At 65.7% G+C, this 53,609-nt stretch carries 59 protein-coding genes (2 of these 59 cut by a window edge); 30 read left to right on the plus strand and 29 right to left on the minus strand.

Annotated elements, in window-relative coordinates; translation table 11 throughout:
• The 3 genes in view from HAPAU_RS13090 to HAPAU_RS13100 are tightly spaced (at most 42 nt apart) and all read left to right on the plus strand, a layout consistent with a single transcriptional unit that may run on beyond the window.
• Positions 1-1,109 carry the 3' portion of a short-chain fatty acid transporter gene (locus HAPAU_RS13090; protein WP_066383467.1) on the plus strand. Its footprint begins 307 nt before the window's first position, so only the last 1,109 of its 1,416 coding nucleotides appear in the window; its start codon lies beyond the left edge, outside the window; its stop codon occupies positions 1,107-1,109.
• Between the two features lie 11 nt (positions 1,110-1,120).
• Positions 1,121-2,479: a TIGR00366 family protein gene (locus HAPAU_RS13095; RefSeq protein ID WP_066383468.1), complete on the plus strand. Its 1,359-nt coding sequence runs from the start codon at positions 1,121-1,123 to the stop codon at positions 2,477-2,479.
• Between the two features lie 42 nt (positions 2,480-2,521).
• Positions 2,522-2,959, plus strand: a complete 438-nt coding sequence (locus HAPAU_RS13100; protein WP_066383470.1) for an acyl-CoA thioesterase — start codon at positions 2,522-2,524, stop codon at positions 2,957-2,959.
• Here HAPAU_RS13100 and HAPAU_RS13105 read toward each other — a convergent pair.
• Positions 2,956-3,912, minus strand: coding sequence for a methyltransferase domain-containing protein (locus HAPAU_RS13105; protein WP_066383472.1), 957 nt, complete (start codon positions 3,910-3,912; stop codon positions 2,956-2,958). The genes HAPAU_RS13100 and HAPAU_RS13105 overlap by 4 nt on opposite strands.
• Before the next feature lie 107 nt (positions 3,913-4,019).
• Between HAPAU_RS13105 and HAPAU_RS13110 the strand changes: the two genes are divergently transcribed.
• The 3 genes from HAPAU_RS13110 to HAPAU_RS13120 are packed head-to-tail and all read left to right on the plus strand — an operon-like array spanning position 4,020 to position 5,873.
• On the plus strand, positions 4,020-4,577 hold the full coding sequence (locus HAPAU_RS13110; protein ID WP_066383474.1) for a TATA-box-binding protein: 558 nt from the start codon (positions 4,020-4,022) through the stop codon (positions 4,575-4,577).
• Positions 4,578-4,581: 4 nt separating this feature from the next.
• On the plus strand, positions 4,582-4,929 hold the full coding sequence (locus HAPAU_RS13115; RefSeq protein WP_066383476.1) for a DUF7473 family protein: 348 nt from the start codon (positions 4,582-4,584) through the stop codon (positions 4,927-4,929).
• Positions 4,926-5,873 carry a CPBP family intramembrane glutamic endopeptidase gene (locus tag HAPAU_RS13120; RefSeq protein ID WP_066383479.1) on the plus strand — a complete coding sequence of 316 codons (948 nt, stop codon included), beginning with the start codon at positions 4,926-4,928 and terminating at the stop codon, positions 5,871-5,873. The genes HAPAU_RS13115 and HAPAU_RS13120 overlap by 4 nt, the downstream gene beginning before the upstream one ends.
• Here HAPAU_RS13120 and hisG read toward each other — a convergent pair whose 3' ends face one another.
• Positions 5,874-6,722, minus strand: coding sequence for an ATP phosphoribosyltransferase (gene hisG, locus HAPAU_RS13125; protein WP_066383481.1), 849 nt, complete (start codon positions 6,720-6,722; stop codon positions 5,874-5,876).
• Positions 6,723-6,838: 116 nt separating this feature from the next.
• Between hisG and HAPAU_RS13130 the strand changes: the two genes are divergently transcribed.
• Both HAPAU_RS13130 and HAPAU_RS13135 read left to right on the plus strand, forming a co-directional pair.
• Positions 6,839-7,762 carry a 2-dehydropantoate 2-reductase gene (locus HAPAU_RS13130; RefSeq protein WP_066383483.1) on the plus strand — a complete coding sequence of 308 codons (924 nt, stop codon included), beginning with the start codon at positions 6,839-6,841 and terminating at the stop codon, positions 7,760-7,762.
• Between the two features lie 50 nt (positions 7,763-7,812).
• The gene (locus HAPAU_RS13135; protein ID WP_066383484.1) at positions 7,813-9,108 is read left to right on the plus strand and encodes an amidohydrolase; all 1,296 of its coding nucleotides are present in this window, start codon (positions 7,813-7,815) and stop codon (positions 9,106-9,108) included.
• Here the strand turns inward: HAPAU_RS13135 and HAPAU_RS21735 are convergent.
• Positions 9,105-9,260, minus strand: a complete 156-nt coding sequence (locus HAPAU_RS21735; RefSeq protein ID WP_169802658.1) for a hypothetical protein — start codon at positions 9,258-9,260, stop codon at positions 9,105-9,107. The genes HAPAU_RS13135 and HAPAU_RS21735 overlap by 4 nt on opposite strands.
• An 80-nt stretch (positions 9,261-9,340) precedes the next feature.
• Here HAPAU_RS21735 and HAPAU_RS13140 point away from each other — a divergent pair, with 80 nt between their 5' ends.
• The 4 genes from HAPAU_RS13140 (at position 9,341) to hjc (ending at position 14,356) form a co-directional block, all read left to right on the plus strand.
• Positions 9,341-9,778 (plus strand): DUF6653 family protein, encoded by a 438-nt coding sequence (locus tag HAPAU_RS13140; protein WP_245634107.1) that lies wholly within the window; start codon positions 9,341-9,343, stop codon positions 9,776-9,778.
• 31 nt (positions 9,779-9,809) lie between these two features.
• A complete protein-coding gene (locus tag HAPAU_RS13145) occupies positions 9,810-11,099 on the plus strand; it encodes an adenosylhomocysteinase (RefSeq protein WP_066383492.1) in 1,290 nt (429 codons plus the stop codon).
• 223 nt (positions 11,100-11,322) lie between these two features.
• A complete protein-coding gene (locus HAPAU_RS13150) occupies positions 11,323-13,830 on the plus strand; it encodes a glycoside hydrolase family 3 protein (RefSeq protein WP_066383494.1) in 2,508 nt (835 codons plus the stop codon).
• A 46-nt stretch (positions 13,831-13,876) separates the two neighbouring features.
• Positions 13,877-14,356, plus strand: a complete 480-nt coding sequence (gene hjc / locus HAPAU_RS13155) for a Holliday junction resolvase Hjc (protein WP_066383496.1) — start codon at positions 13,877-13,879, stop codon at positions 14,354-14,356.
• On the opposite strand, the gene HAPAU_RS13160 is transcribed toward hjc, so the two are convergent.
• Positions 14,353-14,991, minus strand: a complete 639-nt coding sequence (locus HAPAU_RS13160; RefSeq protein WP_066383498.1) for an SWIM zinc finger family protein — start codon at positions 14,989-14,991, stop codon at positions 14,353-14,355. The genes hjc and HAPAU_RS13160 overlap by 4 nt on opposite strands.
• A 141-nt stretch (positions 14,992-15,132) precedes the next feature.
• Here HAPAU_RS13160 and HAPAU_RS13165 point away from each other — a divergent pair, with 141 nt between their 5' ends.
• A complete protein-coding gene (locus HAPAU_RS13165) occupies positions 15,133-15,345 on the plus strand; it encodes a DUF7472 family protein (RefSeq protein WP_066383500.1) in 213 nt (70 codons plus the stop codon).
• On the opposite strand, the gene priL is transcribed toward HAPAU_RS13165, so the two are convergent.
• Positions 15,332-16,423 (minus strand): DNA primase regulatory subunit PriL, encoded by a 1,092-nt coding sequence (priL, locus tag HAPAU_RS13170; protein WP_066383507.1) that lies wholly within the window; start codon positions 16,421-16,423, stop codon positions 15,332-15,334. The genes HAPAU_RS13165 and priL overlap by 14 nt on opposite strands.
• Before the next feature lie 79 nt (positions 16,424-16,502).
• Between priL and HAPAU_RS13175 the strand changes: the two genes are divergently transcribed.
• From HAPAU_RS13175 to HAPAU_RS13190, 4 genes are all read left to right on the plus strand, one after another.
• Complete coding sequence (locus tag HAPAU_RS13175) at positions 16,503-16,850, plus strand: GNAT family N-acetyltransferase (protein ID WP_066383509.1); 348 nt, start codon at positions 16,503-16,505, stop codon at positions 16,848-16,850.
• Between the two features lie 332 nt (positions 16,851-17,182).
• Complete coding sequence (locus HAPAU_RS13180; RefSeq protein WP_066383511.1) at positions 17,183-18,568, plus strand: selenium-binding protein SBP56-related protein; 1,386 nt, start codon at positions 17,183-17,185, stop codon at positions 18,566-18,568.
• 5 nt (positions 18,569-18,573) lie between these two features.
• Positions 18,574-18,888: a 2Fe-2S iron-sulfur cluster-binding protein gene (locus HAPAU_RS13185; protein ID WP_066383513.1), complete on the plus strand. Its 315-nt coding sequence runs from the start codon at positions 18,574-18,576 to the stop codon at positions 18,886-18,888.
• Positions 18,885-19,661, plus strand: coding sequence for a hypothetical protein (locus HAPAU_RS13190; protein WP_245634108.1), 777 nt, complete (start codon positions 18,885-18,887; stop codon positions 19,659-19,661). Before HAPAU_RS13185 ends, HAPAU_RS13190 begins: the two co-directional genes overlap by 4 nt.
• A 9-nt stretch (positions 19,662-19,670) precedes the next feature.
• Here HAPAU_RS13190 and HAPAU_RS13195 read toward each other — a convergent pair whose 3' ends face one another.
• A complete protein-coding gene (locus HAPAU_RS13195) occupies positions 19,671-20,414 on the minus strand; it encodes a DNA polymerase sliding clamp (RefSeq protein ID WP_066383518.1) in 744 nt (247 codons plus the stop codon).
• Between the two features lie 133 nt (positions 20,415-20,547).
• Between HAPAU_RS13195 and HAPAU_RS13200 the strand changes: the two genes are divergently transcribed.
• Entirely contained in the window at positions 20,548-21,303 is a 756-nt protein-coding gene (locus tag HAPAU_RS13200; RefSeq protein ID WP_066383523.1) for a 23S rRNA (uridine(2552)-2'-O)-methyltransferase, read from the plus strand.
• Here HAPAU_RS13200 and HAPAU_RS13205 read toward each other — a convergent pair.
• A complete protein-coding gene (locus HAPAU_RS13205; protein WP_066383525.1) occupies positions 21,300-22,007 on the minus strand; it encodes a queuosine precursor transporter in 708 nt (235 codons plus the stop codon). The two genes, HAPAU_RS13200 and HAPAU_RS13205, sit on opposite strands and share 4 nt — an antisense overlap.
• Positions 21,994-22,173 (minus strand): ribbon-helix-helix domain-containing protein, encoded by a 180-nt coding sequence (locus tag HAPAU_RS13210; RefSeq protein ID WP_066383526.1) that lies wholly within the window; start codon positions 22,171-22,173, stop codon positions 21,994-21,996. Before HAPAU_RS13210 ends, HAPAU_RS13205 begins: the two co-directional genes overlap by 14 nt.
• 84 nt (positions 22,174-22,257) lie before the next feature.
• Here HAPAU_RS13210 and HAPAU_RS13215 point away from each other — a divergent pair, with 84 nt between their 5' ends.
• On the plus strand, positions 22,258-22,989 hold the full coding sequence (locus HAPAU_RS13215) for a DUF4397 domain-containing protein (protein ID WP_066383529.1): 732 nt from the start codon (positions 22,258-22,260) through the stop codon (positions 22,987-22,989).
• A 2-nt stretch (positions 22,990-22,991) separates the two neighbouring features.
• Here HAPAU_RS13215 and HAPAU_RS13220 read toward each other — a convergent pair whose 3' ends face one another.
• A complete protein-coding gene (locus tag HAPAU_RS13220) occupies positions 22,992-25,667 on the minus strand; it encodes a twin-arginine translocase subunit TatC (protein WP_066383530.1) in 2,676 nt (891 codons plus the stop codon).
• Between the two features lie 110 nt (positions 25,668-25,777).
• On the opposite strand from HAPAU_RS13220, the gene tatC reads away from it, so the two are divergent.
• Positions 25,778-26,602 carry a twin-arginine translocase subunit TatC gene (tatC, locus tag HAPAU_RS13225; RefSeq protein WP_084383726.1) on the plus strand — a complete coding sequence of 275 codons (825 nt, stop codon included), beginning with the start codon at positions 25,778-25,780 and terminating at the stop codon, positions 26,600-26,602.
• Positions 26,603-26,641: 39 nt separating this feature from the next.
• On the opposite strand, the gene HAPAU_RS13230 is transcribed toward tatC, so the two are convergent.
• The 5 genes from HAPAU_RS13230 to twy1 form a co-directional block, all read right to left on the minus strand.
• Positions 26,642-27,259 carry a hypothetical protein gene (locus HAPAU_RS13230; protein WP_066383533.1) on the minus strand — a complete coding sequence of 206 codons (618 nt, stop codon included), beginning with the start codon at positions 27,257-27,259 and terminating at the stop codon, positions 26,642-26,644.
• Positions 27,260-27,293: 34 nt separating this feature from the next.
• Positions 27,294-28,217 carry a branched-chain amino acid transaminase gene (locus HAPAU_RS13235; RefSeq protein ID WP_066383536.1) on the minus strand — a complete coding sequence of 308 codons (924 nt, stop codon included), beginning with the start codon at positions 28,215-28,217 and terminating at the stop codon, positions 27,294-27,296.
• A 72-nt stretch (positions 28,218-28,289) separates the two neighbouring features.
• Positions 28,290-28,949, minus strand: a complete 660-nt coding sequence (gene ribB / locus HAPAU_RS13240; protein ID WP_066383543.1) for a 3,4-dihydroxy-2-butanone-4-phosphate synthase — start codon at positions 28,947-28,949, stop codon at positions 28,290-28,292.
• Positions 28,946-29,644: a DUF120 domain-containing protein gene (locus HAPAU_RS13245; RefSeq protein WP_066383545.1), complete on the minus strand. Its 699-nt coding sequence runs from the start codon at positions 29,642-29,644 to the stop codon at positions 28,946-28,948. Before HAPAU_RS13245 ends, ribB begins: the two co-directional genes overlap by 4 nt.
• Positions 29,645-29,710: 66 nt before the next feature.
• Complete coding sequence (gene twy1 / locus HAPAU_RS13250) at positions 29,711-30,679, minus strand: 4-demethylwyosine synthase TYW1 (protein WP_066383546.1); 969 nt, start codon at positions 30,677-30,679, stop codon at positions 29,711-29,713.
• 180 nt (positions 30,680-30,859) lie between these two features.
• On the opposite strand from twy1, the gene HAPAU_RS13255 reads away from it, so the two are divergent.
• From HAPAU_RS13255 to prf1, 4 genes are all read left to right on the plus strand, one after another.
• Positions 30,860-31,483 (plus strand): MaoC family dehydratase, encoded by a 624-nt coding sequence (locus tag HAPAU_RS13255; protein ID WP_066383547.1) that lies wholly within the window; start codon positions 30,860-30,862, stop codon positions 31,481-31,483.
• A 74-nt stretch (positions 31,484-31,557) separates the two neighbouring features.
• Entirely contained in the window at positions 31,558-31,992 is a 435-nt protein-coding gene (locus HAPAU_RS13260; protein ID WP_066383548.1) for an HTH domain-containing protein, read from the plus strand.
• 34 nt (positions 31,993-32,026) lie between these two features.
• Positions 32,027-33,814, plus strand: a complete 1,788-nt coding sequence (argS, locus tag HAPAU_RS13265; RefSeq protein WP_066383553.1) for an arginine--tRNA ligase — start codon at positions 32,027-32,029, stop codon at positions 33,812-33,814.
• An 82-nt stretch (positions 33,815-33,896) separates the two neighbouring features.
• On the plus strand, positions 33,897-35,138 hold the full coding sequence (gene prf1 / locus HAPAU_RS13270; protein WP_066383556.1) for a peptide chain release factor aRF-1: 1,242 nt from the start codon (positions 33,897-33,899) through the stop codon (positions 35,136-35,138).
• A 41-nt stretch (positions 35,139-35,179) separates the two neighbouring features.
• Here the strand turns inward: prf1 and HAPAU_RS13275 are convergent, their stop codons facing one another.
• Genes HAPAU_RS13275 through HAPAU_RS13285 form a run of 3 tightly spaced genes read right to left on the minus strand, consistent with a single transcriptional unit; the run spans position 35,180 to position 37,139 of the window.
• Positions 35,180-35,575: a DUF6276 family protein gene (locus HAPAU_RS13275; RefSeq protein WP_066383557.1), complete on the minus strand. Its 396-nt coding sequence runs from the start codon at positions 35,573-35,575 to the stop codon at positions 35,180-35,182.
• A gap of 42 nt (positions 35,576-35,617) precedes the next feature.
• Entirely contained in the window at positions 35,618-36,301 is a 684-nt protein-coding gene (locus HAPAU_RS13280; protein ID WP_066383558.1) for a V-type ATP synthase subunit D, read from the minus strand.
• 49 nt (positions 36,302-36,350) lie between these two features.
• On the minus strand, positions 36,351-37,139 hold the full coding sequence (locus tag HAPAU_RS13285) for a helix-turn-helix transcriptional regulator (RefSeq protein ID WP_066383559.1): 789 nt from the start codon (positions 37,137-37,139) through the stop codon (positions 36,351-36,353).
• A gap of 218 nt (positions 37,140-37,357) precedes the next feature.
• On the opposite strand from HAPAU_RS13285, the gene HAPAU_RS13290 reads away from it, so the two are divergent.
• On the plus strand, positions 37,358-38,320 hold the full coding sequence (locus HAPAU_RS13290; protein WP_066383735.1) for a DMT family transporter: 963 nt from the start codon (positions 37,358-37,360) through the stop codon (positions 38,318-38,320).
• A 15-nt stretch (positions 38,321-38,335) separates the two neighbouring features.
• Here the strand turns inward: HAPAU_RS13290 and HAPAU_RS22000 are convergent, their stop codons facing one another.
• On the minus strand, positions 38,336-38,647 hold the full coding sequence (locus tag HAPAU_RS22000) for a hypothetical protein (protein WP_211263575.1): 312 nt from the start codon (positions 38,645-38,647) through the stop codon (positions 38,336-38,338).
• Here HAPAU_RS22000 and HAPAU_RS13295 point away from each other — a divergent pair.
• On the plus strand, positions 38,634-39,437 hold the full coding sequence (locus HAPAU_RS13295; RefSeq protein ID WP_211263576.1) for a hypothetical protein: 804 nt from the start codon (positions 38,634-38,636) through the stop codon (positions 39,435-39,437). The two genes, HAPAU_RS22000 and HAPAU_RS13295, sit on opposite strands and share 14 nt — an antisense overlap.
• A gap of 61 nt (positions 39,438-39,498) precedes the next feature.
• Here HAPAU_RS13295 and HAPAU_RS13300 read toward each other — a convergent pair whose 3' ends face one another.
• From HAPAU_RS13300 to HAPAU_RS13340, 9 genes are all read right to left on the minus strand, one after another.
• Positions 39,499-40,959 (minus strand): ATP synthase subunit B, encoded by a 1,461-nt coding sequence (locus HAPAU_RS13300; protein ID WP_066383561.1) that lies wholly within the window; start codon positions 40,957-40,959, stop codon positions 39,499-39,501.
• Positions 40,959-42,722, minus strand: coding sequence for an ATP synthase subunit A (locus HAPAU_RS13305; RefSeq protein WP_066383563.1), 1,764 nt, complete (start codon positions 42,720-42,722; stop codon positions 40,959-40,961). Before HAPAU_RS13305 ends, HAPAU_RS13300 begins: the two co-directional genes overlap by 1 nt.
• A 12-nt stretch (positions 42,723-42,734) precedes the next feature.
• Positions 42,735-43,061, minus strand: a complete 327-nt coding sequence (locus HAPAU_RS13310) for a V-type ATP synthase subunit F (protein WP_066383566.1) — start codon at positions 43,059-43,061, stop codon at positions 42,735-42,737.
• The gene (locus HAPAU_RS13315; RefSeq protein WP_066383569.1) at positions 43,058-44,137 is read right to left on the minus strand and encodes a V-type ATP synthase subunit C; all 1,080 of its coding nucleotides are present in this window, start codon (positions 44,135-44,137) and stop codon (positions 43,058-43,060) included. The genes HAPAU_RS13310 and HAPAU_RS13315 overlap by 4 nt, the downstream gene beginning before the upstream one ends.
• Positions 44,134-44,715 carry a V-type ATP synthase subunit E gene (locus tag HAPAU_RS13320; RefSeq protein WP_066383571.1) on the minus strand — a complete coding sequence of 194 codons (582 nt, stop codon included), beginning with the start codon at positions 44,713-44,715 and terminating at the stop codon, positions 44,134-44,136. Before HAPAU_RS13320 ends, HAPAU_RS13315 begins: the two co-directional genes overlap by 4 nt.
• 22 nt (positions 44,716-44,737) lie before the next feature.
• A complete protein-coding gene (locus HAPAU_RS13325) occupies positions 44,738-45,004 on the minus strand; it encodes a F0F1 ATP synthase subunit C (protein WP_066383580.1) in 267 nt (88 codons plus the stop codon).
• A 148-nt stretch (positions 45,005-45,152) separates the two neighbouring features.
• The gene (locus HAPAU_RS13330; protein ID WP_066383581.1) at positions 45,153-47,414 is read right to left on the minus strand and encodes a V-type ATP synthase subunit I; all 2,262 of its coding nucleotides are present in this window, start codon (positions 47,412-47,414) and stop codon (positions 45,153-45,155) included.
• Positions 47,401-47,733, minus strand: coding sequence for an ATP synthase archaeal subunit H (gene ahaH / locus HAPAU_RS13335; RefSeq protein WP_066383583.1), 333 nt, complete (start codon positions 47,731-47,733; stop codon positions 47,401-47,403). The genes HAPAU_RS13330 and ahaH overlap by 14 nt, the downstream gene beginning before the upstream one ends.
• A 65-nt stretch (positions 47,734-47,798) precedes the next feature.
• Positions 47,799-48,647, minus strand: a complete 849-nt coding sequence (locus HAPAU_RS13340) for an SDR family NAD(P)-dependent oxidoreductase (protein ID WP_066383585.1) — start codon at positions 48,645-48,647, stop codon at positions 47,799-47,801.
• 89 nt (positions 48,648-48,736) lie between these two features.
• Between HAPAU_RS13340 and HAPAU_RS13345 the strand changes: the two genes are divergently transcribed.
• Complete coding sequence (locus tag HAPAU_RS13345) at positions 48,737-49,357, plus strand: methyltransferase domain-containing protein (RefSeq protein ID WP_066383587.1); 621 nt, start codon at positions 48,737-48,739, stop codon at positions 49,355-49,357.
• 23 nt (positions 49,358-49,380) lie between these two features.
• On the opposite strand, the gene HAPAU_RS13350 is transcribed toward HAPAU_RS13345, so the two are convergent.
• Complete coding sequence (locus HAPAU_RS13350) at positions 49,381-49,845, minus strand: type IV pilin (protein WP_066383590.1); 465 nt, start codon at positions 49,843-49,845, stop codon at positions 49,381-49,383.
• Positions 49,846-49,868: 23 nt separating this feature from the next.
• Entirely contained in the window at positions 49,869-51,107 is a 1,239-nt protein-coding gene (locus HAPAU_RS13355) for a DUF7096 domain-containing protein (RefSeq protein WP_066383593.1), read from the minus strand.
• A gap of 146 nt (positions 51,108-51,253) precedes the next feature.
• On the opposite strand from HAPAU_RS13355, the gene HAPAU_RS13360 reads away from it, so the two are divergent.
• The 3 genes in view from HAPAU_RS13360 to HAPAU_RS13370 are tightly spaced (at most 58 nt apart) and all read left to right on the plus strand, a layout consistent with a single transcriptional unit that may run on beyond the window.
• On the plus strand, positions 51,254-52,351 hold the full coding sequence (locus HAPAU_RS13360; protein WP_066383738.1) for a helix-turn-helix transcriptional regulator: 1,098 nt from the start codon (positions 51,254-51,256) through the stop codon (positions 52,349-52,351).
• Positions 52,352-52,391: 40 nt separating this feature from the next.
• The gene (locus HAPAU_RS13365; protein WP_066383597.1) at positions 52,392-53,168 is read left to right on the plus strand and encodes an electron transfer flavoprotein subunit beta/FixA family protein; all 777 of its coding nucleotides are present in this window, start codon (positions 52,392-52,394) and stop codon (positions 53,166-53,168) included.
• A gap of 58 nt (positions 53,169-53,226) precedes the next feature.
• Positions 53,227-53,609: the 5' end (the start) of an electron transfer flavoprotein subunit alpha/FixB family protein gene (locus HAPAU_RS13370; RefSeq protein WP_066383600.1), read on the plus strand. Its footprint extends 574 nt past the window's final position; the window shows 383 of its 957 coding nt (coding positions 1-383); it begins with the start codon at positions 53,227-53,229; its stop codon lies off the right edge, out of view.

Raw genomic sequence — 53,609 nt, forward strand, 5'->3', positions numbered from 1 at the left:
GTTCACAGCGCCAGGCGATCCTGCTGACGGCGATCGTCGGCCAGCTGGTCGGGCTGTTCCACTGGGGGATGGTCCTGATCGTGGGCGGGATCTTCGCCCGCGAGGTCGGGATCGCGATGGACCGCAAGGACATCGAGATTCACTACCCGCTGCTGGTGGCGACGGCCTACGCCGGGCTGCTTCCGTGGCATCAGGGCCTGTCGGGCGCGTCCTACTTGCTGAGCGCGACGCCGGGGCACTTCCTCGAGGGCTCGATCGGGGTGATCCCGGTCTCGGCGACCATGTTCACGGCGGCGAACCTCGTGACCGTCGGCGCGGTCGTCCTGTTGACGCTCGTACTCATGCCGCTGATGGCACCGAAGGAGGACCTGCTGACCGTTCCGGCCGAAACGCTCCGGTCGGCCGACGCCGAGATCGCGACCGACGGCGGCCGATCGGCCGACCCCCATCGAGAGCGGACGTCGGCACTGAAGGACGCTCTCGTCGACAGCAGACTCCTCTGTGTCGGGACGGGGCTAGTGATGTGGTCGTATCTGGGCTACCTGTTCGCGACCTCGCCCTTTACCGAGGTCCTCAACATCAACCTCTTCATCTCCGCGATGCTCGGGCTCGGGTTCGTCTTTCACACCTCCTTTCGGAGCTTCTTCGAGGTGTTTCGCGAGGCCATCGAGGGCGCCAGTCAGGTGATCATCCAGTTCCAGTTCTACGGCGGGATTATGGGGATCATGGCCGCTTCGGGACTGGCGGAACTGATCGCCGCGACCGCCGCCAACTACGCCACCGAGACGACGTGGTACCTGCTGGTGTTTCTCTCTGCTGGCACCGTCAACTTCTTCGTCCCCTCGGGCGGCGGCCAGTGGACCGTCACCGGCGAACTGCTGGTGAACGCGACCCGGAACATCCCCGGGACCGACATCGAGACGATGATGATCGCGTTCGCGATGGGCGATCAGTGGACCAACATGATCCAGCCGTTCTGGGCGATTCCCGTCCTGGGGATCGCCGGACTCTCCATCAGGGACATGATGGGCTACGTGGCCGTGTTGTTCGTCTTCAGCGGGGTCGTCTTCGGGATCGGAACGCTGCTGATGGGATTCGGAGTCCTCTGAGGTGGTCGAACATGGCAACACGACACACTGAGACGGACGCACAGGACGGAACCGACGCCGGGTTCGTGCCCTTCCTCGGGCGGTTCTTCCCGGAGTCGCTCGCGCTCGCGGTGCTACTGGCGCTCGTGGCGCTTTTCGTCACGACCCCCTATCTACCCGCCTTCCAACAGGTCGAGACGTTCACGACCGGCTTCTACCAGCTGTTCGCCGTCCAAATGGCCCTGATACTGTACTGGGTCCTCTCTGCGACCGTCGTCGAATCCCGACCGGTCGGCGAGCTGTTCGACCGGATCGCGGGGTTGATTCCGACGAGCCAGACGACGATCGTCTACTCGACCGGCGTCCTCGCGCTCGCGCTCGGCTGGGTCAACTGGGCGCTCGGTCTCCTCGGGGGCGTGTTCGTCGGTAGACGGCTCTGTCGGCGCGCCCACGAAGAGGGGATCGCAATCCACTACCCCGCCGTCCTGACCGCGGGCCTGCTCTCGCTCGTGCTCGCGAATCAGGGGCCTACCAGCCCGGGCGCGTTGCTGATGGCCGATACGAGGCTCGCGGAGATGAGCGGCTTTCTCGCCGATTCCGGGCCGCTCAGCATGGCCGAGTTCCTCCTCGCGCCGGCGAACCTCGTCCCCAGCGTCGTGCTGGTCCTGACCCTGCCGCTACTCTTGGTCGTTCTGGCTCCCGATGCGAAAACGGACAGAACGGAACTCGAAGACGGGGCGATCCTCGAGGGCTCGATCGGCGAGACGTTCGATCACTACTCCCTGCCCTCACAGGACGGGTACACGGTGGCCGACCGCCTCGAACAGTCCCGGCTCATCTCGGGACTCGCGGTGGTCATCGGGCTCGGATCGATCGGGCTGTACGCCGCCACCGGCGGGGGGCTGACACTGTTGTGGCTCCTCTTCTCACTGATGATCCTCGGGCTGCTCGTCCATACCCGGCCGATGGCCTTCCGCTCGAAGACCACCCATGCGACCCGGTGGGCAAACCACGTCGCGATCCCGTTCATGCTCTATGCGGTCGTCTTCGCGTTGCTCTCGGCGGCGGGGCTCTACGGGGCCATCGGCGATGCCCTCGGGGGCGGCACCGTCGGCCCGTTCCTCGCGGCCCTCGGACTGGGACTGCTGATCCCGGATCCCGCGTCCGTCTGGGTCGTCGTCGGCCCGGCGCTGATCGCGACGGGATCGGACCTCGTCGGTTCGGTCGTCGCCGTGATGTACGGTGCCGGGCTCTCGAACCTCTGGTTGGGCTTTCTCTTCTGTGGGATCCTTTCGATCCGCGGGTTCGACTGGCGCGAGTTCGTCCGGTACGCGGCCGTGATCACCGTCTACGTCTCGGTGGTCGTTCTCGTTTCGACGATCGCCCTCTGATTGGGGCTGTAGCCTCATTACGGTCCACGACCAAGGAGGGGCATGGTGACGCTTTCTGAGACGCGGATCGAGAACCGCTATCGGGTCCAGCCCAATCACGCGAACAACTACAAGTCGCTCCACGGCGGGACCCTGATGAAGTGGATGGACGAGGTCGGCGCGATGAGCGCGATGCGATTCGCCGGCGAGTCCTGTGTCACCGCGGGCGTGACGGAACTCAACTTCCAGCAGCCGGTACCAATCGGCGAATCCGCGCGGATCGAGGCCTACGCCTACGACGCCGGGCGGACGAGCGTCCGGGTTCGGATCCGCGCGTGGCGCGAGGAGCCCCGGACCGGCGAGGCAACGCTCACGACGGAGGCGGCCTTCACGTTCGTCGCCATTGATGCGGACGGCTCGCCGGTCGCGGTCCCCGAAATCGAGGTCGAAACCGACGAGGAGCGGACGCTCCGGGACGCCGGACGCGCCGCTGAGGATTAGGCGAGAACTGCTATATGGCGCGTCAGCGAGCGGTGAACGCGGCGCTCGAAGCGTTCCTCGACGGTCCAGCCCGCCGCCTCGGCGGCCTCATCCCAAGGGCGGTCCGCGATCACGACCGCACGAGGGGCGAGCCGGCGGGCCTCGGAAAGCGCCCCCGCGACGAGCGATTCGAGGTCGCCCTCGATCTTCGACTGGCGGCCGTAGGGGGCATCGAAGACCACGCCGTCGACGGCCCCGTCTCGGAGCGGGATTCGGGTGGCGTCGCCGCGAAACAGGTCGAACGCAGCGCCGTACTCCGCCAGGTTCTCGCGTGCGCCCCGGACCATCTTCCTCTGGGCGTCGGCCCCTACCACGCGCGCGCCGACTAACCCGGCCTCGACGAGCACCCCGCCGGTCCCACACATCGGGTCGAGGATCGTCCTGCCCGGTCGGGCCCCCGCGATGTTCGCGACCGCGCGGGCCAGAAGCGGGTCCATGCTGCCGGGCTGGAAGAAGGGCTTTTCGGTGGGCGCTCGGGCGGCGAAATCGCGGCGGCTCTCGGCGACGAGCCATCCCAGCGCGCAGGTGTCCTCGGAGAACACTGCCCGCAGTTCGTGGTCGGGGTCCTCGAGGTCGACCGAGAAGCCCCGCTCCACCAGCACGGAACCGAGCTCGCGTTCCGCTCGCTGGGTATCGACCTCGGTCTCGCGGACCCGGCGGGCGCGAACCCTGACCGAGCCCTCGCGGTCGATCCCCGCGAGTTCGAGTAGGAGGCGCGCCGAGTCGATTCCTGCAGTACTGGTCCCGACCAGTTCGCTGGCTCGGTGGATGTAGGCGAGCCCCGTGACGCGTTTGGGGTCGATCCCGCGGGCACTCGCCAACCCGGGAGCGAGTGGGGAGACGGCGCTTGCGGCGTGGCGTGCCTCACACCGCGCGAAGGCGTCGTTTTCACCGGCGAGCTCCAGCAGATACACGCCTCGTGGGTCGGGGCAGTACGAAAAGAGGCTGCCGGTTCGAGTGGGGCTGACGATCGTCGCCCACCAACCTTTATAAAGGTTAAATACGTCTTATAAAGAGAACGATGGATCCGAAGGAGACAATCAACATCGAGAACGTGGTCGCATCGACGGGCATCGGACAGGAACTGGACCTTCAGAGCGTGGCGATGGACCTCGAAGGGGCCGATTACGACCCCGAGCAGTTCCCCGGCTTGGTCTACCGGACGCAGAACCCGAAATCGGCGGCGCTGATCTTCCGCTCGGGAAAGATCGTCTGCACGGGCGCGAAATCGACCGACGACGTCCACGAGAGCCTCCAGATCGTCTTCGATAAGCTGCGCGATCTGGAGATCCAGGTGCAGGACGACCCCGAGATCATCGTCCAAAACATCGTCACCAGCGCCGACTTGGGCGTCAACCTCAACCTGAACGCGATCGCGATCGGGCTGGGCCTCGAGAACATCGAGTACGAACCCGAGCAGTTCCCCGGACTGGTCTACCGGCTCGACGAACCGAAGGTCGTCGCGCTGCTCTTTGGTTCGGGAAAGCTCGTGATCACGGGCGGCAAACAGCCCGTCGACGCCGAACACGCCGTCGACAAGATCGTCTCCCGGCTCGAGGAACTCGGCCTCCTCGGGTAGTCGGATGGTCCTCGACGCCCTCCTCACCGTCGCGACGAGTTTTCTGGTGATCGGGCTCGGGTTCTGTCTCACCCTGCACATCGCCGCCAGATACGTCTTGGGTGACGTCCCGATCAAAAACGCCCTCGCGGGGCTGGTCCCCGCGGTGATCGTTCTCGGGTTGACGCTCGTCGGCCAGCCGATCCCGGCGGCGGGCCTCGCGATCGTCGCCGAACTGATCGTCATCCGGTCGGTCTACGACGTGCCGTATCGCCTCTCGGGGCTGATCACCCTGGTTCACTTCACCGTGAGCTTCCTCCTCGGGTTCGCCCTGCAGAACCTGCTCGCGCTGCTCGAAACCGCCCCGACATGAACCCCAAATCGACCGTCTGGAATCCGAGCGAGGATCGACCGCGAACCCCGATCAGAGTCGTCGCTGGCGTCGTCGTTCTCGCCATCGTGACGGCCGTACTGACGATCCCGCCGCTGTTCGTCCTCTCGCTGTTCGAGGTGGCGGTGCTCACGAGTGCCGGTGTGGGGACCATGCTGCTCACGACCGGTCTCAGTGGGGTCGCGGCAGTCGTGGGCGTCTGGCTCGTCGGCCGGTATATCGACCGGCGGCGATTCGCCGATTTCGGCCTCGGGATCGACCGGGCGTGGTGGCTCGATTGTGGGTTCGGGCTGGCGCTCGGCGGGCTGTTGATGAGCGGTATCTTCCTCCTCGAACTCGCGTTGGGGTGGATCGAAGTCACGGGAACGTTCGCGGGCGAGGCGCTCGTCCGGGCGGTCGTCGGAAGCCTGCTCCTCTTTCTGATCGTCGGGGTCTACGAGGAGCTCCTGCTCAGGGGCTACCTGCTGACGAACCTCGCGGAGGGCGCACGGGGACCTCTCGGAATCGCGGGCGCGATCGCCTTCGCGACGGTCGCCTCCTCGCTCGTCTTCGGCGCGCTGCACGCGAGCAATCCGAACGCCACCCTCGTGAGTACGCTCGCGATCTCGTTTGCCGGCGTGATGCTCGCGCTGGGCTACGTCCTGACGGGCGAGATCGCGATCCCGATCGGGCTCCACATCACCTGGAACCTCTTTCAGGGCACCGTGTATGGATTTCCGGTCAGCGGGCTGGATTTCGGCGCGAGCGTCGTCGATATCGAGCAGGGCGGTCCTGCGGCAGTCACTGGTGGCTCCTTTGGCCCGGAGGCCGGCCTGCTCGGTTTGGGCGCGATGGTCGCCGGCTGTCTGGCGACCGTCGCGTGGGTCCGGTGGCGCTACGGGAGCGTCGAGATCGACGAGGACGTCGCGCTTCCCGACCTCCGATGATCACTCGACCAGCCGCTCGATCTCCGTGACGAGGATGCCGCTCGCGCCCAGTTTCTTGATCTCCGTGATCGTCTCGAAGACGTCCCGTTCGTCGACGACGACGTGGATCGCGACCATTCCTTCCCCGGCGATGTCCATCACCGTCGGGCCGCCGAGTCCGGGCAGGGCCTCGCGGATCTCCTCGAGGCGGCCCTCGGGCGCGTTGAGCATGAGGTAGCGCTTGCCGTCCGCCGAGAGCACCGACTGGAGGGCCGTTCGGATCTGCTCGACCTTCGGCTCGTCGACGACGTCCTCGCGGGCGAACAGCCGGACCGAACTCCGAAGCACCTCGTCGATGATTTCCAACCGATTCATCCGCAGGGTCGTTCCCGTCGAGGTGATGTCAACGATCGCGTCGGCCATATCGACGTGCGGGGTGAGTTCGGTCGCGCCGGTGACCTCGACGATCTCGGGGTCGAGCCCGCGCTCTGCGAAGTGTTCGTAGGTGATGTTCGGGAACTCGGTGGCGACGGTCTTGCCGTCGAGATCCGCCGTCTCGCGGATCTCGCCGTCCTCGGGCGCGGCCAGCACGAGCCGACACGAGCCGAACTCCAGATCGAGCAGGTCGACGAGGGTCGTCGCGTCGGCCTCCCTCGCCTGATCTAGTCCCGTAATGCCGAGATCCGCCGCACCGTCGGCGACGTACTCGGGGATGTCCGCGGCCCGCGCGTAGAGGATCGACACCTCGGGGTCGACGGTGTCGGCGTAGAGCTTGCGGTTCGCGCCGTTTTCGATGTGGAGCCCGGCGCGTTCGAGCAGCGAGATGGTCGGCTCGTGGAGTCGGCCCTTGTTCGGAACGGCGATCTTCATGTTCTTCCATTCGCCGGGGCCGGCAACTGCCTTGCGATCCGAGCGAACCCGTCTCGCCCGTCGGAACGATCGGACCGGGGTGACCTTCTTGGGCCCGGCGCGCGAATCACGGCGGGATGGAGTTCGCAATCTTCGGCGCCGGCGGTATCGGCGCGTATCTCGGGGCGAGGCTCGCGGACGCGGGCCACGACGTCGCCCTCGTCGCCCGCGGCGACCACCTCGCGGCCCTCCGATCGAAGGGGCTTCGCGTCGAGAGCGTCGCCGGGGACACCGCCGTCGACCTCCCCGCGACCGACGACCCCGGCGAGATCGGCCCGGTCGACTGCGTGTTGTTCACGGTGAAGGCCTACGACACCCGCGAGGCCGCGGCCGACCTTGACCCGCTCCTCGGTCCGGAAACGGCCGTGGTCTCGTTCCAGAACGGCGTCGATAACGAGCGGTTGATCGCCGAGGCTGTCGGCGAGTCCCACGTCGTCGGCGGCATCGCGTACGTCTTCTCGACGATCGAGTCGCCGGGCGTGGTCGCGCACACGGGCGGGCCGGCCCGCTTCGTCTACGGCGAACTCGACGGCTCTCGAAGTGCCCGTATCGAGGCGCTCGACAACGCCCTCTCGGAATGTGCCGGTGTCGAGGCCATACTGGCCGACGACGTCCGCGTGGGGCTCTGGCGGAAGTTCGCGTTCATCTGCGCCCAGTCGGGCATGACGGCGGCGACCCGCAAACCCATCGGCGCCATCCGCGAGACGGACGCGTCCTGGCGGATGTACCGTCGGGTCGTCGAGGAGGTCGTCGCCGTCGCGCGGGCCTCGGGCGTGGACGTCCCCGCGGAGACGGTCGAGGAGTGGGTCGCGTTCGCCCGCGACCTCGATCCGGAGATGTACTCCTCGTTGCACTACGACCTCACCCACGGGAAGCGCCTGGAACTCGACGCGCTCAACGGGGCGGTCGTCCGCCATGCCGAGGCGGCGGGCGTCGACGTCCCGATGAACGAGGCCGTCGAGGCCGTCCTGCGCCCATGGGCCGACGAACGGGCCGAGTGATCGCGGGGAGGACCGCCAGATTGAGGCAAGCCCGCGGGAAATCAGGGAGCATGACGACACTACGGATCACGGGCGGGCGGGTCCTCCTGCCCGATCTGACCGTCGAGCGCGCGGACGTGCTCGTGGACCGAGAGGCGGGCGAGATCCTCGCGGTGGGCGATCCCGAGGACCTCGCCAACGGCGACGAGCACCTTTCCGCCGCCGGTTCGCTGGTGATCCCCGGCCTCGTTAACGCCCACGGCCACGCCGCGATGGCGCTTCTCAGGGGATATGCCGACGACAAACCGCTCGACGCGTGGCTCCAGGAGGACATCTGGCCCGCCGAGGCCGAACTCACCCCCGAAGACGTGCGCGCGGGCGCGGAACTCGCGATCATCGAGATGATCAAGTCCGGTACGACGGCGTTCGCGGACATGTACTTCGAGGTGGGGGAGATCGTCGCGGCGGTCGAGGCCTCAGGTATGCGTGCCCGTCTCGGCCACGGGATCGTCACGGTCGGCAAGGACGAGGAGGCCGCACGCGCGGACGTCGAGGAGAGCATTAGGGTCGCCCGGGAGTTCGACGGGAGCGCGGAGGGCCGGATCTCGACGGCGGTGATGCCCCACAGCCTCACGACGATGTCGGAGGAATCGCTCGTGCGCTCGGTCGAGGGGGCCCGTGAGGCCGGCGTGCCGGTTCACTTCCATGCCAACGAGACCCGCGAAGAGGTCGAACCGATCGTCGAGGAGCACGGGGTTCGACCGCTCAAGTACGCCGACAGACTGGGTCTGCTGGAGGAGGGGAACTTTCTCGCCCACGGCGTTCACCTCGACGAGCGGGAGATCGGCCTGCTCACGGAGGCGGGGACGGGCGTGATCCACTGCCCTGCCTCGAACATGAAGCTCGCGAGTGGGATGGCCCCCGTCCAGCGGCTCCTCGATGCGGGGGTTTCCGTCGGATTGGGCACCGACGGCGCGGCCTCGAACAACGACCTCGACCTCTTCGACGAGATGCGCGACGCGGCCATGCTCGGCAAACTCGCAGCCGACTCGGCGGCCGCCGTCCCCGCAGAAGCGGTCGTGGAGATGTCGACTACGGGTAGCGCCGAGGCGATCGGGATCGGTTCGGGGAAAATAGAGGCGGGCGCGAACGCCGACCTCGCCGTCGTGGACTTCGAGAAACCCCACCTCACGCCGGCTCACGACCCCGTGAGTCACCTCGCGTACGCGGTCCGCGGATCGGACGTGCGCCACACGGTCTGCGATGGGGAGGTCCTCATGTGCGACCAGGAGGTACTGACGCTCGACGAGAAAGAAGTACGTGAGACCGCCGGGCGACGCGCGACGGAGCTGGTCGAACGCGCCTAGCGGTAGACCATCACGGCGATGCCGGCCGCGATCAACAGCAGTCCCCACCACAGCGAGTCGAAGGGCAGGACCTTGAGGATCAGCGTGACGATACCCGACGAGAGCAGCGACCAGCCGATCGTGGTCCGGTAGCCCGAGTCGTTGTAGCTCATGGGGACAGCTTCGAGGGCCGATGACAAAGGTCTGCGGCCTGACGCTGAACGGTTTTGCCGGCGGCGATCGTCCAGGACGTATGGCCATTCGAAACCCCATGTCGGAGCGGGCGTGGCGCCGACACGCGAACCCCTACAGCGGTGCGACGCGCATGCTCGCGGGCGCGGCGCTCCTGTCCGCACTCTATCGCCACGCGTGGAAGTCCCTCGGGGCGGTGATCGGGTTTCTCGTCCTCAACCCCGTACTGTTCCCGGAACCCGAGGACACCGACAACTGGCTGAGCGAGGGCGTCCTCGGCGAGCGGGCGTGGATCACCGATGGACACCCGATGTTCGGGACGGACTATCCCGAAGTTCTCAACACGGTAAACGTCCCGCTGTACCTCTACACGCTCTATGCGGCCTACCGCCGGTACCCGCTACGGACCCTCGTCGGCTTCCTCGTCACCTTCGCGCTCAAGATGGCGTTCGTCGATGCGATGGCCCGGTACTACCGGGACCGAGACGACCTTCGGTAGGGTTTTGGGTTCGCCCCGCCCACCCCGAACCATGAGTCAGACCGCGTACCCCCCGATCAGCGAGCATCTCGACGATCCCGAAAGCGCTCGCGAGGAGGGCCGGCGCAAGATGGACTGGGCGTTCCAGCACATGCCGATCCTCACGGAGCTCCAGAAGGGGTTCGAGGACGAGAAGCCCCTCTCGGGCCAATCCATCGGGATGGCGATGCACGTCGAGGCCAAGACCGCGAACCTCGTCGAGACGCTCGCCGATGGCGGCGCGGAGATCGCCATCACCGGCTGTAACCCCCTCTCGACCCACGACGACGTGAGCGCGGCGCTCGATAGTCATGAAAACATCACATCCTACGCCGTGCGAGGCGTCGACGATGAGGAGTACTACGCGGCAATCGAGGCCGTCATCGACCACGAACCCACCATCACTGTCGACGACGGGATGGACATGGTTGCGGCGATCCACGACGACTACCCCGAGCTGATCGACTCGATCGTCGGGGGCTGCGAGGAGACCACTACTGGAGTCCACCGGCTTCGCGCGATGGACGCCGACGGCGCGCTGAACTACCCCGTCTTCGCGGTCAACGACACGCCGATGAAGCGGCTGTTCGACAACGTCCACGGAACAGGCGAAAGCTCCCTTGCGAGCATCGCCATGACCACGAACCTCTCGTGGGCCGGCAAGGACGTCGTCGTCGCGGGCTACGGCTACTGCGGGAAGGGCGTCGCACAGAAGGCCTCGGGCCAGAACGCGAACGTCATCGTCACCGAGGTCGAGCCCCGCCGGGCGCTCGAGGCTCACATGGAGGGCTACGAGGTCATGCCGATGGCCGAGGCCGCCGAGGTCGGCGACGTCTTCCTCACGACGACCGGTAATCGCGACGTAATAGTGAAAGAACACTTCGAGACCATGGGGGACGGTGTCCTGCTCGCGAACGCAGGCCATTTCGACATCGAGATCGACCTTGACGCGCTCGATGACCTCGCGGTAGATCGCTACGAGGCCAGAGAGGGCGTCGAGGCCTACGAGATGGACGACGGCCGCCGGCTGAACGTGATCGCCGAGGGACGATTGGTGAACCTCGCGGCACCCATCGCGCTCGGTCACCCCGTCGAGGTCATGGACCAGTCCTTCGGCGTGCAGGCCGCCTGCGTGCGCGAACTCGTCGAGAACGGCGAGAGCTACGGACCAGGCGTCCACGACGTCCCCGACGAACTCGACGAGGAGATCGCCGAGATCAAACTCGCCGCGGAGGGCGTCGAATTCGACTCGCTGACCGAAACGCAGCGCGAGTACATGGGGAGTTGGGAACACGGGACGTAACCCGCCGTTCTCCCCGTCTCACGCGTCCGGAACCGATAGTGGGTGCTTTTTCCTCCGCCACTACCAGTCATGCCGAGAGTTTCGAACGGTCGGGAACGGCGAGCGCCGCCTCCGCCCCGGTCGTCGCGGACCCGCGAACCGGCATCGACTCATAGATCCGTTAGTAAAGAATAACTCAATTGTAGAAAAATTATTATGATCTATGTCCGTGGTTTATCGTGGAATGGTAGACGACCGAGCGGACGAAACCGAGGGACAGCACGCGAACACGTCGAGGCGAACGTTCCTGAAGGCGACCGGTGCGGCGACGGCAACCGCGGGCGTTGGAACAGGGGCGGTGAGCGCCGCCTCGGAAGATCGGGAGGGGAAGGAGGGACACACCGATATCGAGGCGATGCTTTCTGAACTCACGCTCGAACAGAAGGTCGGGCAGATGACCCAGGTCGACGTTGGCACCTTCGACCCCGACTCGACGGAGATCCCCGACAGCTTCGGCGTCGAGACGCTCGGAGAGTACTTCTCGGAACTCGAACTCGGATCGATCATTTCCGGGGGAGCGTCGCCGCCGACGTTCGACGCCGAGGAGACCGTCATGGGTATCAACGCGCTTCAGGAGTACAACCTCGAGAATTCCGAGCACTCGATTCCCTTCCTCTGGGGCGTCGACGCCCTGCACGGCAACACGCTGCTTGCGGGTTCGACGTCGTTCCCCCAGCGGATCAACATGGGTGCGACCCGCGACATCGAGACGATCGAGGACGCGGCGCGCCACACGGCCGACTCGGCGGCGGCGATGGGCGCCCACTGGACGTTCGCGCCGACGACCGACCTCCAGCGCGACCCGCGCTGGGGACGGTTCTACGAGGGAATTACCGAGGACCCGACATATTTGGGCGAGGTCTCGAAGGCCCGCGTCCGGGGTCTAGAGAGCAACGACCGGCTCTGTTCGACGGTCAAGCACTTCGGGGCGTACTCGATCCCCGAGAACGGCAACGACCGGGCCCACGCCCGGACCTCGATGCGCGACCTGCGGACGAGCCTGTTGCCGCCCTACCGGACGGCCTTGGAGGCCGAACCGAAGACCGTAATGGTAAACAGTGGCGCGGTAAACGGCAAGCCAGCCCACGCCTCCGAGTGGCTGCTGACCCAGATGCTCCGCGAGCGCTACGGCTTCGACGGGCTCGTCGTCTCCGATTACGACGACTTCTACCGGATGCTCAGCAACCACGACTACACTGACAGCTTCCGGCGCGCCGTAAAGGAGGGATTGAACGCAGGCGTCGACATGTACATGATCGGCAACGGTGGCGAGGCCCCCGGCCCGGCCGAGTTCATCGAGACGACTGTGAGCCTCGTCGAGGACGGCGAGATTTCGATGGAGTGTCTCGACGAGTCGGTCCGTCGGGTCCTCGAACTCAAGGCGGAGTTGGGCCTGTTCGAGGAGCCGACCGTCGATCCCTCGGAGATCCACTCGGTGCTGGGCGGAGCTCAGGAAGAGTCCGAGCGGCTCGCCGAGGAGTCGATGGTGCTACTGAAAAACGAGGACGCCCTGCCGCTGTCGGGCGACGAAAACGTCCTCTTGACCGGGCCGGGGTACGACCCCGTCCTCGACATCGAGAACCGCTTTTTGATACGACATGGCGGCTGGACGCTCGGCTGGCAGGGCGTCCAGGAGGGTGCGCCCACCGAGGGCGGACCCCGACCCCGCGGGGAGACGATCACCGAGGCCGTAGAGGGGAGCCTCGACGGGGAACTCACCCACGTTCCGACCGACTTCCGCGCACAGCCCTACAACCCCGAGACCTCGGACGCCAACGGCGACTTCGGGTTCACCGACGAACAAGAGGAGGAGGTCCGGGAGGCCGCCGGATCGGCGGACGCCGTCGTCGTCATTCTGGGCGAGGGACCGCACAACGAGGGCTTCGGCGACCGCGATGAACTCGCGCTCGATCCCGCCCAACGGGAACTCGTCGCGGCCATCGAGGAAGAAGCACCCGACACCCCGGTCGTCGGCGTCGTCCTCGCGGGCAGTCCCCGCGGAGGGGCGGAAACGTTCGACTCGCTCGATGCCGTCGTCTTCGCCGGTCAGCCCGGCAGCGACGGCGGCCGAGCGGTCGCCGGGACCCTGCTTGGGGAGAACAATCCTTCAGGTAAGCTCGCGTTCAACTGGCCCGAGAGCGTCGGAAAGGTGCCCAACAACTACGACGCCTACCCGCCACTCGACGACCAGGAGCCGCTGTACGCCTTCGGCCACGGGCTGAGCTACACCGACTTCGAGTACTCGGACCTCTCGGTCGCGCCCGGTTCCGTCTCGGATCCGGCGAGCACGCCGACGGTCACGGCCAGCGTCGATGTCGAGAACACGGGCGATGAGGCCGGCGAGCATATCGTCGAGGTCTACAACACCCAGTCGTTCGGCTCGGTGCTCCAGCCGAACCGCCGGCTGCTGGGTTACGAGCGGGTCGAACTCGGGAGCGGCGAATCGGCCACCGTCGAACTCGACCTCGACCTCTCGGCACTGGAGGTCGTTCCCGGCGACGTGCCGGGCATCCTGCCGAAGGTCGTCGAGGCCGGCGAGTACGAACTGTCCGTCGGCGAGGAGACGACGGCGCTGACGGTTGAGGACGCCGGGAGCATCACCGACGACCGACCCGCGATCGGGTTCGATCCGGATGCCGATGGGGACGACTACTCGGCGGTCGTGGAGTTCCTCCGGGGGCTCGGCCGGTAGCCAACGGGACCCCTTATATACGCGCGGCCGAAACCGACGGACGGAGATGGCAAACCGGAAAGGGAACCGTCGGGAACGCGAGCTCGTCAATCGCCTCGACGAGGCCGGCTTCGCGGTGATGCGTGCACCCGCGAGCGGCGGGGCGACCCAGCGCGAACTGCCCGACGTCCTCGCGGGTAACGGCGAGGCCTTCTACGCCATCGAGGCCAAATCTAGCTCGGGCAAGCCGATCTACCTCACCGGCGAGGAGGTAGAAGCGCTCGTGTACTTCTCGCGGAACTTCGGCGCCCGCCCCAAGATCGGGGTGCGCTTCGACCGCGAGGACTGGTACTTCTTCCATCCCGGCGACGTCTACCGGACCGACGGCGGTAATTACAGGGTCAAAAAGGAGACGGCACTCGCGAAGGGCGAGACGCTCGCCGAGCTCGCCGAGACGAACGGGAGCGATACTGACGTCGAGCGGGTGTTGACCGCGGTCGAACAGGGAACACTGACGGCCGAGGAGGCCGCCGGGATGTTCGACTAGGCGGGAGTCCCCGAAACCCGTTCGAGTCGGGCGTGCGGAAACGAGTAGACCCTGAGAGCGTCGGGTTCCGGCCCGGAGCCGGTCATCTCGATGGACTGGGGGTAGACTGCGCCGACGACCCGGTCCGCGGGATCGTACGAGCGGTTGTTCGGGTAGGTCGCGACGCTGTAGGCCGATCTGCCCACTTCCGTCCTATCGGCCCGCCGATCGGAGACCGCGACGACGAGCAGTCTGTCGCCCGTCTCGCGGTCGCGAACGAACGCGCCCGGTTCGAGCGCGTCGGTCCCACAGTACTGCGGGCGGTCGGCGTCCGCTTCGGGAACGAACAGTTCCTCGCCACAGACCGCACACGCGACGGCGAGCTGGCCTGGAGGCGGGGTTCGGCCCTCGGTGATCTCGATGGCGACCCGCCGGAGGTGCTTACAGCGCACGCTCCGAAAGACGTAGTCGGGACAGCTACATCGGCACGAACGCAGGTCGATGAGGTAGCTGGTATCGTGGTCGGTTTCGACCTCGTAGAGGGCGTCGCCGAGCGCGGTGACGGCCATCGGCTCGGTTCGCGCGCGGATCGATCGTCGGTCGAGTTCGTGTTCACTGGTCGGCAGTGACGCTGGTGTGTTTTCGGCTTGCGTCATGGAATCACCGGGGGTTCCAGTGGAACCCCCGAATCGCTACAACTACGGGTAGGTGCCCGAGTAACCTAAGTCTTCCACTCGAAACGAAAGTGAAGGAATCGCTTCGAAGTGCTTTTACTTCGGGGCGGGAAACGCCACGCTATGGACGTAGACAGGGAGACGATCGTCGAAATCGTCGTCTCCGTGGGCGCGGTGGGGCTGTTCGTCGCGGTGCTGGTCGGGATCGGCACCACGTACAATCAGGGCGGCCTCTCGACCGACGGCGGCGTGGTTCTCGTGGGTGCGATCACCGGGTTCGTCGTCCTCATGTCGCTCGTCGGAATCGGGCTCGCGTACTACCTCAATCAGGAGTAGCCGTCTCCCCGTCCCCGTTTTCCTCGCGCCAGTCGACCAGTTCGTCCTCGTCGGCCTGTTCTAACTGGTATTCGTAGTAGTTCAGCGGGTGGGACTCGTTGATCTCGTCCTCGCAGATCTCGTCTTTGTTCACGCAGTCGCCGTACGATTGCATGGTCGCACAGCTCGGCGGGGTGTACTCCGTGGGGCTGGTCTCTCCCCTGATGTGGTCGGTCTGGTAGCGCGTCATCTCCTCGCCAAAACTCGAATTGACCATGTAGAGGTCGACGATCTCGTCCGTGCTCATCCCGATGCTGGTCAGGAAGGCAGTGATCGCAAAGCGGGAGTGATGACCCAGATGCTCGCCCTTCTGAATCGAGTCCAACAGCGCCTTCATACACGGTGGGAACCGTTCGGGGACGACGGTGTCGATCTCGCGGGTGAGATCGAGATCCGAGAGTACCGAGCGAACCGTCTCGACCCGGCTTTCGAGGGGGGCTGCGATCTCCTCGGGGACGGAAAGGGGCAACCCATCCGAAACACGCTGGCTGATCGCCTCTTCGAGCAGGCTGTAGAGCTCCTCGCTCGCGATGGTGACCTCGCCACCGGCGAGCGTCCGGTTGACCAGTCGCCACTCGTCGCCCCAGAGGTCCGAGACGAGCCGGAGGTACGTCCCGACGGCGACACAATAGCCCTCCTCGTCCTCGCGGAGCGCGTCGGCCAGGTCGAACTCGGCGAAGAGGTCCGAAAGCGAGAGTCGCTCGGTTCGGGCGCTCGCGAGTTCGGCCGTGTCGTTTCGGGCGGCGCTGAACAGCGAGATCGCCCGGGTCGCCTCCGCGTGGGCGTACTTCCGCGTACAGATCCGCTCGTCGACCAGCGAGACGAGCACGCGGGCGACGGGATAGGAGAGCAGTTCGACGCGCGTTCCGGGGTGGGCATTCCCAATGGAGCCGTCCCGAAGCGCACCCGTGACCCGTTCGACGGCCCGCTCGACGACGGGCCCGTCCTCGCGGATTAGCCCGACCAGATCGACGTCAGCCTCCTCGACGGCCGTCCGGGAGGGGGCGAGAAACGGGTACCGAGCGTGCAGCGGCTTCATCCGCGCACGGCTATGACCGCGGGGTGAATAAGTCTGTGTGAACGTCCGCAGTTATATACGGCCGCCGGGATCGAACGGTATGGTTGGGATCCGACCGGCAGAGCCGTCGGACGCCGAGGCGATTCGGGAAACGGCCCGTGCCAGCTGGCACGCCACCTACGACGACCTGCTGGGCGAGGAGGTAGTAACGTCGACCGTCGAAGCGTGGTACGACCCCGCCGAACTACGCGCGGTGATCGGCCACCCGAAGCACGTCGTTCGCGTCGCCGGGACCGACGTGAGCGGCTTCATCCACGTCGATCCGAACCCCGAGGACGAACGGGTCGCCGAACTCGTCAGGATCTACGTCCGTCCCGAGCAGTGGGGCGAGGGGATCGGCGGGGAGTTGCTCGACGCGGCCAGAACGGTGCTCGAAGGCTACGACTGACTCGCTTTGTCAGTGCTCGCCGGAAACGAGATTGGGATCGGGTTCTACGGGAAACGGGGGTTCGATCGTGTCGACGGTCGGATAGTGGGGATCGGAGATGGGACGTATCGGGAGTATCGCTACCGGAGAACGATCTGACGCTCGTCCGTATCGAACCGTCGACGGTGGATGCGTCCCACCGTTGCCACCAGAGCTGTATGCCGTATCGAAGCTCCGCCGTTGATCGTCCGACCCGACATGTGTGTTATTATCTATCAATCTATTTGTGCCAATAACACCAACCTCTATCGGTGATCCGAAGCGGTTGGGACTTCGGGCACACGGTGAGAATCATGAGCAGTTCACACATGGGCGAACACGGCGAGCACGAACACCACGAGGTCGAAGGACCGGGATACGCGACGCCGCAGGCCGCCATCGAGGAGTCCGAACGCGAGACGGTGGCGTACGTCATCGGACTGTACACCGGCACCGACGTCGACGCACCCGACTTCCTCGCGGTCGTCGACGTCGACCCCGATTCGGGGACCTACGGCGAGATCACCGAACGGATCGAGATGCCGACGAAGGGCGACGAACTCCACCACTTCGGGTGGAACGCCTGCTCGTCGTCGTGCCACATGGAGGGGCTGGAACGGCGCTACCTCGTGATGCCGGGCAACCGCTCATCGCGGATCACGATCGTCGACACCGAGAACAGGGCCCATCCAGAAATCGTTCGGGTAATCGAGCCCGAGGAAGTCCACGAACTCGATCTATCGGCACCACACACCGTCCACTGTCCCGCCGGCGGTGGGGTCATGATCAGCATGCTCGGGGACGCCGACGGGGAGTTGCCGGGAGGCTTCCTCGAACTCAACGAGGACCTCGAGGTCGAGGGGCGCTGGGATCTGCCCGGGGAGATCGAGATGAACTACGACTTCTGGTACCAGCCGCGTCACAACGTGATGATCTCCTCGGAGTGGGCCGCACCCGAGACCTATCAGCCGGGGTTCGACATGGAGGACGTCGAGGCCGGCAAGTACGGCCACCGACTGCACTTCTGGAACTGGGGGGACAAGACGGTCGAGCAGACGGTCGACCTCGGAGAGGAGGGGCTGGTCCCGCTCGAAGTGCGCTTCCTCCACAGCCCCGAGGCGACCCACGGCTACGTCAACGCGGCGCTATCCTCGAACATCTTCCACTTCTTCGAGGACGACGGCGAGTGGCGCGCCGAGAAGGTCATCGACTTCGAGGGGCGCGACCTCGAGGGCTGGGACATGCCGGTTCCGGCGCTCCCGACGGACATCCTGATCTCGATGGACGACCGCTACCTGTTCGGGGCGAACTGGCTCCACGGCGAGGTCTGGATGTACGACATCTCCGATCCGGCGAACCCGCGACACGCCGACTCGATCTCCATCGGGGGCTACTTCGGCGACGTCAGGGAGGTCAAGGGACGCGAACTGACGGCCGGGCCGCAGATGGTGCAGTTGAGCCTCGACGGCGAGCGCCTCTACTGGACCACGTCGCTGTACTCGACATGGGACGACCAGTTCTTCCCCGAGGAGAAAGAGCGCGGATCGGTGATGCTGAAGGCCGACGTCGATCCCCGACGGGGGACCCTGACGCTCGACGAGGACTTTCTCGTCGACTTCGGAACCCTGCCGGAGGGACCGGCGCGCGCCCACGAGATCCGCTGGCCCGACGGCGACTGCACCAGCGACGTCTGGCAATAGCCCGCATGCCCCGGGTGAGCCTCGAGTGGCCCGACGGGCGACGCGAGACGGTCGGGGTCGACCCCGACGAACCCCTGCTCGACGCCGCCGAGCGGGCGGGGATCGGCCTCCCCTTCGGCTGTCGGATCGGCGTCTGTGGGACGTGTACCGGACGGGCATTCGACGGGGGGACGCGCCACGTCGAACCGCCGCGGGCGCTCAAGGGACGCCACCTCGAAGCGGGCTACGTCCTGACCTGTATCGCGACGCCGGAGGTCGACTGTACGGTCGAGGTGGGGACGGACGTCCGCGCTCGCCTGTTCGAGAACCCGTGGCGATGAGCGAGCGGACACGCCGGACGGCAGGCAGTGTGGCACTGCTCCGAATAACGGCGCTCGTCTCGATCGGGGTGCTCTGGACCCCAGCACTCGTCCGGGCCCACGGGGATGTCGACCACGGCGTCGGCGTGTCGTTCGGGATCGTCGTCGCCGCGGCCCTCGGGGTCGGCATCGCCGCGGGCGTGGTGGTCCTGCTCACGGGGATCTCGCTGCGGACCCGCATGCTGGCGGTGTTCGACAGGGGAATCGGGATCGTGCTCGTCGTCCTCGGCGTCACCCTCGCCGTCTCCGCCGTGGGTGAGTACCCGCTGCTCGCCGCCGCTGGGATCGGTGGCGGCGGTCTCGTCGCGTGGTCGGTCGCCGCGCGTACCGACGCACACCACGCGGACGTGACCTTCGTCGCGCTGGCCACACACCGGGTGATCGAAGGGGGCGCGCTCGCGGCCGTCTACCTCGCGGGGTCGGCCGTCGGGACGGTTGGCGCGCTGCTGATAGCGGGACACGTCGCGCTCGAAACCGCCGCCGTCGCCGGCCTCTACGTGGCCACGGGGCGGGGACCGATGCGAGCGCTGGTCGCGATCGGCCTCCTGCAGGTCGGGTTCGGGGTCGGCATCGCCGGCGGGACGCTGCTTTCGATAGCTGTTCCCACGGGCCTCCAGGTGACCGTGATGGCGGCGGGTGCCGGCGCGCTGCTCGTCGTCGGGAACGCGGAGATCGCCGGCCACCACGGTCGTGAGTCGGCCCCGCTACGGGAGCGGTGGCGGGTAAAACGGTAGCGTTCGGGTCTAGTCGCTCTGGATGCGCGGCGCGAGCATGTAGGTGACCTGGCCCTCCCCCTCGGCGATCTCGAAGTGGAGTTTGACCGGGAACTCCTCGCCGAGTTCGATGGTAACCTCTCCGTCGGTCGGGATGGCCTTGTTCATGTCCTTCAGGTAGTCGAGGCTGAAGAGCGAGTGGGCTGGACCGGGTGTCAGGTCGATCAGGTCCGCCTCGTCGAGTCGCAGATCGACGTTGTCGGTGTCGCCTTCGGCCTCGACGTAGAAGACCGACTCCGATTCGTCGACACCGAGTGCGATGTGATCGCTCACCATGTCGGCGGCTTTGACCGCGCGGTTGATGTCCCGACCTTCGACGACGACGTTCGCGGGCAGGTCCAGATCGGGGATGTCGGGCTCCTGGCGAATCGAATCGGGATCGATCAGCGCGAGGGTGTACTCGAGGCCGTCGAGCTGGATGTGGAGCTTTCTCGTTTCCTCGTCGAGTTCGAGGTGGACGAGTCCGCCGGCGTCGGCCATCCCGACGGTGTCCTGCAGTCGGGAGAGGTTGACGCCGATCTTCCCGCCGTCGGCTTCGTAGGACTCGAAAGCGCTCTTTTCGAGCGAGAGATCGACCATGCCGACGTTCGCGGGGTCGACGGCACGGATCGCCAGCCCGTCTTCGTTGAGGTGGATCGTACACTCGTCCACCAACGCGCTCACGGAATCGAGCGCCGTCCCGAGGGTGTCGGCACTCACGATCGCATTGAACATCTTGTCTCCGGCTACGAAAGCACGACTTAAAAAGGCAGCTTTTCCCCTTACGCGCGTGCGCGCGTTGGGACAGTAGACCGAAAGAGCAGAGCGAAGCCGGTAAGCCGCTCGCTCGCCTACGTTCGCTGATCGAATGGCCCGCAAAGACGAGTACTACAACAAGGCGAAACAGCAGGGGTATCGCTCTCGGGCGGCGTACAAACTCCAGCAGCTTGACGAGATGGAGGATCTCCTCTCCGATGGGGACCGCGTGGTCGATCTGGGCGCCGCTCCCGGCGGGTGGTTGCAGGTCGCAACCGAGCGCGTCGGCACCGGGGCGGTCGTCGGAGTGGACCTCCAGCGAATTGACCCCATCGAGGGCGTCGAGACGATCAAGGGCGACATGACCGACGAGCAAACGAGGGAGGAGATCGTCGAACGGGTCGGCGAGGCCGACGTCGTCCTCTCGGACATGGCCCCGAACATGACCGGCGAATACTCGCTGGATCAGGCCCGGTCGGTCCACCTCGCACGTCAGGCGTTCGAGACCGCGTGTGCGCTTTTGAGGCCGGGCGGGGACTTCGTCGTGAAGGTCTTCGAGGGACGGGACCTCGATACGCTCAGAGACGACATGGAGGCCGAGTTCGAGTACGTCCGCACCACGTCGCCTGCGGCCTCCCGCAAGGAGTCCTCGGAGGTCTACCTGATCGCGAAGGGCTTTTTGACCGCTCCGGTCGAGGAGGGCGAAACGCTGACCGTCGAGATCGAGGGCGTGGGAAGCGAGGGCGACGGGATCGCCACGGTCGAGGGGTTCACTATTTTCGTGCCGGACACGGATGAGGGCGAGACCGTCGAGATCGAGATCGAGGACGTGAAACCCCGCTTCGGGTTCGCGAAACGACGCGACTAGTCGGCGGGCGTCGCCGCCGGGCCGTCACGACGGGACCGCACCAGTCCGACGACCGCATAGACCACCGGCGTATCCGCGAGCGCGATCAGGAGTTTGAGCAGGTACTGGCCGACGATCAGCGCCAGCAGTTCGCCCGTGGGGAGCGCCACCCCGATTCCGAGGAGGGTCGGGGCGAGCGAGAACGCCACCAGAATGAAGACGACGGTGTCGAGCGCCTGGCTGGTCGCCGTCGAACCGACGTTACGGGCCCACAGCAGTTTCCCGCCGGTCCGTTCGCGGATCCGGTGGAAGACGAGCACGTCCCAGTTCTGGCTGACGAGGTAGGCGAGCAGGCCGCCGAGGACGATATTGGTACTCGGGGCGAGCACCTGTGCGAACAGGGCGGGGTCGACGCCCGCGGGCGAACCGGGCGCGAGGATCGCGAGCCACAGCAGCGAGAGCATGACGAGGATCATCGCGAAGCCGACGGTGACGAGCGCCTGTGCGGGGCGCTTGCCGTAGAGTTCCCCGTAGCAGTCGGTGGCGAGGAAGGTGATCGCGTAGGCCAGTACGCCCGCGGGGACGACCACCTCGCTTCCGACGACCGGGAACGCGGTCGGCAACGGGAGCGCGAGGATCTTCACCGCGAGCAACTGGGCGACGACCAGCGACGTGACGAACAGCGCCGCCAGCACGAGGCGCGAACCGCCCTCACTCCGCCTCATCGTCGAGCCGTCCGTGGCGTGCGTCTATCTCGTCTAGCAGGTCGAGGGTTTTCCTGACGGAGGCGCGGATCGCCTCGCTGCGGTTGACGAACTTCCCGCCGTCGCCGACGTGGGCATCGAGATCCGCCAAGAGCTCTCGGGGCACTTCGGCGCTTATCTTGGGCATACTCGAAGAATATCGAGCGCGGGAATAAACGTCCCGACTCGATTCGGCGCCTTTTATTGTTCGGTACGAGAGAGGAGTGTAACGATGACAGAGTACACCAGACGCGGCGTCCTCGTGGGAATCGGTGCGGGGATGGCCGTGACGGCCGGAACCACCGTCGCCGGGGCCGACGACCACGAACGGGAAAACGTCGCGCGCGTCGTGCATCTCTCGCCGGACGCTCCGGCGCTCGACATCTACGTCGACGGCGAGTTGTGGTTCGAAGGGGTCGAACCGCTCACGCTCCAGGAGGGGGCGACGCCCACGGAGCCGGGAACCTACGACGTGGCCGCCGTCCCGACGGGCGAGGGGCTCGGGAACGCCCTCGTCGAGACCGAAGCGGAGATCGAACCGGGGCCGTCTACCCTCGCGGCGATCGGCGAGGTCTGTGCGCTGAGCGGCAACGAGTTCGATCTGGTCGCGCTGAAAAGCGAGTTCGGCCCGACGCAGGCGGACCACGCCCGCGTTCGAGTGGTTCACGCCTCACCCGATACGCCGACGGTCGACATTGAGACCGAGTCCGGCGTCACGATCGCGGAGGGGCTCTCGTTCGGCGAGAGCCGGATAAAAGAGATCCCCGCCGGTGAGACCGTCGTCCCCGTTCGGAGCACCGACGGGACAACGCTCGCGCGATTCGAGATCGCGCCCGAGGCCGGTCACGTCTACTCGGCGTTCGGCGTCGGCTATCAGGACCCCGAATCGGCACCCGAATCGGCTCCCGACGACCTCGGATTCTCGCTTGCGATCAGCGAGGACGCCGCGCCGGGCGAGCAGTAACGTTACGCCTCGTCGATCGGTTCACGGACGTCGATCCCCGATCCCGATCCGTCCCCGTTTTCGTCGGTAGTACTGCCGTCGTCAGTCCCCTCGTCTTCGGCGGGAGCGTCGCCGGTCGCCCCATCGCCTTCGTCATCGTTCTCAGTACTGTCGTCCCCGTCGCCGGCGGTTCCGTCCTCGGTGTCGGAGGTGTCTGTTTCGCCGTCCGTGTTCGTGTTCTCGGCGTTCTCGGCATTGTCTGCGGAGTCGGTGGCGTTCTCGTCGCTCCCGTTCTCGGCGGTCGTGGACGGGCCGTCCGCTTCGTCACCGGGCGTGGGCACGTCGGGGACGGGATTGTCGGAGAGGACGGGACCGAGAACGCCGCCGGTCACCGCGACGGCACCGCCGATCACGACGAGGACGGCCAAGATCACCGCGAGCCACTTCGAACTGCCGGTGTCGGGTTCGACCGCGGGTCGCTCGCCGAAGTCCCGACGACCGCCGAGGGTGACGACGAAGAGACCGGCGAGGCCGAGCCCGTACGCGAACATCGTCGGAATCGCCACGAGGAACATCGTCAGAACGCTCACGGGCGTGAAGATACCGGCGACCGCGAACACCGCGATAGTGACCTCGCGCCAGCGGTTTCGCATCGCGCGGTAGGAGGCGATCTTGCCCCGAAAGAGCATCCACATCGTGATCGGGACGCAGGCCAGCAGGCCAACGCCGACGGTCGTGTAGATGATCAGCCACGAGAACTTGCTGATCCGGTAGGAGATCACCATCCCCGCCTGCGTCGCGTCGTAGACGAGAAAGCCGATCAGCCCGGGGGCGATGTAGTAGTAGCCGAGGAGGGTCCCCCCGGCCAGCGCCAGCGCGATGGCGATCGTCCACTCGTAGACGACCGAGCGCTGACCGTGTGTCAGGCCCCGTTCCTTCATCGCGGGCCACGCGAAGTACAGCACCATCGGGAGGATCGACAGCAGACCCACGAGCGTGCTCACCTTGATGATGAACATCAGTGTCTCGACGGGGTGGAGGTCGATGATCCTGACGTCGTCGATGCTGACGACCGCTCGGGGCATCCGCGAGACGAAGTCCTGCGTGATGATCCGTACCCCGCCCATGTAGAAGAAGGTGAAGACGCCCAGAAGCACCGCGCCGAAGACCGCGAAGATCCACAGCAGTCGCGAGCGGAGGCTGTCCGCGATGTACTTGATGTCGTAGATATACCCGCCGATGTCGTCCTCGTCCTTCTCCTCGGAGAAGGCCGCGAACATCCCCGTCGCGGTGCCACTGAGGATCCCGCCGATGTCCTCGTCGTCTTCGTCCGTGGCCTCCGTCGTCCCCGTATCGGCGGTCCCGGTTCCGGCCTCGGTTTCGGTTTCGGGCTCCGTTGCCGCGTCGTCCCCGGCGTTGACGGCGTCGAACCGGTCGAGGATCGCCTGCGCTTTCTCCGGATCGTCGTTCGCCATCGACTCGCGGGCGAGCGAGAGCGCTTCGTCCTCCGAGAGCGCCTCGAAGGCCGCTTCGGGCGCGGCCCGGACGCCCGCAGCGTCGAGTTCCGCGAGATCGATCCCGCCGGGATCGCCCATCCGACCGGTCGATCCGGTGGGCGCCTCCTCGACCGAGGAGATCAACAGGTAGAACACGACGAGCGCGAACGCCACGGCGAACAGGACCGCCGCGGCCCCGATTGCGAGGGCGGCCTCGCGGGACACGCCGAGAAGTTCCCGTAACCAGAACACCTGTGGAAGTGCGATGTCGCGTGGGTCGAGCAACGCATCGTTGAGGTACTCGCCCGCCCCGGAGACGAGCGCGGCGTACAGCCCCGCCGCGAGCAACAGTGGAACGCCGAACAGCGTGCCGAGGTTCCGCTTGATCGTCCCTCGGACGTTCGCCCGACCGCCACGTTTGAGGGTGACGATGACGCGCGTCATCCCGAGGCTGAACGCGTACAGGACGACCAGCGGTACCGCCCACATGATCTGGGAGATCGGATCCGGCGGCGAGAACATCGCCCCGAAGATGAAGATCCCCAGGACCGCGTATCGCCACTTGTCCCGGAACGTCTCGTAGGGGACGATCTCGGCGTAGGCGAGCGAACTCATCGCCAGGGGCAACTGGGCGGCGAGCCCGAAGGAGACCGTGAGCAGAACCAGAAACTGCGTCCACATGACGATCGACCACGTCGGATCGACCCCGACGTTGTAGGAGAACTCGGCGAGAAAGCCGAGGATCAGCGGAAAGAAGATGCCGTACGCATACGAAACGCCGCCGAGAAACAGGAGAAGCGACATGAGGGCAATCCCGGCGAACTTCCAGCGCGCGATCGGCGTCCGTGGCCAGTAGCCTCGCGCCCGGAGTTCGTGCCGGGAGAGATAGAGCAGTGGCGGAATCGCGACGACGATCCCGGCGACGATCCCGATCTTCGCCTGTAGCAAGATCACCTCGAAGGGAGTCGTAACGATGATGTCGAACCGTTCGAGTACATCCGGGGGCATCCCCGAGATCGTCACCGCGCGAAGCCAGTCCCAGACGACGGCTCTGAGCGCGTAAAAGGTGCCCAAGAAACCGACGACGAAGATTATGAATACCTTCTGGAGGTGCGTCTGGACCGTCGACAGCACCGCCCCGATCGTCTGTCGCCCGCTGTCGAGGCTCCGGGCGGTGTCCTCGTCGACGATCGAACTAGCCATTCATCGACGATAGCCGATAGGCAGTTATCAATCTTCTCTCTCCGATTGGCGCGTGCGTGGGCCATCGAGAAAGAAAGCCTATAACCGCCCGGACACCTATCTCTCGGTGAATGGGCGAGCATCGCAGGTCGGACGGCGAGCGGGCCGTCCCCGACGGCGGGACGACCACGGCGTCGGCCACGACCGACGACGAGGCCGACGTCGGTGGCATCTCCGCACCCGCCGAGGACCAGGAGATGCCGCTTGCCGATCACATCGAGGAGATGATCAAGCGCCTGGCGATCGTCATCGTCGTCGCCGGCTCGGTCAGCATCGTCGTCTTCCCGCTGGCCGACCAGCTCATCACCTTCATCTGGTACTCCGTACTGCCGGGCGGCGACGTCGCCCAGCCCCGCGTCTACGGCCCCCTCGAGTTCGTCCTCGCGCGCATCAAGGTCGCCAGTCTGGCGGGGTTGATCGTCGCGCTCCCGGTAATGGTCTACGAGAGCTACCGGTTCATGCGTCCCGGGCTCTACAGGAACGAACGCAAGTACTACCTCGCGGCCGTCCCCACCAGTCTGGTGCTCGGGGTCGTGGGCGTGCTCTTTGCGTACTTCGTCGTCCTCCCCGCGATCTTCACGTACTTCCTGACCTACTCGCAGGACGCCGGGGCGATCGCGTTCGGGCTGGGCGACACCTTCGGGCTGATGCTGATCCTGATGGCGTACCTCGCGATCGTCTTTCAGATCCCGTTGTTGATCATGCTCGCGATCATGATGGGGCTCACGACGAGACGGTGGCTCACCCAACGACGCCTCTACTTCTGGGGTGCGTTTCTGGGGCTCGCGTTCGTCTCCAGTCCCGATCCGACCGGGATGGCCCCGATCATCATCGCCCTGACGATGGTCGGCCTCTTCGAGGGGACGCTACTCGTCCTGAAGTGGGTCGGGAGATAAGCCCGCGCCCGTCTGTCTCCCGAACGCGAGACTACGGCCTCACCGCACCGCGTAGCCGTCGTCCGTAAGCGCCTCCTCGATCCGCCGTTCGAAGTGGGCGGCGAGGTTCTCGTCGAAGGTCTCGATCGAGCGGTCCTGATGCCAGTATTCGAGGGCATCGGTTTCGGTATCGATGAATCGGTAGGTCCGGGAGAACTTCCGCCCGTCGTCGCCGTAGGCCGTCGCGGTGACGTGTGGATCGCTACGATCCGCCTCGTCGTCCCACGGTCCGGTCTGGACGACGCTCACCCGTTCGAAGTCGGTGAGGTTCGTGCTCACGACGCCGGTCGCGAGGTTCTCCTCGCATTCCTCGCGGTCCCACCCCTCGGGTTCGTCCGTCGCCAGATCCCGAACCGTCACCGTCTCGGGGGTGATCGCCTCGACGACCCACGTCTGCAGCGTCGTCGAGGCGAGTTCCGAGCCGCCCGAACCGAGTTCGAACGTCCCCCGGGCGCGAACGTCGCCCTCCTGGACGTGATCACCCTCCCGGACCCGGATGTAGATCGGGCGGTTGATCGGCAGGTCGATGAATATCTCGCCCTCGTCCGTTCCGATCCCTACGGTCGCTCCCCCGATCTCGCGCGTGACGATCGTCGTCCCCTCCTCGTTGTGTGTCATTACACCACATACGTCGGCGAGCGATAAGAACCTTCTAGACGTAGCTGAACCAGTCGTCGTAGTCGTCGGTCCGGCGCTCGACGATATCGAAGAATCGGGATTGAAGTTCTTCAGTGACCGGCCCGCGTTCGCCGACGGTGACGTTGTCGACCTGCCTGATCGGCGTGACCTCCGCGGCCGTCCCGGTAAAGAACAGCTCGTCTGCGGTGTGCAGTTCCCCCCGGCTGATCGTCGCCTCGTCGTGGACCGTGTAACCCAGATCCCGGGCGATCGTGATCACGCTGTTGCGCGTGATACCGTCCAGAATTCCCTCGGCCAGCCCGGGGGTGTAGAGTTCGCCGTCACGGACCAGAAAGAGGTTTTCTCCTGGGCCTTCCGCGACATTACCCTCCTTGTTCAACACAAGTGCCTCGACGTAACCGTGGCTCCGGGCCTCCTCGCCCGCCAGCAGGCTGTTGACGTAGAGCCCCGTGGTCTTGGCGTTCGTGGGGATCTGGCTGGAGGCGTGCTTGCGCCACGAGGAGACCTTCACCTTCACACCTTTCTCGAGGGCCTCCTCGCCGAGATACGCCCCCCACGGCCACGCGGCGATGGCGATCCGTGTCGGACAGTCCTTCGGGCTCACGCCCAGACTGTCGTAGCCGTAGAAGGCGATCGGGCGGATGTAACACGATTCGAGCTCCTGGCGGCGGATCAGCTCCTTGGTCGCCTCCTCGAGTTCCTCGGGTTCGTGGTCGATCTCCAGCCCGTAGGGCTGGCCCGAATCGTAGAGCCGTTTCGCGTGTTCGTCCCAGCGGAAGATGGCGGGGCCCTCCTCGGTGTCGTAACAACGGATCCCCTCGAACACGCCGGTGCCGTAGTGCAGCCCGTGGCTGAGGACGTGGATCTGGGCGTCGTCCCAGTCGACGAACTCGCCGTCCATCCAGATCGTATCGACGTCCATCTCGTCGAATCCCATATCCGACCGGTCGAACCCCGCCGTAATGAGTGTGCGGTTTCCTCACGGTCGATAAACCGGGTCGGGGCCGGATCAGTGAAGCGCCGCCAGCAGATCCCGCCCCTCGGCGTAGGAGAGGTCGTGGCGCTCGGCGTACGCCCGGGCGTCGGCCGGCGAGAGCGCACTTCCGGTGGTGTCGTCGAGCATCTCGCAGACGACGACCGCGGGCGGCAGGTCGGCAGCGTCGGCAAGCGCGACCCCGAACTCGGTGTGGCCCTCCCGCTCGTCGAGCAGCCCCTCGGCGGCCCGAAGCAGATGGATGTGTCCCGGTGCGCGAAAGGTTCGGGCGAACGAGTCGGGATCCGGCCTCGCCGCGGCCTCGGCGAGCGCCGTGATCGTCAGTGCGCGGTCGGCGTCGGTGATCCCCGTCCGAGTCTCGCGGTGGTTGACCGTCAGCGAGAACGACGACCGATCGTCGTAGGCGAGATCGTGATCGTTCGCGGTCGGGTGGTCGAGGACCTCCTGGACGAACGGGAGGTCGAGGGTATCGGCAACGCCGGACGAAAGGGCGACACAGACCAGCCCGCCGGCGTCGTTGCGGAGACGAGCGACGGCCGCAGGCGTGACTGCGCCCGCGGGGTAGATCAGGTCGGTTTCGCCCTCCCGGTCGTCGGCGTCGTGGATCAGAACCGGAGACCCGGTACGGAACGCCTCGACCGCCCGTTCGGTCGCGCCGCGTTGGCGTTGTGTCATTTCTCCTCCACTCGAACGGTGAGCGCGTCCTCGTCGGCGAGCCCGAGCTCGTCGCGGAGTTTCGCCGGCGCGATCAGTTCGAGTTGATCCTCGTCGTGGTGGGTCCGTTCGGGGGCGATGACGTGCGCGCCGTCGTACTCCTCGTCGGCGATGACGGTCGCCGGATAGCAGACACACGGACCATACGTGCGATCTGCGTCCTCCCAACCGTCGATGTGGACCGGCTCGAACGCCTCCATCGCGCCGCGCCGTCGGACGCTCTCTTCGCTCAAATCGACGTTCAGCGTCCCCGGAAACGGCTCGTATCCGAGTCGCTCCTCGAACTGAGCCATGTAGCCCGGAAGCGAGATGTAGTGTTTGCCCTCACCCATCCCTCCTGTGACTGTGCCTTCGAGGTCGACGCTCGATCGACCCTCGAACAGCCGTCGATACGCGTCGTACTCCGCGCGGAGTGCGCGCTCGCCGGCGTCGGTGATCGCGATCCACTGGCCGTCGGCGACCGTCTCGCGCGTGACGAGGTCCGCGCTTTCGAGCGCCTGCAGGCGGCGCGAGGCGGTCTGGCTGGAAGTCTCTAACCTCTCAGCCAGCGCCGAACACGAGATCTTCGCCTCGCCCGAGAGCGCGCCGTCGAGCCCCAACTGCCGAAGTACGGCGAGTTCGTCGGGGCCGACCTCCCGTACCGCGGTCTGTGACATGCCTCGGGCTTCGGGATCGGTCCGTATAAGCGTAGCGGATTTGGGATGCGTACCAGAAATGGGACGCTAGTCGGCGGTGAGCGGGTCCTCGTCCCAAAAGTCGCTTCCCTTCTTCAGTTTCGGCACCCACGTCTCCTCGGTCTTCGAGAGCAGTGCGACCCGCGAGATTGGCACGTCGTTGAGGTACTCGTGCTCGGACAGGTGCTCGCGGACGCCCTCAGCGAACGCCACTACGTCCTCGTGGTCGGGCATCGCCGAGCGGTCGAGGCGCCCCTGAGAGTGTCCGACGTGCATGTAGGCTTTGAGCTCTACGAAATCCGGATCCGCGCGGTCGTAGAAAGCGGCGTACCAGTCGGGGTCGTGCATGTTCTCGCCGCCGACGAGGGTCGTGCGAAGCACCGTGCGGGTCTCGTCCTTCTCGGCCAGCACGTCCATCGTGTCGATCAAGCGTTCCCAGGCGTCGTCGTCGACGGGACGGACGACCTGATCGAAGGTGGCGCGTTCTGCGGCGTCGACACTGACGTAGAGTTGGGTGGGCTCACAGCGCGCGAGCATCTCCGGATCGGTCCCGTTGGAGACGAGAAAGGTGGTGATCCCTCGATCACTGAAGGCGTCGATGAGTTCGGGGAGATAGGGATAGAGCGTGGGTTCGCCGTCGAGGCTGATGGCGACATGGCGTGGCTCCATCGCCTGCTCGAAGACCTCGCGGGGAACCTCGTCGTTGCCGCCGAAGCCCGAGAGCAGCTTCTTCTGGAGCCGGATCGAAGCGTCGACGACGGCCTCGGGATCGTCCCACTCGACGTCGCCGAGTTCGTAGGCGTGGCCCCGATGGTCCCGCCAGCAGAACACGCACCGCTCGTTGCACTTGACGACGGGCGTCATCTGGATGCAGCGGTGGGACTCGATCCCATAGAAGGCGTACTTGTAACACTTACCCTCGCCGCGCAGGGCGTTTGCGGTCCACCCGCAGGTCTGGGCGGCGGTGTGGTTCTCGCTGTGGTACTCCGGCGAGGAGACCTGCTTCGGGCCGCTCATGGATCGTCGGTTGGGTATGCGGGGTCAAAAGCTCCCCGCTTAAGTTCAATGTACTTAAGTCGCTCGTGGCCTAGGTGTGTGTATGGATCACACCGCACAGGCCGTGTGTCGCCCGACCCTCGATCCGACTCCGACCCTCGATCCGACTCCGACCCTCGATCCGATGAGTGGAGGCGTGCGATGAGCGAGAGCGAGAACGCCGAGGAGACGCCGATGGGCGAGTTCGTCGACTCGTGGTCCGACGCCTCGAAACACGTCGTCAACAGCTACGTCGAGGCCAACCGGGCGATCCTCGCGGGGATGGGACTCTCCTCGTCGACCGAAAGCGAGCGGATCAACGCTCCGGTCGCCTCGCTGTCGTACGGTTCGCTCGGGTGGTCGATGGAGCGGTCGGTCGACACCAGGGAAGACCTCGCCGTCGGCGAGTACGTCGAGTTCACCAAACCCCTGACCGACGCCGACGTCCACGCCTTCGCACAGGCCAGCGGCGACACCAACCGTCTCCATCTCGATCAGCGCTTCGCCGAGCAGTCACGCTTCGGCGGGCGAATCGTCCACGGAACGCTGGTCGCCGGACTGATCAGCGCCGCTCTCGCACGACTGCCGGGGCTGACGATCTATCTCTCCGAGAGCATGGAGTTCAAGGGACCGGCAGAGATCGGGTCGGTACTCACCGCCCGCTGTGAGATCGTCGAGGACCTCGGCGAGGACAAGTACCGCCTGACCGCGAACGTCACGACCGCCGAGGGCGCGACGCTGATCGACGGCGAGGCGGTCGTCCTCATCGACGAGATGCCCGAGTAGTCCGAGTAGCCCCCCGTCTCTTTGTAGTTGGAAATCCAATCGGTACGTGTCCACGAATCACGTGGGTGAGGGCCATGAGCGAGAGCAACATACAACCGACACTCGTCGTCTACCTTCGGGCGTCCGCATCGCTTCCGGCCCGTGAGCGCCAAGAGGAGGTGATAGAGCGGGCCGAACAGCTCGAAACCGACGGGCGGATCGAGGGTCTGCGCGTGCGCCACTGGGACGACCGAGTGGTCGTCCGAAACGGGAGCGACGAATCGATCGAGACCTTCGAGACGTTCAAAGAGCGCGCGGCGGCGGTCGGTCACACCATCGAGCCGTTCTTTCAGGAACACGAACGGGCCGACGCCCGCGAGGTCGTCTTCCCGATAATCTGTATCGCAGTTCACGTCGAAGAGGAACTCCGACGGGTGTTCCCGTGTCGGGATGAGGTCGAAGCCTACAGCGTCTGGGACTGTCTGACCGCGCTCGAAACCGACGGCGAAGTCGTCGGCCTCGCGGATTGAAAACGGCTTTATCCGCCGATCCTGAACGGCGAGTATGTTCCTCTCGCTCCGTACCGAGGCAGAAGAGGCGCTCACGGAGGCGCTCTCTGCGCTCTCGCTTCCGACAGGTGATCTCGGTCTCGAAGAACCGCCCGAAGACGTCGGGGCGATCCTCGCTTCGAGCGTCGCCTTTCGGCTCGCGGGAGAGGTCGGAAAGGCCCCCCCAGAGGTCGCCGGAGAGCTCGCGGAAACGATCGACGTAGCCGACTACGACTACCTCGCGAGCGTCGGAACGCAGGGGCCGTACGTCAACTTCCACGCGAGTGACGCCTACTACGAGAAGACGCTCGAGGCCGCCCGCGAGGACTCGTATGGACGGCTCGAACCCACTGGGAGAGAAGTCGTCGTCGAACACACGAGCGCCAACCCGACGGGGCCGGTCCACGTCGGGCGGGCGCGCAACCCGATCATCGGCGATTCGATCGCCCGGCTGCTCGATTTCGCCGGCAACGACGTGGATCGTCACTACTACGTCAACGACGCGGGCCGCCAGATGGCCGTCTTCACGTGGGCCTACGAGACGTTCGACGAGAGCGAGCTTCCGGAACCCGACCGCGAGAAAGCCGACTACGAACTGGTCCGGTACTACCGAAAGGGCAACGCCGTTCTCGAGGACGGCGACGAAGAGGAGGTCGAAGCCGCCGAGGCCGAGATCGCCTCGATCATGCAGGGTCTCGAGAACGGCGACGAGGATGCCTACGAGCGCGTCGAGCGCGTCGTCGACACGGTGCTGGGAGGGATGCGCGAGTCACTCTCCCGGTTGCCCGCGGAGTTCGACGAGTTCGTCAAGGAGACGCGGTTCATCCGTGACGGGAGCGTCGACGATCTCGTGACCCGGCTCAAGGGACTCGACGAGGCCGTCTACGAGGAGGACGCCTGGCAGCTCGATCTGCCCGACTTCGAGAAGAACCTCGTCTTCCTCCGTTCGGACGGCACCTCGCTCTATACGACACGGGACCTGGCCCACCACGAGTGGAAGTTCGAGGAGTACGACCACGCCGTGACCGTGTTGGGCGAGGACCACAAACTGCAGGCGACCCAGCTCGCGGCGGCGCTCGACTTACTGGGTAACGATACCGACCAGTTGGATTCGGTCTTTTACTCCTACGTCAACCTCCCCGAGGGCAAGATGAGCACCCGCGCGGGGACGGGCGTCGACCTCGACGACCTGCTCGACGAGGCCGTCGCGCGCGCTCGCGAAGAAGTCGAGGTCCGCATGGACGACCGGATCCGTAACGACGACCTCTCGGAGGACGACATCGACCGGATCGCCCGTCAGGTCGGGATCGGTGCCGTCAGGTACGACATCGTCTCGAAACAGCCCTCGAAGGCGATCACCTTCGAGTGGGATCGCGCGCTGAACTTCGAGGCCCAGTCCGCGCCCTACGTCCAGTACGTCCACGCCCGGACCTGCGGGATCCTAAGCGAGGCCCAACGGGCCTCGGAGAATCGAGCGGCAGAGCCGCGAGACGGCGAGGCCGACCGCGAACCCGGTACGGTCGACCCCGCGTTGCTCGACAGCCCGGAGGAACGGGACCTGATAGAGGTGATCGGGCGGTTCCCGGCCGTGATCGAGTCGGCCGCCGAGGACCGCCAGCCCCACCAGATCGCGACCTACACCCGCGACTTCGCGGAAACGTTCAACGCCTTCTACCGGGAGCGCCAAGTGCTCACTGACGACGAGGCGCTGACAGCGGCCCGACTCGCACTCGTGGCGGCGTCGCGTCACACCATCGCGAACGCGCTTTCGGTCCTCGGGGTCGAAGCGCCCGAGTCGATGTAGAACACGACCCGGTCGTTGGTCTCGATGAGGACGACACGGGCGGTCAAAGGGTACTTACCGGCTGGACGGGCTATATAGGGTAATGAGTAGTCAGGACACGGAGGAGTCCGACAGGAAGAAATACGAGTTCCGGCGGGTGATCGAGGAGCTCAACGAGTTCGAGGGATCGGGCACCCAGCTGGTGACGATCTACGTCCCGGAGGACAGACAGGTCTCCGACGTCGTCGCCCACGTCACCCAAGAGCACTCGGAAGCCTCGAACATCAAGTCGAAACAGACCCGCACGAACGTCCAAGACGCCCTGACGAGCATCAAAGACCGACTCCGGTACTACGACACCTACCCGCCGGAAAACGGTATGGTGCTGTTTTCGGGCGCGGTCGATTCTGGCGGCGGTCAGACCGATATGATCACCCGCGTGCTCGAAAACCCGCCCCAGCCCGTCGAGTCGTTCCGGTATCACTGCGATTCGGACTTCCTGACCGAGCCCTTAGAACACATGCTGGCCGATCAGGGCTTGTATGGCCTGATCGTCCTCGACCGGCGGGAGGCAAACGTGGGCTGGCTCCGGGGCAAGCGCGTCGAACCCGTCAAATCCGCCTCCTCGCTGGTGCCGGGCAAACAGCGAAAGGGGGGCCAGTCCGCCCAGCGGTTCGCCCGCCTCCGACTGGAGGCCATCGACAACTTCTATCAGGAGGTCGCTGAGATGGCCAACGACCTCTTCGTCCCCGAGCGCCACGAACTCGACGGCGTTCTGGTGGGCGGTCCCTCGCCGACCAAAGACGAGTTCCTCGACGGCGACTACCTCCATCACGAGCTTCGAGATCAGGTCCTCGGGAAGTTCGACGTCTCCTACACCGACGAGTCGGGCCTGTACGACCTCGTGGACGCCGCCGAGGACGCGCTGGCGGACGCGGAGGTGATGAAGGACAAATCCGAGATGGAGGAGTTCTTCAAGCAGCTTCACGACGGCGGGCTCGCGACCTACGGCTTCGAACCGACGCGGAGAAACCTCGTCATGGGGTCGGTCGATCGCCTGCTCATTAGCGAGGACCTCCGCAAGGACGTCGTCGTCTACGACTGTGGCGACACCGACGAGTACGAAGTCGTCGACCGGCGACACTCGACGCCCGAACACACCTGTGAGGACGGTACAGAGGCCGAGGTCACGGAACAAGAGGACGTCATCGAGCACCTGATCGCGATCGCGGAACAGCGCGGCACCGAACCCAAGTTCATCTCCACCGATTTCGAGAAGGGCGAACAGCTCTACGACGCGTTTGGCGGTATCGCGGGCATCCTCCGCTACGAGACGGGCGTCTAAACCGAGCACCACGAGCGCCTCTCCTCCTGCCGCTCGTCGGTTCAGCCGAGCAGTTGGACGAGTTGATGACGACGGCGCTCGACGTCGAGCGCGAGGTCGAGAGAGGGGTCGTTCTCCAGATGGTCGAGCGCCGAGAGCGGATCGACGCCCGCACGCTCGATGCGCTCTACGAGTTCTTCTATTTCTGAGCGATACAGCGCCAGCGACTCACAGAGCGTCACCAACAGCGCGAGCGCGAGCGCGGTGTCGGGATCGTCGGGAAGCCCGGTAGAGAGCGCCGCGACATCGGCCGGGTCGTCGACGGGCTCGGCTTCGGCGGGCACGACGGAGAGACAGGTCCGACAGACGGCAATGGTCCCGGGCTCGCCCGGCAGATACGCGACGAGATCCGGGGCGGAAACGAGCAGGGTCTCGTCGCCACAGGTAGCACAGTCCATAAACACGAGAGGGGAGGAGGGAACTAAAACGAGGCGGCGTTCTCAGTCGTCGGCCGGGATCGGCTCGCCCTCGGTCACGTCGGGCTCGCTCTCCTCCTCTTCTGCCTCCTTCTTGTCCTTGATCTTCTTCATGCGGAAGATCTCCTCGCGCTCCTGTTCTTCGAGCTTCTGCTCGATGTACTCCTGGTTCTCGTAGAGCGTCGGCAGGAGGGTGAACTCGAGGGCGTTAACCCGTCGCTTCGTGGTCTCGATCTCATCGAGCATCTTCTTCATCGCCGTTTCGACCTCCGCGACGAGGATGATCGTTTCGAGGAGGTCCTCGTAGGCGTCGGCGGCCTCGTCGATGCGCGCCGAGGAGCCGAGCACGCCGTAACCGCGCTGGTCGAGGCCCTTTTTGACCCGCGTCGACTCGATCTGCGGGACGACCACGCCCATGATGTTCTTCGACTGGAGCGTGATCTCGGGGTGTTCCTTGAGCGCCTCGGCGGCCCCGCGGATCGCGATGTCGCCCTCCATCGCACGTGCCATATCGAGGGTGCGCTGGGCGCGCTCGTAGTCGGAATCGAGGTCCGAGCGCACGTCCTGAGCCTGATCGAGGATGTCCATGAACTCCATGATCAGCCCGTCGCGTTTCTTCTCTAAGGTGTCGTGGCCGCGCTCGGAGAGGTCGATGCGATCCTCGATCGCCATCAGGTTCTTCCGAGTCGGTTTGACGTCCTTGGCCATTACGTGGGGGTTGCACGCGAACGCTGTTAATCCTTTTCAGTCGACCGACCTAGAGGGCGTCGGGCTCAAGCGGCGTCGCCGCGTTCCAATACTCCTCGTGGACCGACCGTGCCCACGACAGCACCTCGGGATCGTCGGTGTCGATCGCCGCCTGCAACACGCCGTCGTCGTCGCGCACCAGGAGGTACACCCGGCCGTCGACGATCGTGATCGCGATCGGGATCTCTTCGGGATGGCGGCGGATAGTTGCACTCTCAGCGGTAGCGAGTTCACACAGACGAACTCGTAGGACATCGTCCTCGGCGAGCGCGTCGATCGCGGCCCGTGAGAACACCCCGTTGAAGCGCTGTCGGCCGGCGACGACCCGCTCGCGGACGGTCTTCAGGGTCCCCTCATTGAACGCGTGCGAACAGACCCGAACCTCTTCGGCGTGTTCGAGCGCCTCATTTACCCGTTTGACCGGCGCACTCGGGCGCGTTCGGCTCGGGACGGTGATCGTTGCGTCGCGCAGGCGCCCGAGATCGAACCCCATTACGTCCGCCGGGAGCCACTCCATCACGGGGCGCAGTTTCGACTCGGTCTCCATGATCGCGAGCAGGTCCGTCACGCCGTCGGCGACCAGGCGACCCGTCGCCGTCGCCGCGTACTCCCGTCCGGTCCGAGAGATCCAACGCCGCTCCTCGAAATCGCGGAGGATCCGCCCCAGCGTCGGCTGGGAGGCGCCCGTCGCGTCGGCGAGCTCGCTTCGCGTGTGTGGCTCCTCCGCGAGCGATTCGAGGACCATGACGCGGTTCGACGAGAGGGCGAGAAACTCGATCTCCGCGAGCGCCGACTCCATACGGACCCTCGACGACGACTTATCAAAACGGTTTCGTACCGTGAAAACGATTCATTTCACGATTCTCTTCCACGACTTCCCCGTTCTTTCGATTGTTGAATCCATTTCTGGACAGATATAAACGTCCTACGCGCCTATATGGGAACGAGAATGATTCCTCTAGTACGTCCTCGGTCGAAGGGGTGGTGGCGATAGACTCGTCGACCCGCAGCGTCGTCATGTTCCTCGCGACGGCGGTGTTCTTCGGGGGCACCTTCGTCGCGGCGAAGGCGGGCATCGAGTACATGCCGCCGCTGTTGTTCGTCGCGCTGCGCTTCGACATTGCAGCGGTGTTGTTGCTCGGCTACGTCCTCCTCACCCACTCGCGCGAGGAGTGGGTCCCGAGGACGCGCGCCGACGTCGCCGGGATCGCCGCCGCCGGCCTGTTCTCGATCGGGCTGGCGAACGCGATGCTCTTTCTCGGCCAGCAGTACGTCTCGAGCGCCGTCGCCTCGATCGTCTTCAGTCTCAATCCGATCCTGACGCCGGTGTTCGCGGCCGTCCTGCTCTCGGACGAACGGCTCTCCGCCCCGGAGGCCGTCGGGATGGTCGTTGCGCTGCTGGGCGTGGCGATCGTGATCGACCTGGATCCGGCCAACCTGCTCACGAGCGCCGGCCCCGTTCACGCGATCCTGCTCCTCGGCGCGATCGGGGCCGCACTGGGTGGCGTGCTCATCCGGCGGGCCGACGCCTCGATGCCGAGCACCGCCCGCACGGCCTGGGGTCTGCCGGTGGGCGCGCTGCTCTGCCACGTGTTAGCTCTCTCGCAGGGCGAACACCTCGCCGCGATCGAGTGGACGTCAGAGGGTCTAGTGGCGCTTGGCTATGTAGCTGTCTTCTCGGGGGCGCTCGCGTACATCGCGTACTTCGGCCTCCTCGACGAGATCGGCGCGATCCGGACGAACCTCGCGTTCTACCTCGTCCCGGTCGTCGCGGCACTCGGCGGGTGGGTCTTCCTCGGTGAGGCGATCACCCCGGTGACGATTGTGGGTTTCCTCGTGGTGTTCGCGGGCTTTGCGATCCTCAACCACGGCTGGATCGGCCGCGAACTGGCGGGCCTGCGTAGCTCGTTCGGGACCGACGCGCACTCATCGGAGGGGGCGTGCGTCGTGGGCGAGAACAACTGGAACGAGCAGGACTGAACGGCCTTTTGACGATCAATCCGGATCCCACGGCACTTTCCGTTCGGCGGACAGTGGGGACGTATGAGCGATATCGACGAGACGACCGAGCGTAACGACCCTCCCGAATCCCAGCCCGATCCGGGCATCGGCGAGCGACTGGGCCTCGAGGAGCTTCCGCGCTGGATCTATCTCGACGGGCATCGCGGGCTGCTCTCGGCGCTGCTGTTGGCGGGCGTCTTCGGGGCGAGCCTGCTTCTGGTCCGGGTCGGGCTCGTCACGCCGTCGGAGGCCGGCGACGTCACGGCGCTCTCGGGGGGCGTTGATCGGCGGGATGCTACCCTTCATCACCGTCGTGCTCGCGATCAACCAGCTCATCCTCTCGGCGGAGTTCGGCACGACGGGCGCGTTTCGCGAACGACTCGAGGAGACACACCGCTACCGGGAGGACATCGAGGACCATACGGATGTCAGCCCGAGCCCGGTCGAGCCGTCGGCGTTCCTCCGGACGCTCATCCGGACGAAACGCGAGGTGACTGCGGGACTTCGTGAGGAGCGGCCGGCGGACGCGTCGTCGGCGCTCCGGGAAGAAGTCGAGGACTACATCGACTTGGCGGCGCCGAGGGACGACGCCGCAGTCGACGATCTCGAAGGGGCAACCTTCGGCACCTTCGGCGTCATCTCGATCATTCTCGACTACGACGACCCCTGGCAGCTACAGGAGGTCCGCCGGATCCGGGAACGGTTCGCGGACGAGATCTCTGGGCCGATTGACGACCGACTGGGTCGCCTGGAGGCGCTGCTCCGGGACATCCACGTTGCCCGCCAGTACTTCAAGACGGTGTACATGCAACAGGAGCTCGCGGACCTCTCGAAGGTTCTGCTGTACGTCGGCTTTCCGGCGCTGGTCGGCGGCGCGTTCGTCATTCTCGCCTACGGCAACTTGCTGGAACTGGAGCTCCACCCGTACGTCTACACCTTCGTCGTCAGCTCGACGATTACGGCGCTGTTCAGCCCCTTCGCCGTGCTGTTCGTCTACGTGCTCCGGATCGCGACGGTCGGCCGCCGAACGGCCGCGGACTTCGGCCCGTTCGTGCTTCAACAGCGGATTCCCGACGACGAGCCGGACGGCGAATAGCGCGTAGCGCGTTCCGAAACCGGTAATGGCGCAGAAAGGGGACGACGTCGGTCGTCGGTGATCAGTCGTCGGCCTCGACGCCGACGGCCTCCTCGCTCGTCTCGCTTTCGTCCTCGGGGTAGTACTTCTCAATGAGCTCCTCGTCGATCCGGTTGAGCTCCGTCTTCGGGAGCATCCCCAGTAGCTCCCAGCCGATATCGAGGGTCTCCCCGATGTCACGGTTGTTCTGATAGCCCTGCTGGACGAACTCGTTCTCGAAGCGATCCGCGAAGTCGAGGAACTTGTTGTCCCGCTCGGAGAGGGCCTCGCGACCAACGATGTTCACCAGGTCGCGCAGGTCCTCACCTTCCGCGTAGGCGGCGTACATCTGGTCGGAGACGTCGGCGTGGTCCTCGCGGGTCAGCCCCTCGCCGATCCCGTCGTCCATGAGTCTGGAGAGGCTTGGCAGGACGTTCACCGGCGGCTCGATCCCCTGGGAGTTGAGCTCCCGGTCCATCATGATCTGACCCTCGGTGATGTATCCCGTCAGATCGGGGATCGGGTGGGTGTCGTCGTCGCCGGGCATAGTCAGGATCGGGATCTGTGTGACCGATCCCTCGCGCCCTTTGATCCGGCCCGCTCGCTCGTAGAGCTGGGCGAGGTCGGTGTACATGTAGCCGGGATAGCCACGCCGGCCGGGCACCTCCTCGCGGGCCGCACCGATCTCGCGCAGTGCCTCACAGTAGTTGGTCATGTCCGTGAGGATCACGAGCACGTGATAACCCTTCTCGAAGGCGAGGTACTCCGCCGTGGTCAGCGCCAGTCGGGGCGTGACCTGCCGTTCGACCGAGGGATCGTCCGCGAGGTTCATGAAGACCACCGAGCGTTCGAGCGCGCCGGTACGCTCGAAGTCGTCGATGAACTCGTTTGCCTCCTCGGCGGTGATCCCCATCGCGCCGAAGATCACAGCGAACTCGCTTCCTTCCTCTTCGTCTGTGGCTTCCTCCTCCGTCGAGTCGTCGTCCGTCTCGGCCTCGGGCATCGTCGCCTGCCGGGCGATCTGGAGCGCCAGATCGTTGTGGGGCAGTCCCGACGCCGAGAAGATGGGGAGCTTCTGGCCGCGCACGAGGGTGTTCATCCCGTCGACCGCCGAGACGCCCGTCTGGATGAACTCCTCGGGGTACTCGCGTGCGTAGGGGTTGATCGCCGCCCCGACGATGTCCTGGCGTTCTTCGGGGACGATCTCCGGACCGCCGTCGATGGGCTCGCCCGAACCGTCGAGGACCCGTCCCAGCAGGTCCTCGGTGACGGGCATCTTCATCGTCTCGCCCAGGAAGCGCACGGAGGCCTTCCGGTCGATTCCGGTCGTGCCCTCGAACACCTGGATCGCGGCGATGCCGCTCTGGGATTCGAGTACCTGACCGCGCTTTACCTCGCCGCCCGGCGTCTCGATCTCGACGATCTCGTCGTAGCCAACGGGCTCGTCGATCTCGACGAACACGAGCGGGCCGCTGATCTCGGTGATGGTTTGATACTCTTTCATCAGTATTTCTCCCTGAGTTGGTCCTCGATGTCTCCCTGAAGCTCCTCGACGTACGCCTCGTAGTCCTCCTGGGTGCCGATCCGGTTGAGCCGTGGGGCGGCGTCGATGGCGGTGATCTCCTCGACGGGCACGCCGGCTTCGAGCGCCGCAAAGGCCTCGTCGTTGAACGTCTTGATCGCCTGCCAGATCAGATACGACTTCTCCGGCGGCGAGAACTGGTCGACATCGTGAAACGCGTTCTGCTGGAGGAAGCCCTCACGGAGGTAGCGCGCGACCTCGAGGGTGAGCTGCTGGTCGTCGGGCAGGGCGTCCTTGCCAACCAGCTGGACGATCTCTTGCAGTTCGCTCTCCTCGTCGAGGACGTCGACCGCCCACTGACGAACCTCGGGCCAGTCCTCGGCGACGTTCTCGACGAACCACGGGTCGAGCTGGTCCTTGTACAGCGAGTAGGACTCCGTCCAGTTGATCGAGGGGAAGTGACGCCGTTCGGCGAGGTCGGCGTCCAGCGCCCAGAACGTCTTGACGATCCGCAGGGTGTTCTGGGTGACCGGCTCCGAGAAGTCCCCGCCCGGCGGCGACACCGCGCCGACCGCCGAGATCGAGCCCTCGGTGCCGTTGATGTTCTCGAACAGCCCCGCGCGCTCGTAGAACTGCGCGAGACGCGCCGCCAGATAGGCGGGATAGCCCTCCTCGCCGGGCATCTCCTCGAGACGTGAGGAGATCTCCCGCATCGCTTCGGCCCACCGAGAGGTCGAATCGGCCATCAGCGCGACGTCGTAGCCCATGTCCCGATAGAACTCCGCGATGGTGATTCCCGTATAGACACAGGACTCGCGGGCGGCGACGGGCATGTTCGAGGTGTTCGCGATGAGGCAGGTCCGGGCCATCAGCGCGTTGCCCGTCTGTGGGTCCGGCAGGTCCGGGAAGTCGTCGATGACTTCGGTCATCTCGTTGCCGCGCTCGCCACAGCCGATGTAGACGACGATGTCGGCGTCCGAGAACTTCGCGAGCGACTGCTGGGTCACCGTCTTACCCGATCCGAACGGGCCCGGAATCGCCGCCGTCCCGCCCTTCGCGAGCGGGAACAAACCATCTTGAACGCGCTGGCCGGTCACCAGCGGGCGGTCCGGCGAGCGTTTGTTCTCGGTCGGACGCGCCTGTCGGACCGGCCACTCCTGGCGCATCGCGATCTCCTCACCCGAATCGAGTTCGACCACGGTCTCGGTGACGTCGAACTCGCCCGACTCGACCGCGGTGACCTCGCCGCCCTCCGAATCGGGCGGGACCATCACCTTGTGGTCGACGCTTTTGGTCTCGGGAACGATGCCGAGGATGTCGCCGGCCTCGACTACGTCGCCCTCCGTGACTTCGGGCGTGAACTCCCAGGTCTCCTCGAGGTCGATCCCCGGTGCGTCGACCCCGCGGTCGAGAAACGCGCCCATCCGCGATTCGAGGACGTCGAGCGGGCGCTGGACACCGTCGTAGATGGTGTCGAGCATACCCGGCCCCAGATCGACCGAGAGAGGCTCGCCCGTGTTCTTGACGGGGCCGCCGGGGCTGATACCCGAGGTCTCCTCGTAGACCTGAATGGTCGTAACGTTGCCTTCGATCTCGATGACCTCGCCCATCAGGCCTTCCTGTCCGACGTAGACGACGTCGTTCATCCGGGCGTCGAGATCCGTCGCGGTCACGACCGGACCGCTCACGCTCTCGATCCGACCCTCACTGACGACGTCGATGTCGGTCTGTGTTGCTTGGCTCATGTGTGTTGTAGTTCAGTTGTCTTCGTCCATCAGGTCGATACCGATCGCGCGCTTGATCTTCCCGCGCAGTCCGCCGCTTCCCGCGCCGCCGCCGAGCATGACGAACGTCGGTTCGACGCTCGTCTCGACGCGCTGGCGCGGCTTCCGGGAGAGGTACTCGAGGTCGTCTTCGTGCATGATCGCGATGCCGACCTCGTCGTTTTCGAGCACGCGCGAGACGGCCTCGTCGAGTTCCTCTTCTTTCTCGTCGTCGGGGACGTTCTCGAAGACGCGAACCCCGGCGAGTCGGAACCCGGTCGTGAACTCGGGACTGCCGATCGCGGCGATCTCCTGGCTCATAGTATCACCAGTTCCTCGGTGATTTCCTCCTCGCTCAACCCGGCCTCACGCCCGCGGGCGATCGCCCGGATGTTGTCGACCTCGCGTTCCTTCGCGAGGATGTACGACAGCACCGAGGCGATCGTCATCGGATAGCGGTTCGCGAGGCGATCCGCGTACGCCGACAGCGCGGTGTCTAACGCGTGTTCGAACGCGATCAGGCTCTGACCCTCGGCCTCACGAAGCCCGACGAGCGCCTCGTCGAGACGGTCGCCGTAGGTGCTCTCCTCGATCCGTCCCAGTAACTCCTCGCGGTTCGCGACGAGTCCCGACAGCTCGTGCCGTTCGAACAGCGTCCCACCCTCGATGAAGTACTCGCCGGGGTCGATCTCCGCGCCGGTCCGGGCGAGTCGCAGGGCGTTTCTCGCGTTTCTGAAGTCGATCTCCGCTCTGAGAAACTCGGCGTAGCGGGTGACCGGATCGTCGGCCTCGCCGCTCACCGCCCCGACGTTGTCGAGGATGTGCTCGTAGTAGGTCCGGTCGGCGGCGTTCTCGAGCGGGACGAGGGTGTCCGTCCCCTCGTAGTCCTCGTAGGCCGCTTCGAGGGGATCGCCGAAGATCGTCCCCTGTAGCTGGTCGACGACCTCCTCGATCGAGCGCGCCTCGAGCAGGCGGTCGATCTCCCGATCGCTGAACTCGCCGGCCCGGATCAGGTCCGATTCGATGGTCTCCGGGTCCGCCCCGGCGTAGATCCCCCGAATAACCGTTTTGACGTTCCAGGCGTCGAACTTCCGGAGGTAGTTCGCGATAAACTCGTAGAGGCGTCCCTCGGCCCAGTCCAGCAGGTCGTCGAAGTGTTTCGCGAGGTTCGCGTGCAGCGCGTACTCGATCAGGTCGACGCCGCTGTGGCGCGCGCCGAGCGCGTTGATCTCGCTCTCGTATTCGGTCTCCTCCATGAACCGGGCGATCTCGCTGGGTCCCATCCGGACCAGCTTACGGTACTCCTCCTCGTCGAACAGCGCGGCGCGGCGGACGCGAACGCGGGCGTTGACGTACTCCGGGTTCGAGCTCCCGATCGTGCGCGTTCTGGGGCTCATTGCTCGAACAGACGGCTGCTAGCCTCTTTGAGGTTGTCCTCCCAGACGGTTTCGAGTACCGAGTCGAACGTGTTGTTCACGCGGATCCGTGAGGCCTCGCTCTCTGCGACGACGCCACCGAGACAGTCGTACTCGCCGGCGTACTCGTAGCCGTCGTAGGACTCAAGCAGCGCGACGAGGAGCGCCTCGTCGTCGGCCCGTCCGTAGACCTTGACCGATGCGCCCTCGTCGAACTCCGCGGCGGCGGCGGCGAGCAGTTCGTCGGTGAGCTCCTCGCGGCGCTCGCCGTCGATCGACGCGACCTCCGCTTCGACCCGCTCGCGGACGTCTTCGAGGACGTTCCGGCGGGCTTCGAGGCGTTTCTGTTTGGCTTCGAGGTTCGCACTCGAGAGTCGCTGCTCGCGCTCCTGTTCGATCCGGCGCTCGATTTCGCGTTCGCGCTCGGCTTCGATCTCGGCGGCGTCCGCTTCGGCCTCGGCGATGATCGCTTCGGCTCGCTCCTCCGCGTCAGCTTCGATCTCGCGGGCCCGCGCGCGGGCTTCGTCTCGAATGTCCTCTGCGACCGTTTCTAAACTCATTGATGAAGGGAAAGGGGGGCGTTCAGGCGACGAACACGACGACCAGCGCGAGGATCACGAGCGTCTCGGGCAGGACCGTCAGGATCAGGCCGAGACCGAACAGATCGCGATCCTCCGCGATCGCGCCCATCGCCGCGCTACCGATACCGCGTTCCGCATAGCCCGCACCCAGCGCCGCCAGACCGACCGCAAGCGCCGCCAGCCCCGTGTTCTCGATAGCCGGGCCGCCGCCGCCGGTTTCTGCTTGCAATACGACTGCGTCCGCGAGTGCGTTGGCGATTTCGTACATGGTGGATCTCGTGTAGTGGGTTTCCGTACCCGAACAGTCCGTAGTTCGCCCCAGTGCCATCATAAAACTTGTTAAAAAAAACGACGCAGACCCGCTGTACCCCACGCAAACTGGTAGCATAGGGCTCGAAAGAAACGCGCCGGGGAAGTTACTCGGTCGTGTGCGTTCGGTCGGTGCCGAACGGCTCGTAGGTCTCCCCGCCGCCGTCGTAGAACTTCCCGAAGAACTCGACGTACTCCAGACGGACTGCCTGCAGGCCGGCGCTCGTGACACCCAATACGAGCACGAACAGGTGGCCGACGACGAGAATGAGGATGCCCGCCAGGATGCCGCCGATGCCCGAGTGGAACAGACCGCCGAACATGACCTCGGTGACTTCGTGTCCGTGGTAGGTCCCCTGTTCGAGGTAGTAACTCGGGGCGTGACCGGTCCCGAAGTGCCACTCGGCCTCCTCGCCCTCACCGACCACGAAGACGCCGAAGACGAGCAGGTTGACGACGAAGGCCATTCCGGCTTTCGCCAACAGGACCGCGGCGATCCGGGTGTACGAGAGGACGTTGACCAAGACGTTCAGGAACTCGACGCCCTCGACGGGGTCTGCCCGCACCAGGAGGACGAGGCCGGCGAAGAACGCCACTAGGCCCACGAAGCCGACTACCGTCGGGAAGCCGGCAAAGCCAAGCGGGAACGGGTTGCCGGCGAAGACGCTCTCTGGGCCGTACAGCAGACTGGGTGCGGCGCCGAAGGGAGGTGTGCCGGCGAAGATCCACGACCAGACGCCGAAGAGCATCAGCAGCCACGAGCCGCTCTCACCGAGTGCATCACCGAAGCCGTGGCTCTGGTAGTTCTCGACGAAGTCCAGGACCCACCCGATCGCCAAGTGGAGCATGCCGATCAGGAGGCTCAGGACGAGCCAGCCCAACGCCCAGTTGCCGTGGTAGGGCTGGAGTCCCTTGTGGATGGGCGCGGAGCCGCCCCAGAGCACGTCGGCGATGATATGGAAGCCGAATATCTCACCGTAGAGGATACCGAAAACGAAGGTGAAGATACCGGCCCAGATGCCGATACCGCCCAGACTGCGGAGCATGTCGCTGTCGAAGCCCCGATAGAGCCCGTAACCCATCGCCATGTAAAGGATGCCGTAGCCGACGTCCCCGATCATGAACCCGAAGAACGCGGGGAACGTCAGAAAGAGGAAGATCGTCGGGTCGAACTCGGAGTACTTGGGACGGTTGATGATGCTGACCAGCGACTCGAACGGCTTCGCGTAGCCGGGGTTGTCCTGGATGACCGGCGGCTCGTCGCCGTGCATGCTCGACTCGCTCGCGGTCCGGCCGCCATCGGGGCGGGGCTCACCGCCGTCCGAGCGGACTTCGCGAGCGCCATCGCCGTCGGCGGCGGTCGCGGGCTGGCGCTCTGTGTCGCCCGTATCGCCGGGTTCCTCGTCGTGGGCGTGACCGTGCCCGGACGCGACGTCGTCGTAATCGACCCGTTCGAGCTCCTCGCACTCGACGTGCTCGCCGACCTCGGCGTCGAGGGCGGTTTCGAGTTCGCCGTAGCGGTCGGTCGGGACCCAGCCCTCCGCGATAAAGGAGCGGTCCGTCGTCGCAAACGAGAGGGGCACCTCGGCCTTCTCGACGTCGATCGAGAGCTGTTCTTCGACCGCGAGCAGGAAGCCCGCGACGTCGAGTTTTAGCTCCTCGATCTCGCCGTCGAGGTCCGAGAGCTTCGAGTCGATCTCCCCCTTCCTGCGTTCGAGGTCGGCGGTGTACTCCTCGGGGCTCGTTTCGGCGTCGGGAACCGAATACGGCGTGACCTCGACGCCGACGAGCGCGTCGTCCAGAACGTCCTCGTGGCCCGCCTCGGGGTAGACGAAGATCGCGACGACGCCGTCCTCGGCGAAGGTCTCGAACTCGCTGATACCCTCAGCGGTCGAAAGCGCCTCGCGGATCTCGGCCTCGTCGCCCTCGACGACGCGGGTTTCGAGTGAGTCGTAGCCCGACAGCAGGTCGAGGTCGATCCCGAGGGTCGCGAAGGGACGAACCGACGAGAGCCGTTCGTCGATCCCGCGGCGTTCCTCCCGGAGTTCGGCCCGTCGGTCGTCGAGTTCGTTGACGCGGGCCCGGACCTCCTCGATTTCGGTGTCCATCTCCTCGTCCGTGACGATCCGGCTCGGGCCGGCGTCCTCCTCGTCGACGTCGAGGATGCTCTCGATCGCACGCACCGTCACCAGCGTCTCGGAGATGCCCTCGGCTTCGGGGGACGGATTGCCGGGTCGAAACCCCTCCCACCGGTCGTCGTAATCGACCATGTGGACGAGGTTGAGCCCGTGGACGGTCTCGATGACGTCGTCCATCACCCGCTTTGCGCCCGTCACCGAGACCTTGCTCATCCGCTCAGGTCTGAGCATGCACCGCCTCCTCGAACCGGGACACGACGTACTCGACGACCTCGTCTTTGCGCCCCGCGGAACGCGATTCGAGGGCCTCGCGTTCCTCGTCGCCCCGGGCGAGGATCTCCTCTCGCTCGGCGTCGATCTCCTCGCGGGCCTCTTCGAGGCGTGTTTCGGCGAGATCGTTCGCCTCCTCGCGCGCCTCCTCGCGGATGTCCTCCGCTCGGGCGCGGGCCTCGGCGATGCGCTCCTCGCGCTCGCGTTCGGCCTCGGCGACGATCTCGTCGGCCTCCGCTTCGGCCTCTTTGATCCGGTCTAAAACCTCTGGCCTCGGCATACTGTAATCAGGAGGTAGGTTGCATGACGGGCTATAAGGGAGTTGCGAAAAGAGAGCCCAGAGGCTCAGTACGTCAGCGTATACCCGCCATCGAACAGCAGGTCCCCGCCGTCGAGGAATCGACCGTGCTTCGAGAGCCCGAAGGCGAAGACGTTCGCCACCTCGACGGGGTCCATCAGCTCCGTGACCCGTGCCTCCCCGAGCATCACGTCCTCGACGACTTCCCGCTCCGTGATCCCGCGGTTCTCTGCGGTGTCGGCGATCTGGTTCACCACGAGCGGCGTCTTCACGTAGGCGGTGCTCAGCGAGAAGGCGCGCACGTCGCCCTCGCCCTCGGCGGCGATCGACTGGGTCAGCCCCCGAAGCCCGAACTTCGCGACGTTGTACGCGACCTTGTCCCGGGTGACGTAATGACCGTGGATCGAACACATGTTCGCGACCGCGCCGCCGCCGGCCTCGCGCATGTGTGGTAGACAGAGCTTCGAGAGCACCATCGGCGCACGAAGCATCAGCCGGTGCATCAGGTCGTACTTCTCCAGTGGGAACTCCTCCATCGGCGCGACGTGCTGAATGCCGGCGATGTTCGCGAGATATCGAACAGTACCCTCCTCGCTTGCGGCCTCGACGATCGCCTCCAAGGCGGTGTCGTCTGTCAGGTCTCCGGGCGTCGTCACGATCCGCCCGTCGAGGTCGAGGTCGGCGTGACGGTCCGTGGTCTCGTCGAGCCCGTCCTCGTCGACGTCAGTCGCACAGACGGTCAGCCCGTTGTGTGCGAGCACGAGCGCGGTCGTCCGCCCGATCCCCGAGGCCGCGCCGGTGACGATGGCGACGTTCTCGGTCGAGAAGCGCTCGTCGGGAACCGTGAGGACCTGCTCGCGGGCGAGTCGTGGTGGTTCGATGTCGTCGGTTGCCATATCCGAGCATCGCCGCCCCGGTCCGTGTGTATTTCGGTGGTCGCGTCGAAGAGAGGGGATTAAATGAACACGAACCCAACACGCCGCCGATGGGAGTCCTCGAAAACAAGGCGCGGGCGCGGCTGTTCTACAAGTACCTCTCGAAGGTCTACGACCGGGTCAACCCCTTCATCTGGAACGAGGCGATGCGCGGACAGGCTCTCTCGATGCTCGACATCGACGAGACGGATCGGGTCCTCGACGTGGGCTGTGGCACCGGCTTCGCCACCGAGGGACTGCTCCAACAGAGCGATGACGTCCACGGCCTCGATCAGAGCCCTCACCAGCTCGAGAAGGCGTGGGCGAAGCTCGGCAAGCACGACCCCGTGAAGTTCTATCTGGGCGACGCCGAACGCCTCCCCTTCGCCGACGACAGCTTCGACGTCGTCTGGTCGTCGGGTTCGATCGAGTACTGGCCCGACCCCGTCGCCACTCTCGCGGAGATCCGCCGGGTGACGAAACCGGGCGGGCAGGTGCTCGTCGTCGGTCCGAACTACCCGAAAACGGGAATCATGCAGAAGGTCGCCGATTCGATCATGCTGTTTTACGACGCCGAGGAGGCAGACCGGATGTTCACCGAGGCCGGCTTCGAGGAGGTCGAACACCGACTGATGGGGCCCTCCTACGACCCCGACATCGCGATCACGTCGGTCGCGCGCGTTACCGAGTGAGGTCGAGGAGTCGAGTTACCGGGTTAGGAGGCGGTCGTCTCGACGGTCGCGATCGGCAGGTCGTCCTCGTAGATACGGATCACGACGCTGCTTCCGGGATCGGGGTGGGGGCCGTTCGTCGTCTTGGCGATTGTCAGACTCGCCGACTCCCCGCGGGTCCACTCCGGATCAGTCCCGGCGTTGAAGGGGCCACTCGGGAACCCAGTGAACCCACTTTGAGAGTACGCCGGCACCGCCGGCTGCGTTTCGAGGGGCTCGCCGTCGACTTCGACGACGAGCGAGAGGTCACGAACGTCGAGCGGGCCGCCCCGATCGAGGGTGAGCGTGATCCCGTTCTCCTCGGCGTCGACCGCGCCGCTGACGACGACCGCCGACGCCGGATCGGAGGGTTCGTAGGCGAGCGCCATCGCGCCGACGGTCGCGCTCAGAAGCACCGCACAGGCGACGAGGAGGACGACGCCGATCACCGGGGAAATCGCTCGGGCCACACCCCTGTTGGATCCCTGATGGGTTATGAACCTTCGGCGGCGCGGACGGTCCCCTGGCTCGCGGTCTCCTCGTCGACGGTGAACTCGACCTCGTCCCCACCGACGGTCGCCGTGACCGTCATCGAACCGCGCGGGGCGACGAACCAGACCGGGCCGTCGTCGGTCGTTCCGACGGTACGGTCGTTGATCGTGACCTCGCCCGAGAGCGCCGCACCGGTCTCGGCGTCGGCGAGCGTCACCTTCGCCGGTCCGCCCGGAACGGTCCCGCTGACCGTGGTCGTGATGCCATCCGTGGTGTTGGTCTCGACGACCCGGGTGTCGAGTTGGTCGAGGCGCAGCATCTTGAACTCCCGATAGACGTCACCGGTCCTGGTATCGAGGAACACCGTCAGCGAGCCCTCGCTGTAGGTTCCGGTTCCCCGATGGGTGTTGTAACCGACCTCGCTGTAGCTCCAGCGGGCCTCCGGGAATATCGAGGGGTAGAGCTCCGCGATCCGATCCTCGGACTGGCCGAGGCTCGAGTACTGCGGTTCCGCGTCGAGGTCGCGCCGGTCCATCCGGTGGGCTTCGCGATAGAAACGGTCGCCGTCGATCATTGCGAGAACGACGCCCTCGCCGCCGGTCTCGACGTGGACGCGCGCCGGGTCGGCCTCGCCGTGGACCATCCCCGCGACCCGCTCGCGGACCGGCCCCTGCATCGTGTGCGTCTCGGTCTCCATCGCCTCCAGTTCCGAGTCGAGCGAGACGCCGGGGGTGTCAGCCGTCTGTTCTTCGAGCGTCGTCACCGACGCCTCGAGGACGGCGGCGTTCGCGTGGACCTCCGCGAGCGTGGCGAGCAGTTCGCGCTCGGAGCTGTTGCCCTCGTAATAGGCCGTGTAGGCGGTCCGTTCGCGCTCGCGGAGCCGGGCGACCGCCTCCAAGAGTCGATCGGCCTCCTCGCGGATGATCGCCCGCCGTTCGGCGTCCGAGCCGGCCTGTTCCATGCGCGCATCGAACCGGTGGTTGGCGTAGCGCGCCTCCAGCCGGTTGGAGTCCTCGCTGAGGGCCGCCCCGAGGTCGACGCCGACGTAGCCCGTACCGCTTGCGGCCGGCCCCTCGGAGAGTTCGAGCCAGTCGATCGCTGCGGCGTCGACGGCGGCCTGTGAGCCCGTCGATCGGTCGAGTCCGGTCCCGACGGCCGGGGCGAGCGCACTGGAAACGGCGACGGCGGGCAGCGAACAGACGAGGAGGGCTGCGAGGATCACCGGGAGCAGCCGGGTCATAGTGAATCTACATCACACGTCTAGTACAAAAACTGTTCGACATGGACTAATGCTATACTGTATGAAATTATCGGTGAACGAGATCGTTATATGGTCGTTTATTTAGCATGGAAAGCATTTTCTCCCCCCGGGGACCACGCTACTGTATGCGGACGTCCGTCGCCGTCGTTTTCGGCCTCTGTCTGGTGGCTGCCATCGGGGGCCTCGCCCTCGGTGCGGAGCCGGCGGCGGGCCAGTCCTCCGGGATCGCATCAGATGTCGACAACACCTCCCAGACCATCGAGATCCGACTCGAGGAGGACGGCGACGCGAACGTCTCGGTCTACAAGCAGTTCTCGCTCGAAACCGAGGAGGACCGGGCCACGTTCGAGCGTCTCGCCGGGGAGTTCGAGAACGGCGAGGCGAGCGGCGAGCTCTCGGTCGACGTCTTCGAGCGGCTCGCGATCGCCGCCGAGGACGAGACGGGTCGCGAGATGGCGATCGAACGCGTCGATCGGGAGGCCGAATCGACCTCGAGCACGGGAACCCTGCGTCTGAGCTTCACCTGGAGCGGGTTCGCCGACGCCACCGACGGGACCCTCGAGGTCGGCGACGTCTTCACCATCGACGGCGAGACGTGGCTTCCCTCGCTGTCGGCAGACCAGCGGCTGGTGATCCAAGCGCCGGAGGACTACGCCGTCGAGAACGCGGACCCGCGCGCGGCCATCGAGGACGGGACGATCGTCTGGGAGGGACTCCAGCAGTTCGAGCCCGGGCAGCCGACGACGACGCTCGTCCCGAGCAATCGGACGGGCGAAGGGTTTTCGCTGCTGACGGTCGGGTTCGGTCTCGGCCTCGTGGGTGCGATCGTCCTGCTGATCTACTTCCTCTCACGACGACGCGACGACACCCCGCTCGTACCGACGGCGATCGGCGGCGATCGGGGGTGGGCGACGATACTCACTCCCGCTTCCGATCGCTCGAGCAGCGAGCCTCCCGCCGTGTCGCCCGACCCCGATCCGACGGACTCCGAGGACGGACCCGACCCGTTTGCCGGCGTCGACGAGGACCTGTTGTCGGACGAGGAGCGGGTTCTCCGGCTCCTCGGGGCGAACGACGGCCGAATGAAGCAGGCAACGATCGTCGTCGAGACCGACTGGTCGAACGCGAAGGTCTCACAACTCCTCTCGTCGATGGAAGAAGACGGCGAGATCGAGAAACTACGGATCGGACGGGAGAACCTCATCACCCTCGCCGAGGAGTAGTTCCGAAAACGTTTACCAAGGCGATGCGGAATGGTCGTTGATGAAGGTTCTCGTGACCGTCGCGGAGGTGGGAACCGTCGAGGACGACTTCGAAATCGACGGCGCTGCCATCGACGAACGGTACCTCGAATACGACCTCAACGAGTGGGACGACTACGCCGTCGAGGAGGCCGTTCAGCTCGAAGAGGAGGGCCTCGCAGACGAGGTCGTCACGGTGACGATCGGTCCCGAACGCTCCGAGGAGACGATCCGAATGGCGCTCGCGAAGGGAGCCGACCGCGCGATCCGCGTCTGGGACAGCTCCTTCGAAGGGCTGCTCGACGTGGCCGCCAAAACGGAGATCCTGCGGGCGGTCGTCGCCGAGGAGGAGCCCGACCTGATCCTCGGCGGGGTCCAGACCGGCGACGCCATGTTCGGTGCGACCGGCGTCTCGCTCGCCGCGGCCATCGACTACCCGTGGGCCGCCGTCGTCAACGATCTGGAGTTCGACGGCGAGACCGCGAGCGTCCACCGCGAACTCGAAGGCGGCGTCGAGGAGCTCACGGACGTCGAGACGCCCGCCGTTCTGACCATCCAAACCGGGATCAACGAGCCGCGCTACGCGAGCCTCAGAGGGATCCGACAGGCCCAGAGCAAGGAGATCGCCGTCCAGACGCTCGCCGATCTGGGTCTCGACGGCCTCGACAGCGACCTCCGGCTCACGGAGATGTACGAGCCGGAGGTCGAAAGCGACGCGACGGTCTTCGAGGGGAACGCCGAGGACACCGCCGTCCAGCTCGCGGGCGTCCTCCGCGAGAAGGGGGTGGGCGCACAATGACGACCGGTGTGCGCTCGATGCGTACCGACGGCATCGTTCTCACGAAGGGTGAGAGCCGATGACGGGCGTTCTGGCGATCGCCGAACACCGCCGCGGCGAACTGCGCGACGTGAGCTACGAGCTGATCGGTGCGGGCCGCGAACTCGCCGACGACCTCGACGAGGAACTCCACGTCGCGGTCATCAGCGGGCAGGTCGAGGAGTTCGCCCGCTCGCTCTCGAAGGAGGGCGTCGACGTCGTCCATACGGTACCCGACGGCGCGGAGTTCAACCACGACGTCTACACGCAGGTCACGGAACAACTCGCCGACGAACTCGACCCGTCGGTCGTGTTGATGCCCAACTCGGTCAACGGCCTCGATTACGGGCCCGCAGTCGCCGCCAGGCTCGGTCGGCCGCTGGTGACCGACGTGGTCGATGCGTCCTTCGAGGACGGGTTCGT

Source organism: Halalkalicoccus paucihalophilus (assembly GCF_001593955.1).
Taxonomy (GTDB): Archaea; Halobacteriota; Halobacteria; order Halobacteriales; family Halalkalicoccaceae; genus Halalkalicoccus; species Halalkalicoccus paucihalophilus.

Bases quoted from the DNA above. Each gene is read 5' to 3' on its own strand.
- HAPAU_RS13095 (WP_066383468.1), top strand. From the start codon at position 1,121: ATGGCAACACGACACACTGAGACGGACGCACAGGACGGAACCGACGCC.
- HAPAU_RS13100 (WP_066383470.1), top strand. From the start codon at position 2,522: ATGGTGACGCTTTCTGAGACGCGGATCGAGAACCGCTATCGGGTCCAG.
- HAPAU_RS13110 (WP_066383474.1), top strand. From the start codon at position 4,020: ATGGATCCGAAGGAGACAATCAACATCGAGAACGTGGTCGCATCGACG.
- HAPAU_RS13115 (WP_066383476.1), top strand. From the start codon at position 4,582: ATGGTCCTCGACGCCCTCCTCACCGTCGCGACGAGTTTTCTGGTGATC.
- HAPAU_RS13120 (WP_066383479.1), top strand. From the start codon at position 4,926: ATGAACCCCAAATCGACCGTCTGGAATCCGAGCGAGGATCGACCGCGA.
- hisG (WP_066383481.1), bottom strand. From the start codon at position 6,722: ATGAAGATCGCCGTTCCGAACAAGGGCCGACTCCACGAGCCGACCATC.
- HAPAU_RS13130 (WP_066383483.1), top strand. From the start codon at position 6,839: ATGGAGTTCGCAATCTTCGGCGCCGGCGGTATCGGCGCGTATCTCGGG.
- HAPAU_RS13135 (WP_066383484.1), top strand. From the start codon at position 7,813: ATGACGACACTACGGATCACGGGCGGGCGGGTCCTCCTGCCCGATCTG.
- HAPAU_RS21735 (WP_169802658.1), bottom strand. From the start codon at position 9,260: ATGAGCTACAACGACTCGGGCTACCGGACCACGATCGGCTGGTCGCTG.
- HAPAU_RS13140 (WP_245634107.1), top strand. From the start codon at position 9,341: ATGGCCATTCGAAACCCCATGTCGGAGCGGGCGTGGCGCCGACACGCG.
- HAPAU_RS13145 (WP_066383492.1), top strand. From the start codon at position 9,810: ATGAGTCAGACCGCGTACCCCCCGATCAGCGAGCATCTCGACGATCCC.
- HAPAU_RS13150 (WP_066383494.1), top strand. From the start codon at position 11,323: ATGGTAGACGACCGAGCGGACGAAACCGAGGGACAGCACGCGAACACG.
- hjc (WP_066383496.1), top strand. From the start codon at position 13,877: ATGGCAAACCGGAAAGGGAACCGTCGGGAACGCGAGCTCGTCAATCGC.
- HAPAU_RS13160 (WP_066383498.1), bottom strand. From the start codon at position 14,991: ATGACGCAAGCCGAAAACACACCAGCGTCACTGCCGACCAGTGAACAC.
- HAPAU_RS13165 (WP_066383500.1), top strand. From the start codon at position 15,133: ATGGACGTAGACAGGGAGACGATCGTCGAAATCGTCGTCTCCGTGGGC.
- priL (WP_066383507.1), bottom strand. From the start codon at position 16,423: ATGAAGCCGCTGCACGCTCGGTACCCGTTTCTCGCCCCCTCCCGGACG.
- HAPAU_RS13175 (WP_066383509.1), top strand. From the start codon at position 16,503: ATGGTTGGGATCCGACCGGCAGAGCCGTCGGACGCCGAGGCGATTCGG.
- HAPAU_RS13180 (WP_066383511.1), top strand. From the start codon at position 17,183: ATGAGCAGTTCACACATGGGCGAACACGGCGAGCACGAACACCACGAG.
- HAPAU_RS13185 (WP_066383513.1), top strand. From the start codon at position 18,574: ATGCCCCGGGTGAGCCTCGAGTGGCCCGACGGGCGACGCGAGACGGTC.
- HAPAU_RS13190 (WP_245634108.1), top strand. From the start codon at position 18,885: ATGAGCGAGCGGACACGCCGGACGGCAGGCAGTGTGGCACTGCTCCGA.
- HAPAU_RS13195 (WP_066383518.1), bottom strand. From the start codon at position 20,414: ATGTTCAATGCGATCGTGAGTGCCGACACCCTCGGGACGGCGCTCGAT.
- HAPAU_RS13200 (WP_066383523.1), top strand. From the start codon at position 20,548: ATGGCCCGCAAAGACGAGTACTACAACAAGGCGAAACAGCAGGGGTAT.
- HAPAU_RS13205 (WP_066383525.1), bottom strand. From the start codon at position 22,007: ATGAGGCGGAGTGAGGGCGGTTCGCGCCTCGTGCTGGCGGCGCTGTTC.
- HAPAU_RS13210 (WP_066383526.1), bottom strand. From the start codon at position 22,173: ATGCCCAAGATAAGCGCCGAAGTGCCCCGAGAGCTCTTGGCGGATCTC.
- HAPAU_RS13215 (WP_066383529.1), top strand. From the start codon at position 22,258: ATGACAGAGTACACCAGACGCGGCGTCCTCGTGGGAATCGGTGCGGGG.
- HAPAU_RS13220 (WP_066383530.1), bottom strand. From the start codon at position 25,667: ATGGCTAGTTCGATCGTCGACGAGGACACCGCCCGGAGCCTCGACAGC.
- tatC (WP_084383726.1), top strand. From the start codon at position 25,778: ATGGGCGAGCATCGCAGGTCGGACGGCGAGCGGGCCGTCCCCGACGGC.
- HAPAU_RS13230 (WP_066383533.1), bottom strand. From the start codon at position 27,259: ATGACACACAACGAGGAGGGGACGACGATCGTCACGCGCGAGATCGGG.
- HAPAU_RS13235 (WP_066383536.1), bottom strand. From the start codon at position 28,217: ATGGGATTCGACGAGATGGACGTCGATACGATCTGGATGGACGGCGAG.
- ribB (WP_066383543.1), bottom strand. From the start codon at position 28,949: ATGACACAACGCCAACGCGGCGCGACCGAACGGGCGGTCGAGGCGTTC.
- HAPAU_RS13245 (WP_066383545.1), bottom strand. From the start codon at position 29,644: ATGTCACAGACCGCGGTACGGGAGGTCGGCCCCGACGAACTCGCCGTA.
- twy1 (WP_066383546.1), bottom strand. From the start codon at position 30,679: ATGAGCGGCCCGAAGCAGGTCTCCTCGCCGGAGTACCACAGCGAGAAC.
- HAPAU_RS13255 (WP_066383547.1), top strand. From the start codon at position 30,860: ATGAGCGAGAGCGAGAACGCCGAGGAGACGCCGATGGGCGAGTTCGTC.
- HAPAU_RS13260 (WP_066383548.1), top strand. From the start codon at position 31,558: ATGAGCGAGAGCAACATACAACCGACACTCGTCGTCTACCTTCGGGCG.
- argS (WP_066383553.1), top strand. From the start codon at position 32,027: ATGTTCCTCTCGCTCCGTACCGAGGCAGAAGAGGCGCTCACGGAGGCG.
- prf1 (WP_066383556.1), top strand. From the start codon at position 33,897: ATGAGTAGTCAGGACACGGAGGAGTCCGACAGGAAGAAATACGAGTTC.
- HAPAU_RS13275 (WP_066383557.1), bottom strand. From the start codon at position 35,575: ATGGACTGTGCTACCTGTGGCGACGAGACCCTGCTCGTTTCCGCCCCG.
- HAPAU_RS13280 (WP_066383558.1), bottom strand. From the start codon at position 36,301: ATGGCCAAGGACGTCAAACCGACTCGGAAGAACCTGATGGCGATCGAG.
- HAPAU_RS13285 (WP_066383559.1), bottom strand. From the start codon at position 37,139: ATGGAGTCGGCGCTCGCGGAGATCGAGTTTCTCGCCCTCTCGTCGAAC.
- HAPAU_RS13290 (WP_066383735.1), top strand. From the start codon at position 37,358: ATGTTCCTCGCGACGGCGGTGTTCTTCGGGGGCACCTTCGTCGCGGCG.
- HAPAU_RS13295 (WP_211263576.1), top strand. From the start codon at position 38,634: ATGCTACCCTTCATCACCGTCGTGCTCGCGATCAACCAGCTCATCCTC.
- HAPAU_RS22000 (WP_211263575.1), bottom strand. From the start codon at position 38,647: ATGAAGGGTAGCATCCCGCCGATCAACGCCCCCCGAGAGCGCCGTGAC.
- HAPAU_RS13300 (WP_066383561.1), bottom strand. From the start codon at position 40,959: ATGAAAGAGTATCAAACCATCACCGAGATCAGCGGCCCGCTCGTGTTC.
- HAPAU_RS13305 (WP_066383563.1), bottom strand. From the start codon at position 42,722: ATGAGCCAAGCAACACAGACCGACATCGACGTCGTCAGTGAGGGTCGG.
- HAPAU_RS13310 (WP_066383566.1), bottom strand. From the start codon at position 43,061: ATGAGCCAGGAGATCGCCGCGATCGGCAGTCCCGAGTTCACGACCGGG.
- HAPAU_RS13315 (WP_066383569.1), bottom strand. From the start codon at position 44,137: ATGAGCCCCAGAACGCGCACGATCGGGAGCTCGAACCCGGAGTACGTC.
- HAPAU_RS13320 (WP_066383571.1), bottom strand. From the start codon at position 44,715: ATGAGTTTAGAAACGGTCGCAGAGGACATTCGAGACGAAGCCCGCGCG.
- HAPAU_RS13325 (WP_066383580.1), bottom strand. From the start codon at position 45,004: ATGTACGAAATCGCCAACGCACTCGCGGACGCAGTCGTATTGCAAGCA.
- HAPAU_RS13330 (WP_066383581.1), bottom strand. From the start codon at position 47,414: ATGCTCAGACCTGAGCGGATGAGCAAGGTCTCGGTGACGGGCGCAAAG.
- ahaH (WP_066383583.1), bottom strand. From the start codon at position 47,733: ATGCCGAGGCCAGAGGTTTTAGACCGGATCAAAGAGGCCGAAGCGGAG.
- HAPAU_RS13340 (WP_066383585.1), bottom strand. From the start codon at position 48,647: ATGGCAACCGACGACATCGAACCACCACGACTCGCCCGCGAGCAGGTC.
- HAPAU_RS13345 (WP_066383587.1), top strand. From the start codon at position 48,737: ATGGGAGTCCTCGAAAACAAGGCGCGGGCGCGGCTGTTCTACAAGTAC.
- HAPAU_RS13355 (WP_066383593.1), bottom strand. From the start codon at position 51,107: ATGACCCGGCTGCTCCCGGTGATCCTCGCAGCCCTCCTCGTCTGTTCG.
- HAPAU_RS13360 (WP_066383738.1), top strand. From the start codon at position 51,254: ATGCGGACGTCCGTCGCCGTCGTTTTCGGCCTCTGTCTGGTGGCTGCC.
- HAPAU_RS13365 (WP_066383597.1), top strand. From the start codon at position 52,392: ATGAAGGTTCTCGTGACCGTCGCGGAGGTGGGAACCGTCGAGGACGAC.